This window comes from Herbiconiux daphne (genome assembly GCF_024979295.1).
Classification (GTDB): Bacteria; Actinomycetota; Actinomycetes; order Actinomycetales; family Microbacteriaceae; genus Herbiconiux; species Herbiconiux daphnes.
This window is the reverse complement of the sequence record NZ_JANLCJ010000003.1, coordinates 400,247-457,917: the sequence shown is the minus strand read 5'-3', so window position 1 is coordinate 457,917 and position 57,671 is coordinate 400,247. Positions and strand designations below refer to the sequence as shown.

Genomic DNA, 57,671 nt, shown 5'->3' with positions numbered 1-57,671 from the left:
CTCGCCGCCTGGCCCGCACGACTGTGTCGTCGTGTTCTCGCCATCCGGGAAGGAACAGTTCCATGACCGCCGCCAGCGCCCCCCTCTACGAACACCCCGACAGGAACCTCGCGCTCGAACTCGTGCGGGCCACCGAGGCCGCCGCCATCCGGGCGCAGCCGTTCATCGGCAAGGGCGACAAGAACGCCGCCGACGGCGCCGCGGTCGACGCGATGCGGGCCTTCCTCGGCACGGTCGACTTCGACGGCGTCATCGTCATCGGCGAGGGTGAGAAAGACGAAGCCCCGATGCTGTTCAACGGCGAACACGTGGGCACCGGGCGCGGGCCGGCGTGCGACATCGCCGTCGACCCGATCGACGGAACGTCACTCACCGCGGCGGGGCGCCAGAACGCGATCTCGATGCTCGCCGCCTCCGACCGCGGCACCATGCTCGACGCGTCGAGCGTGTTCTACATGAACAAGATCGTGACGGATGCCGACGGCTTCGGCGTGATCGACATCGACCGCCCGATCGGCGACAACATCCGTGCCCTGGCGAAGGCCAAGGGCAAGGATGTCGGCGACATCCGGGTGGCCGTGCTCGACCGGCCGCGGCACGCCCAGCTGATCGAGGACATCCGGGCCACCGGCGCCGGAACCCGCCTGCTGCTGGACGGCGACGTCGCGGGCGGCATCAACGCGGCCCGCTACGGCACCCGCATCGACATGTGCGTGGGCATCGGCGGCAGCCCCGAGGGTGTGGCCACCGCGTGCGCCATCAAGGCGCTCGGCGGCTTCATCCAGACCCGGCTGGCGCCCAAAGACGACGACGAGCGCCAGAAGGGCATCGACGCCGGACTCGACATCGACAAGCTCTTCACCGCCGACGACCTCGTGTCGGGCGACAACACGTTCTTCGTGGCGACCGGCGTGACCGACGGCGGTCTGGTCGCCGGCGTCAAGCGGCTCGGACCGATCATCCGCACCGAGTCGATCGTGCTGCGGTCGCACTCGGGCACGATCCGCCGCATCGAGGCGGATCATCTGGTGTCCAAGTGGTTGTAGGGGGAGTGTGCTGAGCGGCGGGGCGGGCGATTTTGCGCCTCAGCCTAGGGGTTGAGCGGAGCTCAAAGGCGGCTGAGACACAAAATCGCCCGCCCCGCCGGTCGGCGATGGTGGTGGGATGGTGAGGGCGACGCGCGGCTAGGTGGGGTTGGTGCCGGATTTGTCGTCGAGGTCGAATTCGAGGGTGATGATGCGGGCGCCCTCGTGTTCGAGGTAGTCGGCGTCACGACGGGCTGACGAGCTGCCCAGGGCGTCGAGCTCGGCGACCGCCTTCTCGGCCTCGGCGTCGTCGTCGGCCTGTTCGCCGGCGGCACCGGAGGCCACGTCGGCGGCGGCGAGTTCGACGACCACCGCCTCGCCCTCCTCGAGCGACGCCAGCAGCTCGCGGCTCGTGATCTCGCGCGGGGCCTCTTCGATCGCGTGGCGCTCGGGAAAGAGGTTCTCGCTGTTGAGCGACGCGAGCTTGCGAGCGGTCGGGTAGACCTTGCGTTCGAGCGAGCCGATGAAGGCGTTGTAGTCCTTCACCGACCGCTCGATGGTGTTGCCGAGCTTGTCGATGTGCTGAGCCGTGGTGCCGAGCCGGGTGTAGAGCTCTTTGCTCAGGTCGAACAGCTTGCGTGCGTCTTCGGTGAGCACCTCCTGCTGCCAGCTGAGGGCGACGCTCTTGAGGATGGACCACAGCGTCACCGGCGACGCCAATGCCACCTTGCGGCTGAACGCGAAGTCCATGATCGTCGGGTCGGCCTCCATGGCGCCCGACACTAGCGATTCGCTCGGGATGAAGGCGATCACGAGCTCGGGCGACGACTCGAGCCCGTTCCAGTAGCCCTTCGCGCCCAGCGCCGTGATGTGGGCCTTCAGGGCGGTGACGTGCTTCTTCATCAGCTGCGCGCGGTGCTCGCCCTCGGCCCCGGTGGCGGACGCCGGGATGGCCGAGGCCTCGAGATAGGCGGCGAACGGCACCTTCGCGTCGACGGCGATGTTCTTGCCGCCGGGCAGGTGCACCACCATGTCGGGTCGCCCCGCACCGGTGTCGCTCGAGATCGAGGTCTGCACGTCGAAGTCGACGTGCTCGATGAGCCCGGCCGCCTCGACCACGCTGCGCAGCTGCGTCTCGCCCCACACTCCTCGGGTGCTGTTCGACCGCAGCGCCGACGCCAGCGTCTCGGCGGTCGACCGCAGGCGCTCCTCGGACTCCGTCGCCGACTTCAGCTGCTGGCTGAGCTCGCCGTGCTGCTGCTGCCGCTGGGTCTCGAGCTCGACGACCTTGGCCTGCATCTCCTTCAGGCTCTCCTGCACCGGGCTGAGCGCCACGAGCACCTTGCTGTCTTCGTCTTTGCGTGCCTTCTCGGCGTCGGCCACGGCCTTGAGCTGGCGCTGCAGGTCGTTGATGCGCTCTTCTTGTGCGGCGATCTGCGCGCGGTACTGCTCGTCTTGCTGCGCCAGTCGCTCGCGGGCTTCGTCGCGGGTCGACCCGATGCGCTCCTCGAACTGCTCGCGCAGCGTGGCGCCCTGCTCGCGGTGCGCGGCCGCGGCCGCCTCGGCCTGCTCGCGGGCGAGCAGCATCTGCTCGCGATGCGACGACGCCGTCGCCTCGGCCTGGTCGCGCAGCGCCTCGGTCGTGGCATCGAGGGCGGCGAGCCGTGCCTGGAGCCCCGAGCGCTCGTCGACGAGCTGCTCGACGCGGCCCCGCACGACCGCGAGGTCGGCGGTGCGTTCGGCGAGGGCCGACTCGAGCCCGGGGTCGGCCGCCGCCGCGGCATCCGTTCGCCGGCTGCGCGCCAGGAGGAAACCGCCGGTCACGCCGAGCGCGACGCCCACCACGAGGCCGATGAGAAGGGGGAGCACTGCATCCATGCTGACAGTGTGGCATCGGCCTCCGACACTGCGTTCACGCCACGGCGACAAGCCTCTAGGCTTGCCAGAAACAAGGATCGGCCAGAGAAACAGGAATCATGTCAGACGCACTTCCAGTTGTTAACCATTGGGTCGGCGGAGCCGAGCTCGTCTCGACCAGCGGTCGCACGGCGCCCGTCTACGATCCGGCCCTCGGGGTCCAGACCAAGAACGTCGCCCTCGGCAACGCCGCCGAGATCGATGCGGCGGTCGCCGCCGCGAAGGCCGCGTTCCCGGCCTGGCGCGACACGTCGATCACCAAGCGCCAGCAGGTCATCTTCGCGTTCCGCGAGCTGCTCAACGCGCGCAAGGGCGAGCTGGCCGAGATCCTCACCTCCGAGCACGGCAAGGTGCTGTCGGATGCCGCAGGCGAGATCACCCGTGGGCTCGAGGTCGTCGAACTCGCCACCGGGTTCCCGCACCTGCTGAAGGGCGAGTACTCCGAGAACGTGTCGACCGGCGTCGACGTGTACTCGACGAAGCAGCCGCTCGGCGTGGTCGGCATCATCTCGCCGTTCAACTTTCCGGCGATGGTGCCGATGTGGTTCTTCCCGATCGCCATCGCGGCCGGCAACACGGTCGTGCTCAAGCCGAGCGAGAAAGACCCGTCGGCCGCCAACTGGCTCGCCGCGCTGTTCAAGGAGGCCGGTCTGCCCGACGGCGTGTTCAACGTGCTGCACGGCGACAAGGAGGCCGTCGACGGCCTGCTGAACCATCGCGACGTCAAGTCGATCTCGTTCGTGGGCTCGACGCCGATCGCGCACTACATCTACGAGACCGCGGCGAAGAACGGCAAGCGCGTGCAGGCGCTCGGCGGGGCGAAGAACCACATGCTGGTGCTGCCCGACGCCGACCTCGACCTGGCCGCGGATGCCGCCATCAACGCCGGTTTCGGCTCGGCAGGCGAGCGCTGTATGGCCATCTCGGTGCTGGTCGCCGTCGAGCCCATCGCCGACGAGCTGGTCGCGAAGATCAAGGAGCGCATGGCCACGCTGAAGACAGGCGACGGCCGCCGCGGCTGCGACATGGGCCCGCTGGTGACCGAGGTGCACCGTGACAAGGTGGCCTCCTACATCGACGTCGCGACGACGGATGGCGCCACCGTGGTGGTCGACGGCCGCGACATCGAGGTCGACGGAGAGGCGGAGGGCTTCTGGCTCGGCCCGACCCTCATCGACAACGTGCCGACCACGTCGAAGGTCTACCTCGACGAGATCTTCGGCCCGGTGCTCTCGGTCGTGCGCGTGCACTCCTACGAAGACGGCGTCGACCTCATCAACAACGGCGCCTACGGCAACGGAACGGCCATCTTCACCAACGACGGCGGCGCCGCCCGCCGCTTCCAGAACGAGGTCGAGGTGGGCATGATCGGCATCAACGTGCCGATTCCGGTGCCCGTGGCCTACCACTCCTTCGGTGGCGTCAAAGACTCGATCTTCGGTGACACGAAGGCCTACGGTCTCGCCGGGTTCCGCTTCTTCACGCAGGAGAAGGCCATCACCTCGCGCTGGCTCGACCCGTCGCACGGCGGCATCAACCTCGGCTTCCCCCAGAACTGACCGCGGAACGGAACCGATCCTGTGGAGACCGTCACCATTCAGGGCACGACTCTGCCCGCCTCCGACGTCATCCTCGGCCTCATGCGCATCACGCCGCTCAGCGACGACGAGATCCGCACCCTCGTGGGCACCGCGATCGACTCGGGCATCATCGTGTTCGACCACGCCGACATCTACGGCGACGTGCGGCACGGCTGCGAGACCCGGTTCGGAGACGCGGTGCGGTTCACCCCGGCCGAGCGCGAGAAGGTCGTCATCCAGAGCAAGGTCGGCATCCGGTCGGGTTACTTCGACTTCTCGAAGGAGCACATCCTCGCCACCGTCGACGAGTCGCTGCGGGCGCTCCGCACCGACTACCTCGACTTGCTGCTGCTGCACCGGCCCGACACCCTCGTCGAACCCGCCGAGGTGGCCGAGGCGTTCGACGAGCTCGAGGCGGCGGGAAAGGTGAGGCACTTCGGGGTCTCGAACCACACGCCCGGCCAGATCGAGTTGCTGAAGCGCGACATCCGTCAGCCGTTGGTGGTGAACCAGGTGCAGCTGAGCATCACCCACGCACCGCTGATCGCGCAGGGTGTCGCGGCGAACATGGGCGGCCTCGACCAGTCGATCTCGCGCGACAACGGCCTGCTCGACTACTCGCGACTGCACGACATGACGCTGCAGGCGTGGTCGCCGTTCCAGAAGGGGTTCTTCGACGGCGTCTTCCTCGGCGACCGGGAGCACTACGCCGAGCTGAACGACGTGATCGACGAGCTGGCGGCGGCGTACGGCGTGACGCCGACGGGAATCGCGGTGGCGTGGATCACGCGGCATCCGGCGCGCATGCAGGTCGTGCTCGGCACCACGAACCCCGGCCGCGTGGCCGAATCGGCGGCAGGGTCGGATGTCGCGCTGACGCGTGAGGAGTGGTACCGCCTGTTCACGGCGGCCGGTCACACGCTTCCCTAGCTAAGATTGACGACCGTGGCTCTCACTATCGCGATCGTCGGACTGCCCAATGTCGGCAAGTCCACCCTGTTCAACGCCCTCACCAAGAACCAGGTTCTGGCGGCGAACTACCCGTTCGCCACCATCGAGCCGAACGTGGGCGTGGTGAACCTGCCCGACCCGCGGCTCGACAAGCTCGCCGAGATCTTCGGCAGTGAGCGCATCCTGCCGGCGCCGGTGTCGTTCGTCGACATCGCGGGCATCGTGCGGGGCGCGAGCGAGGGGGAGGGGCTCGGCAACAAGTTCCTCGCCAACATCCGCGAGGCCGATGCGATCGCGCAGGTCATCCGCGGGTTCGAGGACTCCGACGTGGTGCACGTCGACGGCAAGGTCGACGCGGCGAGCGACATGGAGACGATCAACACCGAGCTGATCCTGGCCGACCTGCAGACGCTCGAGAAGGCCGAGGCCCGCTACGAGAAAGAGGTGCGCGGCAAGAAGCTCGAGCCGATCGTGCTCTCGACCGCGCAGGCGGCCCGCGAATACCTCGACACGGGCAAGCCGCTGTCGTCGTCGACGCTCGACCTCGAGCCCATCCGCGAGCTCGGGCTGCTGACCGCGAAGCCCTTCATCTACGTGTTCAACGTCGACGAGGCCATCCTCAACGATCCGGCGCGGAAGCAGGCGCTCGCCGACCTCGTGGCGCCGGCGCACGCCGTCTTCCTCGACGCCAAGCTCGAGTCGGAACTCATCGACCTCGACGCTGACGACGCGGCCGAGATGCTCGCGTCGACCGGCCAGGAGGAGAGCGGGCTCGACCAGCTCGCCCGCATCGGCTTCGACACGCTCGGTCTGCAGACCTACCTCACGGCCGGCCCGAAGGAGTCGCGTGCGTGGACGATCGGCAAGGGCTGGACGGCCCCGCAGGCGGCCGGTGTCATCCACACCGACTTCCAGAAGGGCTTCATCAAGGCCGAGATCATCTCGTTCGACGACCTCGTCGCGACCGGCTCGATCGCCGAGGCCCGCGCCAAGGGCAAGGCCCGCATCGAGGGCAAGGACTACGTCATGCAAGACGGCGACGTGGTCGAGTTCCGCTTCAACAACTGACCCGGCGCGTTCCAGACGCGCGGGTGGCGCTCAAAAAGCTGCAAATTACCGACACCGGGGCCCTATAGGGCGTCGGTCGTCGTGATTTGCAGCTTTTTCTGCGCGTGGCGGGTGCGTCCCCGCCCGTGCCACAACGGGGGGTGCCGCGCGCAGCCCCGCGGCCCTACGCTGGCGCTCGTGCCCCAGACCGAGAACGACGACCGGCCCGCCGGCCTCACCCGCAACGATCCCGGCTTCGAGGCCGCCGTCGACGGGGGCGGCTTCAACGCGCTCGAACCCACGGGCCGCCCTGACGCGATCGTGTTCCCTCAGACCGAGGCCGACCTCGTCGAGATCGTGCGCGCCGCCACCGAGACCGGCCAGAAGCTCGCCGTCCGCTCCGGCGGGCACAGCTGGGTCGCGTCGTCGGTGCGCCCCGACGGCATTCTCGTCGACCTGTCGGCCTTCGACTCCGTGGCGATCGACGCCGCCGCCCGCACCGCCACCGTCGGCCCGGCCGTGCGCGGCGGCGCCCTCGCTGCCCGCCTTGTGGCCCACGACCTCGCCTTCCCCGTCGGCCACTGCGGCAACCCGGGCGTGGGCGGCTACCTCCTGGGCGGCGGACTCGGCCTCAACTGGGGCCAATGGCTGCCCGCCTGCTTCTCGATCACGCGCCTTCGGGCCGTCACCGCCGACGGCGAGATCGTCACGGCCTCACCCACCGAGAACCCCGACCTGTTCTGGCTCGCCCGTGGCGTCGGCCCCGGCCTGCCGGCCATCGTCACCGAGTTCGAACTCGTGCTGCAGCCGCTGCCCCACGCGATCCGGGTGTCGACCTGGCTGTTCGCCCTCGACGCGTTGCCCGCGGTGACCGCCTGGCTGACGGATGCCGCGGCGCACCTGCCGCCGAGCGTCGAGCTCTCCGTGGTGACCGCGGGTGCCGGGCGCCCGGGCGACAGTGAGGACACCGCGGCGCACCCTCTGGTCATCAGCGTCGCGGCCACCGCCTTCGCCGACACCGAGGATGATGCCGCCCGTGCCCTCGCACCTCTCGGCGACGGCCCGGCCCTCGCCGACCCGATCGCTCACGCGCCCTTCGTGCCGGTGCCCTTCGAGCGGTTGCACGAGCCGGTCGACGCCACCTATCCCGATGGCGCCCGCTACGCGACCGACACCTTCTGGTTCGACCTCGACCTCGACGACGCCCTGGCGCCGTTGCCCGAGCTCGTGGCTTCGGCGCCCTCAGGCCAGAGCTACGTGCTCGCCGGTCTGCCCGCGAACGGCGGGGGAGCGGCTCTGCTGCCCCCGGGCCAGGCGGCCTACGGCCTGCACGACCGCTCCCTGCTCATCGTCTACACGATCTGGAACGACGCCGCCGACGACGCCGCCAATCTCGGCTGGCTGGCCGAGGTGCAGCAGGCGCTGCTGCCACGCGCCACCGGCCATTTCGTGAGCGAGGCCGACATCCGTCGTCATCCCGAGCGCGTCGCGGGATCGTTCCGGCCGGCCGATTGGGCGCGGGTCGAGCGGCTGCGTCGCGAGCTCGACGCGGGTGGTGTGTTCCAGGGCTATCCGGCCGGGGACTGAGCCGGTCGGCCGGAGCCGCGCGCCGCCGCGGCAGCCGCGACACCCCTTGCTACTGTCGGGAGCGAAGTCACAGCACATGCCCAGGCGAGCGAACGGGGAGTCCTCCGCATGAACATGATCACCGTCGTCAAGAACGGCCGGCTGAACCCCGACGTGCGGCTCTGGACCGGACTCGCCGCGGTGACGGTCGCCGTCTTGACGCTCGCCGAGTTCCTCGTGCAGGTGCTGCTCGTCGGCGCGCGACCGGCGCTCGACGACTCCGACGCACTCGCCGAATTCATGGCGCGCACGGCCAATCAGACTCTCTTCACCATTCTCATCGACACCTTCCTCATGGCGGCGCTGCTGGTGTTCCTCGGCGGGTTCCGCCAGATCATCACGCACACCCGCCCCGACCTGCAGTGGGTCGCCAACCTCGCCTACGGGTCGGGCGTGCTGTTCATCGCCGTGACCCTGGTGGGCGACGGCATGGAGGGCGGCACGGCGCTCGACACCATCGGCCTCACGCCGGATGCCTCGTCGCTGCGCGCGCTGACCGCCGGTCACACGCTGCTGTTCGGCTCGATCGGCTGCACCTTCAACGCCCTGATCGCCGCGGCCTCGGGCTACGTCATCCTGGCGTCGGAGGCGCTCCCGCGCTGGACCGGCTGGCTCGCCTACGTGGTCGCCGGCCTCAACCTGCTCTCGGTGCCCACGATGTTCGGCGGCACCAGCCCCGACTCGTTCTTCGCCGCAGGCGGAGCCGCGACGGCCGCGCTCGCGACCTTCCCGTGGCTGGTCTGGGTGGTGTGCGTCGGCTTCGTGACCATTCGCGACCGCCGCCGCCTCGAAGACCTGCCCGAGCACGTGCTCGCCCAGACGAGCGCGCGCGCCGCCGTCGCCGACTGACGAGCTGGAGCCCTACGACCCCGAGCGGCTCGCCCCGCCGGCCGGGGTTCCGGATGCCGCCAGCTCGTCGTCGGTCCACACGCCGCCGCCCGGGCCTTCGCCCGAGCCCGAGTCCGAATCCGGCCCCGCCGCCGAATCCGTCCCGTCCGTCCCGTCGGCCTCGTCGGAGCGCGCCTTGCCCTTGGGCCCGCGGCCGGCCCGGTAGACCGAGACCTCGACCCCCGGATGCCGCCGCGACTGCACCACGAACAGCACGATGCCGAGCGCGATCGCCGCGAACGACGCCCAGATGTTGGCGGGGATGCCGAGGAACCCGTCGCTCGACGGGTCGATGCGGATGGCTTCGAGCCAGCTGCGACCGAGGCCGTACCAGACCAGGTAGAGCGCGAACAGCTTGCCCCAGCGCAGCGCGAACCGGCGCTCGACGAGCAGCAGCAGGGCGACGCCAACGAGGTTCCAGATGATCTCATAGAGGAAGAGCGGGTGGAACAGGGTGCCGTCGGGCAGCCCCACCGGGAACTTGGCGTTGGTCGACTCGATCTCGAGCCCCCAGGGGAGGGTGGTCGGCAGGCCGAACAGCTCGTGGTTGAAGTAGTTGCCGACGCGGCCGATGGCCTGGGCGACGAGCATCGCGGGAGCGAGCGCATCGGCGAACGACCACAGCCGGATGCCCGTGATGCGGCAGCCGATGAACGCGCCGAGCGCGCCGCCGATCAGCGAGCCGTAGAGAGCGTTGCCGCCGTCCCAGATGGCGAACACGTTCCACAGATTCGCACCGGGGTAGAAGTAGTCGCCCACGTGGGTGAACACGTGGTAGAACCGTGCGCCGATGATGCCGAGCGGCACGGCCCAGAGCACGATGTCGATGACGACGCCGGGCTCGCCGCCGCGCCGGGTCAGGCGGCGGTTGACCAATAGCATCGCCACGATGATGCCGGCGAGGATGAAGAGAGCGTAGATGTGGATCGTCAGCGGCCCGACCGGGAACTGCTGGAAGGCGGGATCGGGACTGGGGATGCTGAGCGGGCTGATGATCGGCACCTTTCTGGCGTCGGCGCGGGCGATGCCCGGAGCAATCCGAGCACGTCGAATTCTAGATGATCGGTAGCCGATCAGCCCCGTCCCCACTAAGCTGGGGTGAGTTGTTGTGTTACCCATGAATCTTGAATAGGGTTTTCGGCTCCGCGTTCTGCGGTTCGAGAGCTTGCTTTTCTGAGGAGCGGAACAAAGTACACCGCGACGGTAGGCCCCGACAGGCGGGGCCGCTTACCTCGAAAAGAGAAAACAATGCCTACAGGCACCGTGAAATGGTTCAACTCCGAAAAGGGCTTCGGCTTCATCTCCCCCGATGACGGTGGAGAAGACGTGTTCGCCCACCACTCCGGCATCACCGGCAACGGCTACAAGAACCTCGAAGAGAACCAGCGCGTCTCGTTCGACGTCACCCAGGGCCGCAAGGGCCTGCAGGCCGAGAACATCGCACCGCTGAGCGCGTAAGCCTCACGCGCCAAGCGCCTCAAGAACCCCGCACGTGCCTCAGGGCCGTGCGGGGTTCTTTTCGTGATCCCGGTCGATGGGGTGGTTCAGCCGGGCCAATCCGCAGGTTCACACCGTAGGTTGAGAACATCTACCAGGGCAATTGCTCGACATCACGGCTGGGAAGTCGAAACGACACCAGTGAGCAGGCCTTGTGACCATCACGACCAACCCGTCTCCCCGTGCCACGGTTCCGCGTAAAGCGGGAGCCGCGCATCCGACCGCCGCCTATTCCGAGGTGCTGACGACTGTTCGCGACATGGGGCTGCTGCGCAAACGCCGCACGTTCTACATCGTCATGTTCTCGGTGCTCGTGCTCGCCCTCGGCGGCGCCGCCGCAGGCTTCGTGCTGCTCGGCGAGTCGTGGTACCAGCTGCTGATCGCCGGCGGCCTGGGCATCATCTTCACGCAGTTCGCGTTCCTCGCCCACGAAGCCTCGCACCGCCAGGTGTTCGAATCGGGCCCCGCCAACGACCGCGCAGGCCGCACGCTCGCCACCGCGTTCGTGGGCATGAGCTACACCTGGTGGATGTCGAAGCACACCCGCCACCACGGCAACCCGAACACCATCGGCAAAGACCCCGACATCGAGATCGACACGGTGTCGTTCCTCGAAGAGGATGCCGCGACCCGCAAGGGCCTGCAGGCCTGGATGACCCGCCGGCAGGGCTTCCTGCTCTACCCGCTGCTGCTGCTCGAAGGCCTCAACCTGCACTATCTGTCGTTCAAGACCCTCCTCAGCCGCAAGCCGGTCGAGGGCCGTCGCCTCGAACTCTGGTTCATCGGCGTGCGACTCGTGGCCTACGTGGGCGTCATCTTCTACTTCCTGCCGCTCGGCATGGCGTTCGCTTTCATCGGCGTGCAGCTGGCCGTGTTCGGCCTCTACATGGGCGCCTCGTTCGCACCGAACCACATCGGCATGACGATCTTCCCCGCGGGCTCGCGCATCGACTTCCTCAGCAAGCAGGTGCTCTCGTCGCGCAACATCGCCGGTGGCTGGGGCATGTCGATCTTCATGGGCGGCCTGAACCTGCAGATCGAGCACCACCTCTTTCCGAACATGGCCCGCCCCAACCTCATGAAGGCGCGCCCGATCGTGCAGGAGTACTGCGCGACGCACAAGATCCCCTACACCCAGACCTCGCTGCGGGCGGCTCACGCGGCGGTCATCGCCTACATGAACAAGGTCGGCATGTCGGCTCCCGACCCGTTCGACTGCCCGCTGGTCAACCAGTACCGCGTTCGACGCGCCTGAGTCACCGGCCCGGCCCGGCTATCGTAGTGGCGTGAGAAAGCTGCGCACCCGAGCCGGTCTCGGCGCCCTGATCGTGCTGGGCGCTGCGACGCTGGCGGTCGTCGTTCCGACCGGAGCCGCCTCGGCCCACGACGACGTCGTGTCGTCGAATCCCGCCGCCGACTCGTCGATCGACTCCGACCCGGGCGTCGTGACCCTCGACTTCTCCGAGGCGCTCTACACCAGCGGCCAGAACCCCGACGGGTTCGCGGCCCAGGTGATCGACAGCGAGGGCCTGCACTACGAATCCGGATGCGTGGCCGTCGACGGCGCACAGCTCACCGCCCCGGTCGCGCTCGGCGACGCGGGGGCGTATGTCGTGGTTTGGCGAGTGGCCTCCAACGACGGGCACCCGACATCCGGGCAGTTCGAGTTCGACTACGAGCCGGCCTCGCTCGACGGCGCGCATGACGGTCTCACCGACGCTCCGGTCTGCGGTCAGGCCTGGGCGGGGGAGCCCGACGGCGCCCCGACACCCACGGCGGCACCGGCCGCCCCGACACCGGCAGCCACGTCGACGGAGACCACCGATTCGGGCGGCACCACGGTGCAGCAGACCTTCACCGCCACCGAGACCGCCGCCGCGGTCGGCGGCGAGCTGCAGAATCCGGCGGCCGGCCTGCCCGTGCCGGTGATCGTGCTGCTCGGCGTCGTCGGGCTCGGTGCGATCGTCGCGATCGTGCTGATCGCCGTGCGCCGCAGCCGCAGCGGGGGCTACGGCGAACAGTGATGACCGGTATGCTCGTGGGCGGGACCACCGGTTCCATCAACTGAATACCGCTGGCCGCAAGGTCGACGCGGGAGAGCCGGGCTCGGATGACCGGGATCGGCACCGAAGGAGCAATCCTCCCCGATAATCTCTCAGGTCCTCGTACCGCGTCGAACTGGCCACTCTGGAAAGCAGTCCGCGGCACTGACAGCGGCTCGCCCATGGTGAAAGCATCGCGACAGGCCCGGCCTGACGTGGTGTGAAACTCTCAGGCACGATGACAGAGGGGGAGTTCTCACGAGCGCGAGCGCGCTCCCGACACTCGCCAGGCACGGCCTGCGACGACACCGGAGAACTCATGACCTCATCGACGGATTCCCCGCCCACCGATTCCCCGCCCACGCCGGGTGCGCGCTACTCGCCCTTGCACGACGTGCACGTCGCGGCCGGCGCCACCTTCACCGACTTCGCGGGCTGGCAGATGCCCGTGCGCTACTCGAGCGATCTGGCCGAGCACCACGCCGTGCGCACCGCCGCCGGCTTGTTCGACCTCTCGCACATGGCCGAGTTCACGGTCGCCGGGCTCGCGGCGGCCGACTTCCTCGACTTCTCGCTCGCGGGCAAGCTCTCGGCGATCGAGGTCGGGCAGGCCAAGTACTCGCTGCTGCTCGCCGTCGAGGGCGGCATCATCGACGACGTCGTCGTCTACCGCACGGGTGAGTCCGAGTTCGTGATCGTCGCCAACGCGTCGAACCGCGGACCGGTGTCGGCTGCCCTCGAGCAGCGGCTCGCCGAGTTCGGTGCGGGTTCGGGTGCCGGTGACGGTGCCGGCGCGACATCCGGAGCCGCCTCGGGCGCGACATCCGCCGGCCGCGTCGAGCTCGACGACGTGAGCGACGACACCGCGCTGATCGCCGTGCAGGGGCCGGCCGCGCTCGCCATCCTCGAGGCCACCGACGGCGTCGACGCCTCCGGGTTCGCCGGTCTGCGCTATTACCGGGCGCTCGCGTCGTTGTTCCAGGGCGAACGGATGCTCGTGGCCCGCACCGGCTACACGGGCGAAGACGGTTTCGAGCTCTACCTGGCTCCGGCTCTCGCGCCGGCGCTCTGGGCGGCGATCGCCGAGGCGGGCGCGTCGCACGGCATCGTGCCGGCCGGGCTCGCGAGCCGCGACACGCTGCGGCTCGAGGCCGGGATGCCGCTCTACGGCCACGAGCTCTCGCTCGAGACGTTCCCCGTGCAAGCCGGCCTCGGCCGGGTGCCGGCGCTGTCGAAGGGTGACTTCGTCGGTCGCGCGGCAGTCGAGGCGGGCCCCGCCGAGGGCGCCCCCGTGCTCGTCGGCCTCGTCGCCGAGGGCAAGCGCGCCGCCCGTGCCGACTACCCGGTGTTCGCCGCCGACGACTCGGTCGAGCCGATCGGCGTCGTCACGAGCGGGGCGTTGTCGCCGACGCTCGGGCATCCGATCGCCCTGGCCTACGTCGACCCCCGCTACGCCGAGCCGGGCACCGAGCTCAGTGTCGACATCCGGGGCAAACGTCTCGGCTACACCACGACCCCCCTGCCGTTCTACCGCCGGAAGAAGGACTGACATGCCCGAACAGAACGAACTGCGCTACACCGCCGAGCACGAGTGGGTGCTCGTCGAGGGAACCGTCGCCACGATCGGCATCACGGCCTACGCTGCCGCCCAGCTCGGCGACATCGTCTACCTCGACCTTCCGGATGCCGGCACCGAGGTCGCGGGCGGCAGCGTCGTCGGCGAGATCGAGTCCACGAAGTCGGTCGGCGAGCTCTTCGCCCCGGTCGACGGAACCGTGCTGGAGAAGAACACCGCGGTCGAGGATTCGCCCGAGCTCGTCAACAGCGACCCGCTCGGCGAGGGCTGGCTGCTCAAGGTGGAGTTCACCGAACTGCCCGAGCTGCTCTCGCTCGATGCCTACAACGCACTGATCGGGGACTGATCACACGATGACCACCGAGTCCTTACAGACCACCGCCCCGCTGCCCGGCGGCGATCAGACCGGCACGGCGCACACCGACGCCCCGCAGTCCGCGCACGCGGCCTCGCCGGCATCCGCCCCCGCGTCGCTCTCGGCCACCTCGGCCTTCTCGGGCCGCCACATCGGAACCGACGCCACCGCCCAGGCCCGCATGCTCGAGGCGGTCGGCTACGCGAGCATCACCGAGCTGATGAGCGCCGCCGTTCCCCGCGCCATCCAGTTCGACCAGTCGCTCGCCGACTCGCTCGTGCCGCCGGCGGCGACCGAGCGCGAGGCCGTCGACGAACTGCGCGCGCTCGCGTCGACGAACCGGGTGTCGAAGTCCTACCTGGGGCTCGGCTACTACGACACCATCACGCCCGCCGTGATCAAGCGCAACGTGCTCGAGAACCCCAGCTGGTACACCGCGTACACGCCCTACCAGCCCGAGATCTCGCAGGGGCGGCTCGAGGCGCTGATCAACTTCCAGACCATGGTCTCCGATCTCACCGGGCTCGCCACGGCCAACGCGTCGATGCTCGACGAGTCCACCGCGGCGGTCGAGGGCATGCTGCTCGCGCGCCGCGCCAGCAAGTCGACGTCGCCGAGGTTCCTCGTCGACGCCGACGCGCTGCCGCAGACCAAGTCGTTGCTGCGGGCCCGGGCCGAAGCGGTCGGCATCGAGATCGTCGAGCTCGTGCTCGACTCGGTCGACCACCCGGCCAACGGCGAGCATCCTCTCGCCGGGGCCACCTCCGAAGGCGCGTTCGGCGTGTTCGTGCAATACCCCGGGGCCTCCGGACGCGTCTGGAACCCCTCCGACGTGATCGAGATCGTGCACCAGGCCGGCGGCATCGCCGTGGTCGGCGCCGATCTGCTGGCACTCACGCTGATCACCTCGCCCGGCGAGCTCGGCGCCGACGTCGCCATCGGCAACTCGCAGCGGTTCGGCGTGCCGATGGGCTTCGGCGGTCCGCACGCCGGTTACATGTCGGTGCGCGCCGGCCTCGAGCGGCAGCTTCCCGGCCGCTTGGTGGGGGTGAGCGTCGACGCCGCGGGGCATCCGGCCTACCGCCTGAGCCTGCAGGCCCGCGAGCAGCACATCCGCCGCGAGAAGGCCACGTCGAACATCTGCACCGCGCAGGTGCTGCTCGCCGTGATGGCGGGCATGTATGCGGTCTACCACGGACCGGAGGGCCTCCGCGCCATCGCGGCCGGGGTCAACCGCAGCGCCCGCTCGATCGCGGCGCAGCTCTCGGCCGCCGGCTACGAGATCGTGCACGCCGACTACTTCGACACCATCCAGGTGCGGGTGCCCGAGCGAGCGCAGCGCCTGGCCGAGCACGCGCACTCACGCGGCATCCTGCTGCACGTCGTCGATGCCGACACGGTGAGCATCGCCGTCGACGAGACCACGACCGACATCGATCTGCTCGCGCTGGCCGTCGTGTTCGACGCCGAGCAGCGAACGGATGCCGCGGCCACCGCCGAGGGCGAGCCCAGCATCCCCGAGCACCTCGTGCGCACGAGCGACTACCTCACGCACCCCGTGTTCAACACGCACCGCTCCGAGACGAGCATGATGCGCTACCTCAAGCGCCTGGCCGACTACGACTACGCGCTCGACCGCGGCATGATTCCGCTGGGCTCGTGCACGATGAAGCTCAACGCGGCCAGCGAGATGGAGGCGGTGACCTGGCGCGAGTTCGCCGGCATCCACCCGTTCGCGCCGAAGAGCGACGTGGGCGGTTACCTCGAGCTCATCGGCCAGCTCGAGCGCTGGCTCGCCGACGTCACCGGCTACGACTCGGTGTCGCTGCAGCCGAACGCGGGCAGCCAAGGTGAGCTCGCGGGCCTGCTCGCCATCCGCGGATTCCACCGTGCCAACGGCGACGCCGAGCGCACCGTGTGCCTCATCCCGTCGAGTGCGCACGGCACCAACGCGGCATCCGCTGTTCTGGCCGGCATGAAGGTGGTCGTCGTCGCCTGCGACGACCTCGGCAACGTCGACCTCGACGACCTTCGCAGCAAGATCGAGCAGCACGCCGCCGATCTCGCCGCGCTCATGATCACCTACCCGTCGACCCACGGCGTCTACGAGCACGAGGTCACCGAGATCTGCCGGCTCGTGCACGAGGCGGGTGGCCAGGTCTACGTCGACGGAGCGAACCTCAACGCGTTGCTCGGCTTCGCGCGGTTCGGCGATTTCGGCGGCGACGTCTCGCACCTCAACCTGCACAAGACGTTCTGCATCCCGCACGGCGGCGGCGGCCCCGGCGTCGGTCCGGTGGCGGCGAAGGCGCACCTGGCTCCATTCCTTCCCGGGCATATGTTCGCCCAGGGCGACGAGCACCTGCTGGTCGACGGCTCGACGGTCGTGCACGGCGGCGGCCCGGTCTCGGCCGCGCCTTACGGCAGCCCGAGCATCCTGCCCATCAGCTGGGCCTACGTGCGCATGATGGGAATGAAGGGGCTGACGGATGCCACGGCCGCAGCCGTTCTGGCCGCGAACTACGTGGCGGCGCGACTCGCCCCCTACTACCCGGTGCTCTACACCGGTGAGAACGGGCTTGTCGCGCACGAGTGCATCCTCGACCTGCGCGCGATCACGCAGGCGTCGGGAGTCCCGGTCGACGACGTCGCGAAGCGCCTGGTCGACTACGGGTTCCACGCGCCGACGATGAGCTTCCCGGTCGCCGGCACCCTCATGGTCGAGCCGACCGAGAGCGAGGACATCGGCGAGATCGACCGGTTCATCGAGGCGATGATCGAGATCAAGCGCGAAATCGACGCCGTGGCCGCGGGGGAGTGGCCCGCCGACGACAACCCGCTGCGCAACGCACCTCACACGGCGCAGGCGGTCATCGAGGGCGAGTGGGCGCACGCCTACGACCGCGAGACCGCGGTCTACCCGGTGCGCTCCCTTGTGCGGGGCAAGTACTGGCCTCCGGTGCGCCGCATCGACCAGGCCTACGGCGACCGCAACCTCGTCTGCGCCTGCCCGCCCCCCGAGGCCTTCGAGTAACCCCCCCTCCGCCGAGTTGCGCCAAAGTGTCCGTCCCCTGCGGGGACGTGGGCACTTTGGCGCAACTCAGCACCTCCCGCGAGTTGCGCCGAAGTGCCCGTCCCCGTTCGGGGACTGGGCACTTCGGCGCAACTCGACGGGAGAGGGGGTTTGGTAGGGTTCTCGCCATGCCCGCTGATCGCTTCGCCCATCGCATCCGATCGCTCGTGGTGGGGGTGATCGTGGGCGCCGGGCTCGTGGCCGTGATCGCCTCGCCGGCCGCTGCCGCCGACCCCGTCTTCGCCGAGGGCGACTGCGTCGTCTACCGGATGCCTGACAACGGCCCCGGCGGTGCCCAGTGCAGCGGCGTCGACCTGAGCGGAACCCGTTTCGGCGAAGGCGACTTCCGGGGCGCCAACCTCATCGGCGCGAACTTCGCCGGCGGCGACGTGCAGGGCGCCGTGTTCTCGGGAGCGAACCTCGACGGCGCCGACTTCAGCGGCACCCGCATCGTGGGCGCCGACTTCAGCGGGTCGAGCATCCTGCCCGCGACCGTCGACCTCGTCGCCGACGCCTCCGGCACCGCGCCGGTGCAGATCGCGCCCAGCGTTCCGGCGGGCCTGACCCTCAACGGCTGCTCGATCGTGGGCGCACCGGTGGAGTCGGGGCAGGCGTTCCCGATCGGCACCTCGAACATCCTGTGCGAGCTCGCGACCTCGTTCAACGGCACCGCGTCGGCCGTCATGACGGTCAACGTCACGGCCTCGACCACCGCGACCCCCACGGCGACCCCGCTGTTCACCCCCGAACCCGTCACCTCGGCACCGACCGATGCCGCAGCGGCGACATCCGACTCCTCCACCCCCAACTGGCTCATGATCGGCGGCTTCATCGGCGGCGGCCTCCTGGTAGCCCTGGGCATCATCGCCTTCGTCGTCTCCAGCCGCCGCTCCCGCGCCTGACCCTGCCAGCGCAGCGGCGGCGGCGCACAAACCAGCTCAGAACAGGCTCGGGAAAGTGGACACCGCCCACGCGTAGCCGACGAACGACGCGATGTCGATGATCCAGTGCGCCACCACGAGCGGCATCACCCGCCCCCACCGCCAGTAGCACCAGCCGAACACGACGCCCAGCACCACGTTGCCGAAGAACGGTCCCACCCCCTGGTAGAGGTGGTAGCTGCCCCGCAGCACCGCGGCCGAGAGGATGATCTGCCACTTGTGCCAGCCGAGCTGCCGCAATCGCGTGAACAGGTAGCCGATGACGATCACCTCCTCCTGCAGGGCGGCGCGCAGGGCGGCCAGGATGAGGATGGGCGTCGTCCACCAGTAGGTGTCGAGCGGCGCCGGTACCACGTCGACCGTGAAGCCGAGCGCCCGGCCCACGAAGTAGAAGGCGATGCCGGGCACGCCGATGGCGAGCACCAGCAGCAGGCCGCGCCCCAGGTCGCTCGCCGGCTTCTGCACGTCGAACCCGATGCGGCGGAACGGGTTGCCGCCCGAGATGGCGAGCAGGTAGAGCACCAGCGCCACCGGCACGAGATCGAAGAAGATCGCGAGCAGTTGATAGGTGAGATCGAGCCATTCCCGGTCGCTCAGGGACCCGTTGATGGTGGCCGACTGGTCGGCCAGCGGGGTGTCGATCGTGAGCCGCGAGATGATGTTGACGATGGAGTAGACCGCGGATGCGCCGAGCGAGACGCCGAGCACGATCGCAATCTCGGTCCACAGCCGCCGACGGCGCACTCCGCCCCACGTGGTGGCTCGAGACATGACTCCGCTTTCTTGCGTCTAGCGCTTGTTATCCACAAATAGTGGAGCAATGCCACAATAAATCTGCCGAGATAGTTTCGTGTATGTAACTTTTTTCTCCGCCGTTTTGCTCTACACCTGGCCCCCACTTAGGGTACTTCCTTAGGTCGCGCCCTCCACAAGGGGGTTTCGCCTTGCCCGCATTTTGCACAGGAGGAAAATTGAAAATCAGACGGTATGGCATCGGCGCGCTCGCGCTGGTCGCCGCGAGTGCGCTCGCACTGTCGGGCTGCGCCAGCAGCGGCTCCGACACCAGCGCCACGGGAAGTTCATCAGCGGTCATCACCGCGAACGGCTCTGAGCCCCAGAACCCGCTCATCCCCACCAACACCAACGAGACCGGTGGCGGCCGCATCATCGACTCGATCTTCGCGGGTCTCGAGTACTACGACGCAACGGGTGCGCCGCAGCTCGACGTCGCCGAGAGCATCGACACCGATGACTCGCAGACCTTCACCATCAAGATCAAGCCCGACCTGACCTTCACCAACGGCGACCCCGTTGACGCGAACAGCTTCGTCGACGCGTGGCAGTACGGCGCCCTCCTGTCGAACGAGCAGCTGAACAGCTACTTCTTCGAAGACATCCAGGGCTTCAGCTACGACGAGGACAGCCCCCTGACCGGTCTGAGCGTGGTCGACGACACCACGTTCACCGTCACCCTCAACGAGCCCCGCGCGGACTTCCCCCTGCGCCTGGGCTACTCGGCGTTCTACCCGCTGCCCAAGTCGGCCTTCGACGACATGGACGCCTTCGGTCAGAACCCGATCGGCAACGGCCCCTACAAGCTGGCCAGCGACAGCGCCTGGCAGCACAACGAGAAGATCGACCTCGTCGTGAACGAGGACTACGACGGCGGCCGCAAGGCGGCCAACGGCGGCGTGACCTTCGTGTTCTACGCCAGCCAGGATGCCGCGTACGCCGACCTCCTCGGCGGCAACCTCGACGTGCTCGACGCGGTTCCGGACAGCGCGTTCGGCACCTACGAGTCCGACCTCGGCGACCGTGCCGTGAACCAGCCCTCCGCTGTGTTCCAGTCGTTCACCATCCCGGAGCGCCTCGCGCACTTCTCGGGTGAGGAAGGCGCGCTCCGTCGCGCAGCCCTCTCCGAGGCGATCAACCGCGACGAGATCACCGACGTCATCTTCCAGGGCACCCGCACCCCCGCCTCCGACTTCACCTCACCGGTGATCGACGGCTGGAGCGACTCCCTGGCCGGCGCCGACGTGCTGAAGTACGACGCCGACGACGCGAAGGCCAAGTGGGCTGCGGCCGACGCCATCTCGCCGTGGGAAGGCACCTTCCAGATCGCCTACAACGCCGACGGCGGCCACCAGGGCTGGGTCGACGCTGTGGCGAACAGCATCAAGAACACGCTGGGAATCGACGCCTCGGGTGCTCCGTACCCGACGTTCGCCGAGCAGCGCACGGCGATCACCGACCGCACCATCCAGACGGCGTTCCGCACCGGATGGCAGGCCGACTACCCCGGTCTGTTCAACTTCCTCGGCCCGCTCTACGCGACCAACGCGTCGTCGAACGACGGTGACTACTCGAACCCCGAGTTCGACGCCCTGCTCAACCAGGGTTCGGCCGATGCAGACCCCGAGACCGCCAACAAGGCGTTCCAGGATGCTCAGGAAATCCTTCTGAAGGACCTCCCGGCGATCCCGCTGTGGTACTCCAACGTCACCGGCGGTTACAGCGAGTCCGTGAGCGACGTGGACTTCGGCTGGAACTCGGTTCCGCTGTACTACGCGGTCACCAAGAGCTAGTTCTCGGATCTACGGGGGCGGCAGCTACCGGCTGTCGCCCCCGTATCATGTTCTCTAGTCCAGGTGGCACACAATGCCCATTAGCTCGATTGGTACGGTCTGACCTTTGGCCGGATATATCTTCAGGCGCATCCTGCAGGCGGTTCCCGTTCTGCTCGGTACGACCTTCCTCATCTACTTCATGGTCTTCGCAATGCCCGGAGACCCGCTGCTCGCCCTCTTCGGCGACAAGACCCCGAACCCGGCATTGCTCGAGCGGCTCCGCGCCGAGTACCACCTCGACCAGCCGTTCATCGTGCAGTACTTCCTCTACCTCGGCGGCATCCTGCGCGGCGACTTCGGCACCTCGTTCTCGGGTGAACCGGTCTCCGCGATCCTCGCCCGCACCTTCCCGGTCACGATCCGGCTCGCCATCATGGCGCTGTTCATCGAGTTCGTCGGCGGCGTTCTGATCGGTCTCGTCTCGGGCCTGCGCAAGGGCAAGCTCTTCGACGCGTCGGCGCTCGTGGTCAGCCTCATCTTCATCTCGCTGCCGATCTTCGTGATCGCCTTCGTGGGGCAGTTCATCTTCGGAATCCAACTGGGCTGGGCGAGGACGACGGTGTCCTCCGGTGCCCCGATCCAAGACCTGATCCTGCCGGCGTTCGTGTTGGCGAGCATCACGTTCGCGCAGATCGTGCGCCTCACCCGCTCGTCGGTGATCGAGACGCAGTCGCTCGACTTCGTGCGCACCGCCTACGGCAAGGGCCTCACCCGGCGGCGCATCATCCCGGTGCACATCCTGCGCAATTCGCTCATCCCCGTCGTGACCTACGCGGCCACCGACTTCGGCGTGCTGCTGGTCGGCGCGACCGTCACCGAGGGAATCTTCAACGTGCCCGGCGTCGGCCGCACGCTCTACCAGGCGATCATCCGAGGCGAGGGCCCCACCGTGGTCTCGTTCGTGACCGTCATGGTGCTCATCTATCTGGTGGTCAACCTCGTCGTCGACCTCCTCTACGGCCTTCTCGACCCGAGGATCCGCTATGTCAAGTAATCAGACCCCTCCGACCCCCGCACACTACGTCGCTCCTCTCGAGGAGACCCCGCTCGTCGCGGTCGACGCCGTCAAGGTCGGCGAACGCCCCAGCAACCTCTGGATCGACGCGTGGCGCGACATGCGCCGCCGCCCCATGTTCTGGATCTCGTCGGCGATCATCCTGCTGGTCGTGCTCGTGGCCCTGTTCCCGGGCCTGTTCACCCAGGTGCCGCCGAACGACGACTGCCAGCTGTCGAACAGCAACGGCGCGCCCACGGCCGAGCACATCCTCGGTTTCACCAAGCAGGGCTGCGACGTGTTCTCGCGCATCATCCACGGAACGTCGACGTCGCTGACGGTCGGCATCATCGTCACCATCCTCACCAGCGTGCTCGGCATCGTGTTCGGCATGTTCGCCGGCTACTACGGCGGCTGGCTCGACTCGGTGCTGTCCCGCGCGGGCGACATCTTCTTCTCGATCCCCTACATCCTGGCGGCCGTCGTCATCATGTCGGTGTTCTCGGCCTACCGGAACGTCTTCGTCATCGCGCTCGCCATCGGCATCTTCGCGTGGCCGGCGACGGCTCGTGTGCTGAGAGCCGAGATCTTGAGGGTGAAGAACTCCGACTACGTGATGGCCTCGCAGGCGCTCGGGGTGTCGCGGTTCCGCATCCTGATCCGTCACGTGCTGCCCAACTCGATCGCTCCCGTGATCGTGGTCACCACGATCTCGCTCGGTGCCGCGATCGTGGCCGAGGCGACCCTGTCGTTCCTCGGCGTCGGCCTGCCCAACTCGACCATGTCGTGGGGCAACGACATCAGCGCCGCGCAGACCGATCTGCGCACCGCGCCGCAAACGCTCATCTACCCGTCCATCGCGCTCTCGATCACCGTGCTCAGCTTCATCATGCTCGGTGAGGTCGTCAGAGACGCTCTCGACCCGAAGGCGAGGGCTCAGCGATGAGCGACCGCAACACCACCAGCCCGCAGACCGCCTCGACCGCGGCATCCGGTGCACAGAAGCCGCTGCTCGAGATCAAAGACCTCCAGGTCGGATTCCAGACCACGGGTGGCATCGTTCCCGCCGTGCGCGGCGTCGACCTCACCCTGATGCCGGGCCAGACGCTCGCCATCGTGGGGGAGTCCGGCTCGGGCAAGTCGACGACCGCACACGCGATCATCAACCTGCTGCCCGGCCCCGGCCGCATCACCGGCGGAAGCATCGTGTTCGACGGCCAGGAGCTCAGCTCCTTCTCGGAGAAGCAGATGGAGGAGGTGCGCGGCAGCCAGATCGGCTTCGTGCCCCAAGACCCGATGTCGAACCTCAACCCGGTGTGGTCGATCGGCTTCCAGGTCGAGGAGACCATCCGTGCGAACGGTGTCGCCACCGGCCGCAAAGAGGTGCGCGCCCACGCCATCCAGGTGCTGAAAGAGGCCGGTCTCGCCGATGCCGACAAGCGCCTGAAGCAGTTCCCGCACCAGTTCTCGGGCGGTATGCGTCAGCGCGTGCTGATCGGCATCGGCCTCTCGGCCCGCCCGAAGCTGCTGATCGCCGACGAGCCCACCTCGGCGCTCGACGTCACGGTGCAGCGGCGCATCCTCGACCACCTCGACATCGGCACCGCCGTGCTGTTCATCACGCACGACCTCGGCCTCGCCGCCGAGCGTGCCGAGCAGCTCGTCGTGATGTACAAGGGCAAGATCGTCGAGGCCGGGCCTTCGAAGGAGATCCTGCAGAACCCGGTGCACCCCTACACGCAGCGCCTCGTCGCCGCCGCGCCGAGCCTCGCGTCACGCCGCATCCAGTCGGCCACCCTGGCGTCGCCGACGCATCACCTCAGCGACCTCGACTACGCACCCACCAAGGTGACCGAGGGCCTCGACCTCATCGCCGCCGCCGAGGAGCGCATCGAGCACCAGCCCAAGGTGAAGCGCCCCGACGCCATCGTGGTGAAAGACCTCACCAAGGTCTACAAGATCCGCGGTCAGGGCAAGGGCGCCGCCGGCAGCCTCACTGCCGCCGACAACGTGAACTTCTCGGTCGAGAAGGGCACCACCACGGCGCTCGTGGGGGAGTCGGGCTCGGGCAAATCGACCGTGGCGAAGATGATCCTGCGCCTGGAAGACCCCACCAGCGGTTCGATCATGATCGACGGCCAGGATGTCGCGCCCCTCAAGGGCAAGCCGTTGCTCGACCTGCGCCGGCGCATGCAGCCGGTGTTCCAAGACCCCTACGGTTCGCTCGACCCGCTGCGCAACATCGGCAACACCATCGCCGAGCCGCTCAGCACCCACAAGGTGGGCGACCGCGCGTCGCGCAAGGCCCGGGTGCTCGAGCTGCTCGACCAGGTCGCGCTGCCGCAGGCGCTCATCACGCGGTATCCCAACGAACTCTCAGGTGGACAGCGTCAGCGCGTGGCGATCGCCCGGGCTCTCGCGCTGAAGCCCGACATCGTCGTGCTCGACGAGGCGGTCTCGGCGCTCGACGTGCTCGTGCAGGCCCAGATCCTCAAGCTTCTCGCCGATCTGCAGGCCGAACTCGAGCTCACCTATCTGTTCATCACCCACGACCTCGCGGTCGTGCGGGTGATCGCCGACAACGTCTGCGTCATGCAGAACGGCAAGATCGTGGAGGCCGCGACCACCGATGACGTCTTCGACAACCCTCAGGAGCAATATACTAAGGAGTTGCTGAACGCCATCCCGGGAGCTGGAATCACCCTGGGCGTTTAGCGGATCGGGCCACGTCGCCCACCGACCCCGCTATTTAGAGCCCGAAGGGTGGCCTGTCCACCGGTTCCGGGTTCATGAACTGAGGACTTCTTCCATGGCACAAGCCACCCGCGATGACCTGCGCAACGTCGCAATCGTCGCTCACGTCGACCACGGCAAGACGACACTCGTCGACGCCATGCTCACGCAGACCAACTCGTTCGACGCCCACTTCGACGCCGACGACCGCATGATGGACTCGAACGACCTCGAGCGCGAAAAGGGCATCACGATCCTCGCCAAGAACACGGCGATCTCGTACAACGGCAAGCACGCGGGCGACAAGCCGATCACCATCAACGTGATCGACACCCCGGGCCACGCCGACTTCGGCGGCGAGGTCGAGCGCGGCCTGTCGATGGTCGACGGCGTGGTGCTTCTCGTCGACGCATCCGAGGGCCCGCTGCCGCAGACCCGCTTCGTGCTGCGCAAGGCGCTCGAGGCCAAGCTGCCCGTCATCCTGTTGGTCAACAAGACCGACCGCCCGGATGCGCGCATCGACGAGGTCGTGGGCGAGTCGCAAGACCTGCTGCTCGGCCTCGCCTCCGACATGGCCGACGACGTGCCCGACCTCGACCTCGACGCCATCCTCGACGTGCCGGTGGTCTACGCCTCCGGGCGCAACGGCGCCGCCTCGCTGAACAAGCCCGAGAACGGCACCCTGCCCGACAACGACGACCTCGAGCCGCTGTTCGGCGCCATCCTGGAGCACATCCCGGCGCCGACCTACGACGACGAGGCGCCGCTGCAGGCCCACGTCACCAACCTCGACTCGTCGCCGTTCCTCGGCCGTCTCGCCCTGCTGCGTGTCTTCAACGGCACCATCAAGAAGGGCCAGCAGGTCGCGTGGGTCAAGCACGACGGCTCGGTGCACAACCAGCGCATCAGCGAGCTGCTGAAGACCGTGGCGCTCACCCGCGTGCCCACCGAGTCGGCCGGCCCCGGCGACATCGTGGCCATCGCCGGCATCGAGGACATCACGATCGGTGAGACGATCGCCGACCCCGAAGACGTGCGCCCGCTGCCCGCGATCACCGTCGACGACCCCGCCATCTCGATGACCATCGGCACCAACACCTCCCCGCTCGTCGGCAAGGTCAAGGGCCACAAGCTCACCGCCCGCATGGTGAAGGACCGCCTCGACCGCGAGCTGGTGGGCAACGTGTCGCTGCGCGTCGTCGACATCGGAAACCCCGCCGCCTGGGAGGTTCAGGGCCGTGGTGAGCTCGCGCTCGCCATCCTGGTCGAGAACATGCGTCGCGAGGGCTACGAGCTCACCGTCGGCAAGCCGCAGGTGGTCACCAAGCAGGTCAACGGCAAGACCCACGAGCCCTACGAGCACCTCACGATCGATGCCCCGGAGGAATATCTCGGCGCGATCACGCAGCTGCTCGCCGCTCGCAAGGGCCGCATGGACGGCATGTCGAACCACGGCACCGGCTGGGTGCGCATGGAGTTCATCGTTCCTTCGCGCGGGCTCATCGGGTTCCGCACCGAGTTCCTCACCATCACCCGTGGCACCGGCATCGCCAACGCCATCTCGCACGGCTACGACGAGTGGGCCGGGGCGATCGTCACGCGCAACAACGGATCGATCGTGGCCGACCGCTCGGGCGTCGTCACGCCGTTCGCGATCGTCGCTCTGCAGGAGCGCATGACGTTCTTCGTGAACCCGACCGAAGAGGTCTACGAGGGCATGGTGATCGGCGAGAACTCGCGCGCCGACGACATGGACGTGAACATCACCAAAGAGAAGAAGCTGACCAACATGCGTCAGTCGACCTCCGACTCGTTCGAGTCGATGACGCCGTCTCGCCAGCTCTCGCTCGAGGAGTCGCTCGAGTTCGCTCGCGAAGACGAGTGCGTCGAGGTGACGCCCGAGACCGTGCGCATTCGCAAGGTCGAGCTCGACCAGAACGCGCGCGCCCGCCGCACCGCGAACCTCAAGCGCGCCAACCAGTAGCAGCCGGAGCACCGGCGGCTCGTCCGCTGGCCCGGGAAAGCTGGGTCAGCGGGTGGCCGTGCGGCCGCTCAGCAGCAGCGCGGCGACCGCGATGACGGTCGCGAACACGAACACGCCACCGAACGCGAACGGCACGGTCTCGCCGCCGAGCGCCTGGAACAGGATGCCGGCGAGGGCGAGCGACATGGCCGGGCCAGCTGCATCCGCGATGCTGAGGGCGGCGCTGTTGAATCCCTGACGGTGCGGTTCGGAGTAGGTCAGGGTGAGCACCGAGAGGCGCGGGTAGGCGAGGCCCATGCCCGCTCCCGAGATCGCCCAGCCGGCGATGACCACCCAGGCCGGCAACCCGAGCAGGGCGGTGGCGGCCGCGAGACCGGCCGCGCCGGCGACGAACGCGGTGCCGAGTCGCAGTGCCGTCGACGTGGGGAGCGACCGGATGATCTGCCCCTGCAACCAGGAGGTGGCGCCCCAGGCGATGCCGGCTGCTGTGAGCGCGAGGCCGGCCGTCGACGGGCTGAGTCCGAACTCCCCGGTGAGCAGGTAGGGCAGGTAGACCTCAGCGGCGAAGTAGCCCCCCGCGAGCACCAGGCGGATGAGGATGACGCTCGGCAGCCCGCGCGCGCCGAGCAGCGTGCGGCGGGGGAGCAGCGGGCGCAGCGCGACGAGCGCCACGACGAGCGCGGCGGCGGCGAGCACGATCACGGCCGCGCCCTCGAGTTCGGTCGAGAGGCTGAGTCCGAGGATGGCCGCGCCGAGCGCGACCGCCCACGCGATGCGGCTGAGGCTCCAGGGCACGGGCGTGCCGGTGGTGCCTGGTGCGCCGTTGCCGCCAGCTGCCGGGCCGGCCGGCGCCGTGCCGGCGTCGGTGGCCGTGCCGGCATCGGCGCCGGTGCCGGCGTCGGTGGCCGCGCCGGCATCCGCCACCGCCCTGCCCGCGCCCGCGGCCAGGTAGCGCATCGCCGGAACCACCATGGCGAGGGCCGGAACGACCAGCGCCGCCACCCCCAGGAACACCCAGCGCCAGCCCACCGTCTCGCCGAGCACGCCGGCGAGGTAGGGGCCGATGAGAGCCGGCAGCACCCACGCCGCCGCGAACATGCCGAAGATCTTCGGCTGCAGCGCCGTGGGGTAGACGCGGGCGACGATGACGTAGAGCGCCACCGTCATCGCGCCGCCGCCGACGCCATGCACGAGGCGGCCGGCGACCATCGTGCCCATGGTGGTGGCGGTGCCGGCCACGACGAGTCCGGTGGCGAACAGCGCGACCGACGCGTAGAGCGGCACCCGTGGGCCGTTGCGGTCGCACCAGTTGCCGGCGAGCACCATGCCGAGCACCGACACCGCGAGCGGCCCCGAGAAGGCCACCGCGTAGAGCGAGGCGCCGTCGAGCTCGGCGCTGATGACGGGCATCACGGTGGTCACCGCGAGGTTCTCGAACGCCGCCACGAACACCAGCGCGAACGCGCCGATCGTGATGAGCCGGTAACGCCTGCTGAGCACCCCCTCGCGGGAGCGGATGGCGTGGTCGGTCACCTCACCGACCCTACCGCGGAGTTCGAACGGGACAATTTTCCGGGCGCCGAGCCGTCATCGTGGACGGCGCGCGGAAAATTATCCGATTCAGCCGCCGAACAGGGTCGCGCCGACGTACGACCCGGATGCCGCACCCGGCGGCACCGCGAAGATGCCCGACCCGACGTGCCTGATGTACTCGTTCATCGCGTCGTTCTTGGCCAGGTTCATCTGGATCGGGATGAACTGCGTTCTGGGGTCGCGCTGGTAGGCGATGAAGAACAGTCCCGCGTTGAGCCGGCCGAGGTCGTCGTTGCCGTCGACGAAGTTGTAGCCGCGGCGCAGCAGTTGCGCGCCCGCGTTCTGGTCGGGGTGCGACAGCCGCACGTGCGCGGCCTCGTCGATGAGCGGCGCACCGCCCTGGCCGGTGGCGGCGAAGTCGGGCTCCGAGAACTCGGTGCCGCCCGAGTAGGGCGCGCCCTCGCCCTTGGTGCGCCCGATGATGCGCTCCTGTTCGCGCAGCGACGTGCGGTCCCAGGTCTCGATGGTCATGCGGATCTTGCGCGCCACGAGATAGGAGCCGCCCGCCATCCAGGCCGCGCCGTCGGCCTTCGACGCCCAGACCTGGTCGTCGACGACGCCGGTGTCTTCGGACTTGATGTTGGCCGTGCCGTCTTTGAAGCCGAAGAGGTTGCGCGGCGTCTGCTGCGCCCGCGAGGTGGAGCTGGTGCGCCCGAAACCGAGCTGCGACCAGCGGATCGACGCGCGGCCGAACGCGATGCGCGAGAGGTTTCGGATGGCGTGAACGGCCACCTGCGGGTCGTCGCTGCAGGCCTGGATGCAGAGGTCGCCGCCGCTCAGGGTGTCTTGCAGCATGTCGGCCGGAAAGTGCGGCAGGTCGACCAGAGCGGCCGGGCGGTCGGCGGCGATGCCGAAACGGTCGGCGCCGGAGCTGTCGGTGAAGAGGGTCGGCCCGAAGCCGAAGGTGATGGTGAGACCGGATGCCGGCAGGTCGAGCGCTTCTCCCGTGTCATCCGGGGGAGCGTCGTAGGGGCCGCCGACCGCGCCGTAGGTTCCGGCCTGCTTGCCCTGGGTCATCAGCGCGGCCGCCGCACTCCAGTCCTGCAGCAGGCCGACCAGTTCGTCGCGCGTGATGTCGGCGACGTCGAAGCTCGCGAAGTGCAGGCGGTCTTGGGCGGGCGTGGTGATGCCCGACTGGTTGGGGCCGAAGAAGGGGTAGACGGCCGCGTTCTCCTGCGCCGACGCCGACGGGGGCAGCACGAACCGATCGAGGGCGGCGCCGACACCCGCGCCGACGATGCCCGCCCCGGCGAGGCCGAACAACCCCCTGCGGGAGATGCCGGTCTTGGCCGGGGCGGGCGCCGGTGTCGAGGTGTCTGGCTGCTCCGGTGACGGCTCGTGCTCAGACATGACTACAACCCTAGGGATCTGTGCTGGGTGTCAGCCGACCAGGGTCGCGGTGAGCTGGCTGAGCGGCTCGCTCAGGGCGTTGACGCCGTCGGCGAGCTGCTTGACCTGGTCGGTCGTGAGCTCGTCGTAGTAGGTGAAGCCGCTGTTGAGGCTGCCGTACTCGGCGAGGGTGTCCTGCAGCGACGCGAAGCGCTCGTCGAGGGTCTTCACCAGGTCGGGGTCTTTGGTCTCGACGATGTCGCGCACGCCCTCGTAGGCGACCTTGGCGCCCTCCAGGTTGGCCTGGAAGTCCCACAGGTCGGTGTGCGACCAGATCTCCTCTTCGCCCGTGATCTTGCCAGACGCGACCTCTTCGAGCAGGCCGATGGCGCCGTTGGCGATCGCGTCGATCGACACGGTGTAGTCGGGGTCGTTGACGGCGTCGTAGAGCAACTGGGTGTCGGAGACGAGCTTGTCGGCGTAGTAGGTGCGCTCCTCCGCGGTCAGCGGCACGTACTCGGTGCCGCCGTTCTCGTCGGCGGTCGGCGGGAACAGGTCTTTCTCGATGCGGTGCCAGCCGGTCCACTCGTCTTCGGCGGGCACGTCGGCCTCGCGGAAGTCGATCGCCGGGTCGAGGTCGCCGAACGACTCCGCCACGGGCTCGATGCGCTCGTAGTTCGCGCGGGTGGTGGCGTAGAGCTCGGCAGCCGTCTTGCCGTCGGGCGACGGGGTGTCGGAGACGAAGGCGTCGACGAAGGCCTGGGTGCCCGTCACGAGCTGGCCGACCTGGTCTTTGACGTAGGCGACGTAATTGACGGCGGCCTGGTCGACCTGCTCCTGCACGTCGCCGGCCAGCTGCACCTTGTCACCGGTGACGGTGAACGACGAGCGGCCGATGCCGTCGCCGACCATGCCCGGCTTGCAGACGGTGAAGTAGTCGCCGGGCTGGGCCTGCACCACGAGGTCGCGCGAGATGCCGGGGCCGACGTTCTCGACCTCGCCCACGATGCGCAGGCCGTCTTCGGCGAGCAGGTAGAACTCGGTGACCTGGTCGCCCGAGTTCGTGACCGAGAACTTCAGCGTGCCGCTCGTGGCCGTGCCCGCGCTGACCGTGCAGTCGGTCGCCGAGCTGTCGACGGTGATGGCCGCCGCGGCATCCGTGGTCGAGGCGTTGTTCGGCACGCAGCCGGCGAGGGCGAACATGGTGATCGCCGCCCCCGCGGCGATGAGGATCGGTCTGGTCTTCACGTGTGCTCCTAGCTGTGGGCGGGATGGGCGACGGCGGGTGCGGCCGACGCGGACTTCTTCGGCCCCCGCGCGATCGCGCGGAGGAAGAGGATCATGGTGGGGATGAAGTAGGCCAGCCAGACCACGAGTTCGAGCCAGGTGGTGGCGGGGGAGAAGTTCACGGTGCCCTTGAGCAGGGTGCCGTACCAGCTGTCGGGCGGCACGATCGCACTCACGTCGAACGCGAGGTTGTTGAGCCCGGGCAGGATGCCGGCCTCCTGCAGGTCGTGCACGCCGTAGGAGAGCACGCCGGCGGCGACCAGGATGAGGAAACCGCCCGACCAGGCGAAGAACTTCGCCAGGTTGATGCGCACCATGCCGCGATAGATGAGGTAGCCGAGAACGACGGCGGTCAGGATGCCGAGTGCCGCACCGATGAGCGGGAAGGTCGTCTCCCCGGTCGCCTGCACCGCAGCCCAGATGAACAGAGCCGTCTCGATGCCCTCCCGGCCGACCGCGAGGAACGCCACGAGCACGAGGCCCCAGCCGGCGCCGATCAGCGCCTTGTCGATGTCGGCCTGCAGGGTGCCCTTGAGGTTCTGGCTGGTGCGCAGCATCCAGAACACCATCCAGGTGACGAAGCCGGTGGCCACGATCGACAACGAGCCGCCGATGGCCTCCTGCGCCTCGAAGCTCAGGCCGTAGGCGCCGAACGTCAGCACGGCGCCGAGGGTGAGGGCCACGAGCACCGCGAGCCCGACGCCGGCCCAGAGCCGGAACAGCACGTCGCGGCGGCCGATCTTGCGCACGTAGGCGACCAGGATGCCGACCACCAGCGCCGCTTCGAGGCCTTCGCGCAGGCCGATCAGGTAGTTCGCGAGCACGGGCACCTTTTCACAGGAGAGGGAGGGGGCAGCGGTGATGCGTCGGCACCACGGAGGTGTGGCTTGCCTTACTTGGGTAAGCCTAGCCTTACCAACTTCTGAGCGTAAGCGCCCGATGTCGTATTTGTCCAATGCGGTTCTAGGCTGTGGCCATGACGGACGATGCGGTTCTGAGGGCCCGGGCCGAGGCGGCGGCGGCCGTCGAGGCGGCGCGGCAGGCGCAAGCGGCGGCGGAGGCCGCGGTGAGGCGAGCCGAGGAGGCCGCTGTGGCGGCGGCGTCGGCGGGGCCCGGGTCGGCGGCGGCGGCGCCCGAGGTAGCGGCATCGACCGCAGGCGCGACGCCCGGGGCGACACCGGTGGCGACATCCGCACCGCTGACGGATGCCGAGGTGCAGGTCATCCGCGACGGCTACACCTTCGACGGGCCCGCGCTCGACATCGGCGCGCTCGTCAACGGCGAGGCGCTCGCCGACGTGCAGGTGCGCATCCCGCTCGCCATGACCAACCGCCACGGCCTCGTCGCGGGCGCCACCGGCACCGGCAAGACCCGCACCCTGCAGGCGCTCGCCGAGCAGCTCGCGGCCCACGGCGTTCCCGTGTTCGCGGCCGACATGAAGGGCGACCTCACCGGCATGGCGACGCCGGGCGAGGCGAGCCCCAAGCTCCTCGCCCGCACCGAGGGCATCGGTCAGGACTGGTCGCCGGCGGCCAGCCCCGGGTCGAGTACTTCAGCCTCGGCGGCATCGGCAAGGGCGTTCCCGTGCGGGCGACGCTGTCGGGCTTCGGGCCGCTGCTGCTCAGCAAGGTGCTGCAGCTCAACGACACGCAGGAGTCGAGTCTCGGCCTGGTCTTCCACTACGCCGAGCAGGCGGGGCTGCCGCTGCTCGACCTCGCCGACCTGCGCGCCGTGCTCGTCTTTCTCACGAGCGACGAGGGCAAGGCCGAGCTGCGCGAGATGGGCGGGTTGTCGAACCAGACCGTCGGCGTCATCCTGCGCGAACTGATCGCGTTCGCCGCCCAGGGTGCCGAGGCGTTCTTCGGCGAGCCCGAGATCGACACCTCGGTGTTCCTGCGCACCGCCGACGACGGCGCCGGCGTCATCAGCCTGCTCGAGCTGCCGCGGGTCGCCGACAAGCCGGCGCTGTTCTCGACCTTCCTGATGTGGTTGCTCGCCGATCTCTACAACGACCTGCCCGAGGTCGGCGACCTCGACAAGCCCAAGCTGGTGTTCTTCTTCGACGAGGCACACCTGCTGTTCACCGGCGCCTCGAAGGACTTCCTGCAGTCGATCACCCAGACCGTGCGACTCATCCGGTCGAAGGGTGTCGGCATCTTCTTCGTGACGCAGACGCCCAAAGACGTGCCGGGCGACGTGCTGGCGCAACTGGGTTCGAGGGTGCAGCACGCGTTGCGCGCGTTCACCCCGGATGACGCCAAGGTGCTGCGGGCGACGGTGTCGACCTACCCGAACTCGGCTTACGATCTCGGCGAGGTGCTGCAGGGCCTCGGCACCGGCGAGGCGGTGGTGACGGTGATGAACGAGAAGGGCGCCCCGAGCCCGGTGGCGTGGACGAGGGTGCGGGCGCCGCGCGGCTCGATGGGGCCGACACCGGATGCGCAGATCGATGCGGCGGTGGCGGCCTCCCCGCTGCTGGCCGAGTACGGCACCCCGATCGACCGGGAGTCGGCCCGCGAGCTGCTCACCGCCAAGATGAATGCGGCGGCGGCCGCGGCCTCGGCCGCCGAGGCAGCGGAGGAGTTCGAGAAGCAGCAGGCCGAGTTCCGGGCGCAGGCCGAGAAGCAGGCCCGCGCCGAGGCCGCGAAGGAGGCTCGCCGTTCGCCCGCACCGAGGAGCCGGCGCACGACGCCGCAGCCCGACATCCTGAGCGACGTGCTGGGGTCGAAGACGACGCAGACGATCCTGAGAGGTGTCATCGAAGGGGTGTTCGGAACCCGTCGTCGGCGCTGAGCGCCGGGTGGGCGACGTAGGCTGGTTCGGTGCAGAACGAGCCGCGTCGAGGTGACGCCGATCAGAGCCCGCCGGCCTACGGCATCCGCACGTCCGAGGGCGTCGTGCCCGCGGCATCCGGTGTGCCGCTGACGCCCGCCGGGCCGGTCGACGACGCTCCGCCGGTGGGCAGCACGGTGTCGACGCGGGTGCTCGGCTACCTGGTGTCGCTGCTGCTCGGCGGCCTGTTCGGGGTGCTCGGCACCGTGGTGCACCAGATCAGCGTCAGCGTGTTCGGGTTGTTCGACCTGCCGATCGGCGTGATTCTCGCGCTCGCCGCCGTGGTGCTGCTGCTCGTGGGCCTGCGTCTCGTGGCGCCCTCGCGGCTCGCCGCCGTGCTCGCGGCGGTCGGTGTGGTGGGCGTCGTCGCGCTGCTCGCGCTGCCGAGCCCCGGCGGATCGGTGCTCATCCCCGACAGTGTGGCCGGAATGGTGTGGCTCGTGGGGTCGACGCTCGTGGCCGTCGTGGTGCTCGCCTGGCCCCGTCTGGGCGGACCGCGCTCCGCGACGAAGTAGACTCGAACTCCGGGTTATCGAAGGGATCTGAACCACTGTGACCTATGTCATCGCCCTCCCGTGCGTGGATGTCAAAGACCGCGCGTGTATCGACGAGTGCCCTGTCGACTGCATCTACGAAGGCGAACGCTCGCTCTACATCCACCCCGACGAATGCGTCGACTGCGGTGCGTGCGAGCCGGTGTGCCCTGTCGAGGCCATCTATTACGAAGACGACTTGCCCGAAGAATGGGCCGACTACTACAAGGCCAACGTCGAGTTCTTCGACGACATCGGCTCGCCCGGTGGCGCGGCCAAGGTCGGCGTGATCAAGAAGGACCACGCGCTCATCGCGGCGCTCCCGCCGCAGGGCGACCACTGAGCGCGGGCCGCTGAGCGTGGCCCTCGCAGAACTCCCCGACTACCCGTGGGACCAGATGGTGCCGTTCGCCGATCGCGCCCGGGCCCACGCCGACGGCATCGTCGACCTCTCGATCGGCTCGCCGGTCGACCCGACGCCGGCTCTCGTGCGCGAGGCGCTCGCGAAGGCGACGGATGCGCACGCCTACCCTCAGACGGCGGGCACCCCGCGGCTGCGCGAGGCGATCGCCGCCTGGTTCGCCCGGCGCCGGGGTGTGCCCGGGCTCACCGAGGCGAACGTGCTGCCCACGATCGGGTCGAAGGAGTTCGTGGCGTGGCTGCCGTTCATGCTCGGGCTCGGCGAGGGCGATGTGGTGGTGCATCCGGTGGCCGCCTATCCCACCTACGAGATCGGCGCCCGGCTCGCCGGCGCCACCTCGCTGGCGGCTGACGACCCGGCGACGTGGCCCGACGCGACCCGGCTGGTGTGGCTGAACAGCCCCGGCAACCCCGACGGGCGCGTGCTCGACGTGCCGGCGCTGGCCGCCGCGGTCGCACGGGCCCGCGAGCTCGGTGCCGTGATCGCGGGCGACGAGTGCTACGCCGAGCTCGGCTGGGACGGGCGCTGGCAGACGGAGCCCGTGCCGAGCATCCTCGACCCGCGGGTGACCGGGGGAGACCTCACCGGCGTGCTCGCCGCCTACTCGCTCAGCAAGCAGTCGAACCTCGCCGGCTACCGGGCGGCGTTCGCGGCCGGCGACCCGGCGCTCATCGCCCGGCTCGTGACCGTGCGCAAGCACGCGGGCATGATCCCGCCCGGTCCCGTGCAGGCGGCGATGGTGGTGGCGCTCGGCGACGACGCCCATGTGGCCGCGCAGAAGGCGCTCTACCGGGCGCGCCGCGACGTGCTGAAGCCCGCGCTCGAGCGCGCCGGGCTGCGGATCGACGCGAGCGAGGCCGGGCTCTACCTCTGGGCGACCGAGGGGCGCGACGCATGGGAGACCATCGGGGCGCTCGCCGATCGCGGCATCCTGGCCGGCCCGGGGTCGTTCTACGGCGAACATCACCCGCAGCATGTGCGGTTCTCGTTGACCGCGACCGACGAGCGGATCGCCGCGGCGGCGGCGCGATTGGATGCCGGCGGCCTCCGTTAGGCGCAAACCTCCAACGCCCGAACCCGAGCGTGAGCGGATGCAACAGTATGGTTCGGGTCACATTAGGCTGTATGAGGGTCAACGCGGTCCGGTTCACGAACGCCTTACTGCGTCCCGCCACTGACACGCAGGCAGGATCACTCAAGGAGGCGCCGTGACGGACGTCGGTCAAAAAGCAAGTAGCACCACCGCTGGTCTTGACCCACAGAAAGCGACGCTCACCTACCCGGGCGGCACGGCGGAGTTCCCGCTGCTGCAGAGCGTCGATGGTGCGTCGTCGATCGACCTGTCGACGCTGACGCGCCAGACCGGTCTGACGACGCTCGACTACGGGTTCGTCAACACGGCGGCCACGAAGTCGGCGATCACCTACATCGACGGGGATGCCGGCATCCTGCGCTACCGCGGTTACCCGATCGAGCAGGTCGCGACGTCGCTGACCTACCTCGAGGTGGCGTGGCTGCTCATCTACGGTGAGCTGCCGACCGCGTCGGAGCTCGCGTCGTTCGACGACAAGATCCGGCACCACACGCTGCTGCACGAGGACCTCAAGCGGTTCTTCGACGCGCTGCCGCACAACGCGCACCCGATGTCGGTGCTGTCGTCGGGCGTCTCGGCGCTGTCGACCTACTACCAGGACTCGCTCAACCCGCACTCGCCCGAAGACGTCGAGATCTCGACCATCCGGTTGCTGGCGAAGCTGCCCGTGATGGCCGCCTACGCGCACAAGAAGAGCCTCGGGCAGGCGTTCCTCTACCCCGACAACTCGCTCTCGTTCGTCGACAACTTCCTGCGGCTGAACTTCGGCAACCTGGCCGAGCCCTACGAGATCAACCCGGTGCTGTCGAAGGCGCTCGAGCGCCTGCTCATCCTGCACGAAGACCACGAGCAGAACGCGTCGACCTCGACCGTGCGGCTCGTCGGCTCGACCGAGGCCAACATGTTCGCGTCGATCTCGGCCGGCATCAACGCCCTGTTCGGGCCGCTGCACGGCGGGGCGAACGAAGCCGTGCTGACGATGCTGGCGCAGATCCGCGACTCGGGCGAGGGCGTGGCGAAGTTCGTCGAGCGCGTGAAGAACAAGGAGTCCGGCATCCGGCTCATGGGCTTCGGGCACCGCGTCTACAAGAACTACGACCCGCGGGCGAAACTCGTGAAGGAGAGCGCCGACGAGGTGCTTCTCGCCTTGGGCGTCCAGGACCCGCTGCTGGACATCGCCAAGGAGCTCGAGCAGGTCGCCCTGTCGGACGAGTACTTCATCTCGCGCCGGCTCTACCCGAACGTCGACTTCTACACGGGCGTCATCTACAAGGCGATGGGCTTCCCGACCCGCATGTTCACGGTGCTGTTCGCCATCGGCCGCCTGCCGGGCTGGATCGCCCACTGGCGCGAGATGGCCACCGACCCCCAGACCAAGATCGGGCGCCCGCAGCAGCTCTACTTGGGTGCCCCGGCCCGCGACCTCCCCGGCTTCCAGGCGCCGCGCGCGTAGCGCCCTGCGCCCCGCGTAGGCCGCCCGGCCGCGCCCCGTCCCTCCCACCACCTCCGCCGAGTGGTCACTTTCGGCGCCAAGACGCGCGCTTTGGCGCCGAAAGTGACCACTCGCGCCTGTGGAAAGTGCGCTGGGCGCGGTCGGGCTGTGGATGACGCCTCGGTGCCGGGTTCGGCGCGGCACCATGGGGCATGCCTCGTCGAGTCCCTCTTCCTCCAGCCCTGCTGAATGCGCCCTTCCACGTTCAAACGGCAATCGAAGCGGGGCTCACCCCGAGTCGCCTGCGCTCGTCCGACCTGACACGCCCCTACTGCGGGGTGCGGCACGCGGGTGCGTTGGACGAATCGATCGTCGAGCATTGCCGTGCCTATCGCACGCGGATGCGCCCCGACCAGGTCTTCAGCCATACGACCGCCGCGATGTTGTGGCAGATGCCCTTACCTGGTTGGGTCTGTCGCGAGACGACAATCCACGTGTCCACGATCGGCACCGGCACACGGCCACGGCTGCCTGGAGTCGCGGGCCACCGGCTTTCCGCCGCGACCGCGGTGACGCAGCGAGAGGGATTGCCGGTAACCGACGCCGCGACGACGTGGTTGCAACTCGCGTCACTCCTCCCGTTCGATGATCTCGTGATCGCGGCCGACCATCTCATCCGGGTTCCGCGCAAGCAGGTGCCCGGCGACCTACGCCCCTATGTGCCCGAGGAGGCACTGGCGCTTCGCATCACCCGTTTTCGAGGCCGCGGCCGCCGGGCAGCGATCGAGGCGGCGGAGTGGATGCGCGAGGGATCCGACTCGCCGCGCGAGACCGCGTTGCGTCTTGCGCTGATCAGGAGTGGCCTGCCGGAGCCCGAGCTGAACCGGCGGATCGACGACGACCTCGGCCGGTTCATCGCCTTCGGAGATCTGGTCTACCCGGAGTGGAAGGTCGTCGTGGAGTACGACGGCGAGCAGCATCGCGTCGACTCCAAGCAGTACCGCGACGATGTGGCGCGCCACGAGGCCCTGCTCGAGGCGCGCTGGGTGCACATCCGCGAGAGCAAAGACACCCCTTCGTCGGGCTGGGATTCGACTCCCGCTCGCACGCGCCGCGCGCTTCGCCTCCGCGGCTGGCGGTGAGTGGGCACTTTCCGCGCCAAGGGCGGGGTTTTGACGCGGAAAGTGACCACTCGCGAGCGAGGGGAGAGGGAGACGAGAGCGAAGGGTCAGGCGTGCAGGGTGGGGTTGAGGGTGATGCCGGTGCCCGTGCGGGCGACGGCCTCGACGGCGCCCGAGAGGGAGTTGCGGCGGAAGAGGAGGTTCGGCACCCCGGAGAGGGCGACGGCCTTCACGATCTGGTGCTCGTCGTCGGAGCCGTCGATGAGCACGACCTTCGTGCCGGCCGTGACGTAGAGGCCGGCCTCGACCACCGAGTCGTCGCCGATCGAGATGCCGATGCCCGCGTTGGCGCCGAGCAGCGCGCGCCGCCCGATCGAGACGCGCTGCGTGCCACCACCCGAGAGGGTGCCCATGATCGACGCACCGCCACCGACATCCGAGCCGTCGCCCACGACGACGCCCTGCGAGATGCGGCCCTCGACCATCGAGGAGCCGGTCGTGCCGGCATTGAAGTTCACGAAGCCCTCGTGCATCACGGTGGTTCCCGGAGCGAGATGCGCGCCGAGACGCACGCGCGAGGCATCCGCTATGCGCACCTTCGCCGGGGTGACGTAGTCGAGCATGCGCGGGAACTTGTCGATTCCGTAGGCCTGGATGCCGGCCCGCTGCAGCGAGGGGCGCAGGCGGTCGAAGTCGTCGGGGTGCACGGGGCCCGCGTTGGTCCAGACCACGATCGGCAGGTGCGCGAAGATGCCGTCGAGGTTGATCGAATTCGGCGCCACGAGCAGGTGCGACAGCAGGTGCAGGCGCAGGTAGGCATCCGGGGTCGACTCCGGGGGAGCCGCGAGCTCGATGACCTCGGCGGTGACGTCGACGGTCACGTTGCGGCGCGCATCCGGAGTCGCATGAACGAGCAGCTCGTCGGGAACCCGCAGGGTCTCGCCGACCGGCGGCTCACCGAGGCGCGGCGCCGGGAACCAGGTGTCGAGCACGGTTCCGTCGCCCGCGATCGTGGCCAGCCCATGACCCCAGGCGTGCGTGGGGGCGGCAGAGCTCTCGAGCGGGGAGGAAGCGGCGTTCAGCAGTTCGTCAGGCATGACTCAAGCGTATTGGCCCGCGAACCCTAAACTTGGGGAATGCCTGCTTTCGACCCCGCGCATCCGGTTCTCGATCTCGCCGAGTCGTCGGTGGTGCTCACTCAGCAGATCTGCGACGTCGAGTCGGTGTCGGGCGACGAGGCCCTGCTCGCCGACGCGATCGTGGCTGCGCTCAGCGGATGCCGCCACCTCGAGATCATCCGCGACGGCGACACGATCGTGGCGCGCACGAACCTCGGCCGCGAGCAGCGGGTGGTGATCGCGGGGCACATCGACACGGTTCCGCTGAACGACAACCTGCCGACCCGCTACGAGACCTACGAGGGCGAGGAGTACCTCTGGGGCCGAGGCACGGTCGACATGAAGGGCGGCGTCGCGGTGCAGCTGAAGCTCGCCGCCGAGCTCGTGGCGCCCCCGGTCGACATCACCTGGATGTGGTACGACCACGAGGAGGTGTCGAACGAGCTCAACGGTCTCACCCGACTGGCCGCCAACCGCCCCGACCTCTTCGTGGGCGACTTCGCCATCCTCGGCGAACCGACGAACAGCCAGATCGAGGGCGGCTGCAACGGCAACCTGCGGGCCGAGATCCGCGCCTACGGGCTGCGGGCGCACTCGGCGCGCAGCTGGGTGGGCGACAACGCCATCCACAAGGCGGCATCCGTTCTCGACACCCTCGCGAACTACCGGGCCGAGGAGATCGAGGTCGACGGGCTCGTCTACCGCGAGGGACTCAACGCCGTCGGCATCACGGGGGGCGTGGCCGGTAACATCATCCCCGACGAGGTGATGGTGCACGTGAACTACCGGTTCGCCCCGAGTCGCTCGGGCGAGGAGGCGGTCGCGCACATCCACGAGCTGTTCCCGGGCTTCGACATCCGCATCGTCGACCTCGCCGTGGGCGCCCGGCCCGGGCTCGACGCCCCGCTGGCCCAGAAGTTCCTGGCCGCCGTGGGGGGCGAGGCGAAGCCGAAATACGGCTGGACCGACGTCGCCCGGTTCTCGGCCATGGGCATCCCGGCCGTCAACTACGGCCCCGGCGACCCGCTCAAGGCGCACGCCGACGACGAGCGCGTGCGCGTCAGCCAGATCGTCTCGTGCGAGGCGGGGCTGCGCGCCTGGCTCTCGAACGGCAGCTGAGGCGCCGGTGTCGACGATCTCGCCGGGGCGAGCGGATGCCGCGCCACGACGGGTCTCGCGGCTGCGCCTGAGGTATCGACTCAGCCCCTGGTGGCTGCGGGTCGTGGTCGTGTTCGTGCTCTCGCGGGTGGTGACGACCGTGATCGTGCTGCTGTTCTCGCGCGCCCAGGGCCCCAACCCCTGGACGGGCGCCAACCCGCCCTACCTCAGCTACGCCGCCATCTGGGACGGCAACTGGTACAAGATCATCTCGTTCTACGGTTACCCGTCCGAGCTGCCGATGACGGCCGACGGGCACGTGGGCGAGAGTGCCTGGGCCTTCATGCCGGCCTACCCCTTCCTGGTCGGCGCGCTGAGGTTCGTGACCGGCGCCCGCTGGGAGCTCATCGCGGTGATCGTGTCGGTGGGCTGCGCCCTCGGTGCCGCGCTGGTGTTCTACAAGCTCATGCAGCACGTGCTGAAAGACTCCGGCACCGCCCTGTTCAGCGTGGTGCTGTTCTGCGTGGCGCCGCTCTCGCCGCTGCTGCAGTTCGCCTACGCCGAGTCGATGTCGCTGCTGCTGCTCGTCTCGGCGCTCTACCTGGTGGTGACCCGCCGCTACCCGTGGGTCTTCCCGATCGTGGCGGTGATGGCGCTCACCCGGCCGTCGGGACTCGCCTTCGCCCTCTTCGTCGGGCTGCATCTCGTGCACCGCTACCTCATCCGGTCGCGCGACCCGTTCCCGCTCGCCGATCGTGTCACCACGGTGGCGCTCGCCGTGTTCAGCGGCGTCATGGGGCTCGTCTGGCTGATCATCGCCTGGATCGCCACCGGCTCGATGAGCGCCTACACCGACACCGAACTGGCGTGGCGCTCGTCGTACATCGGTTGGGGCGAGCTCGTGCCGTTCACGGCGTGGTTCCAGGGCGGCAACTGGTGGCTCGGCGCGCCGTGGGGCATCGTCGTGGTGAGTCTGCTCATTCTCGGCTTCGCCGCGTTCCTGTTCACGCGGCCGGTGAAACGACTCGGAGTCGACCTTCGGCTGTGGCTTGCGAGCTACGCGATCTATCTGCTCGCGGTGTTCTTTCCGCAGTCGAGCACGTTCCGACTGCTCATGCCGCTGTTCCCGGCCCTCGGCGCCCTCGCCGTGCCGAAATCGCGTGTCTACCGGGTGGGTCTCGTGCTCGTCTGCATCGCCGGCCAGGTGGGGTGGATGACGATCGCGTGGGGCGTCGACGGCCGGGACTGGACGCCCCCGTGATGCCCGCCCGCGTCATCCGGCACCGAACTCCGGATTAAACGACGGATGTCGCGTGGCCGAGTTTCTTCACGTGTCACGCATCCGCGATAATGGTAGAGACACCACGAAAGGGGAGCCGAATGGCCGCCATGAAACCCAGGACCGGAGACGGACCGATGGAGGCAGTGAAAGAAGGACGCCTCATCATCGTGCGAGTACCGCTGGAGGGCGGGGGGCGCCTCGTCGTCTCCGTCAACGACGCGGAGGCGAAGGAGCTTCACGACGCGCTCGCAGGCGTGGTCAATCCCGCATAGCTGAGCAACGACGACGGCCCCGGCACGCAGGTGCCGGGGCCGTCGTCGTGCGGACTTGCACGGGCGGGGCTGTGGTCGTGCGGGCTTGCGTGGGCGGGGCCGTGGGCGCCGCTCAGCTGACGATCTTGGTGACCTGCAGCAGGCCGTCGCCTGCGGGCGAGAGCGCCACGAGCACGGCCTCCGACGCCGAGAGCTCGGCCGCGAGGGTGCGGAAGTCGGTGACGGTGTCGCCGCGCTGGGCCGGGTCGGCGACCTTGTCTTTCCAGAGCGCGTGAGGCACGAGCACGGTGCCGCCGCGGCGCACGAGCCGGATGGCGTGCTCGACGTATTCGATCACCGACTTGGCGTCGGCGTCGACGAGCACGAGGTCGTAGGAGTTCTCGTTGAGGCGGGGGAGCACCTCCGAGGCGCGCCCCGTGATGAGGCGGATGCGGTTCGGGGGCACCTTCGCCTCGAGCAGTGCCGCACGCGCGACCTGCTGGTGCTCGAGTTCGGTGTCGATGGAGGTGATCGTGGCATCCGGAGCGCCCTTGAGCATCCAGAGTGCGGAGACGCCGAGGCCCGTGCCGATCTCGACGATCGACTTCGCCGCGGTGGCGGCGGCGATCACGGCCAGCTGGCTGCCGATCGCGGGCGTGACGGATTCGACCCCCACTTCGGCGGCGTGCGAACGCGCCGCGACGATCTGCGGGCTCTCGACGACGATGTCGCCGGTGAACTTCCAACTGGACTCTTTGCTAGACACGGTGTTCCTCCGGTGACAGCTTAGAGACCCGGTGCCGCGCGGGCGGGGAGCCACGCCCCACAGGTCGCTCACGGTCGCGGAGGTATGATTTCAGCATGTTCGGGTTGACGTTCGAGAAGCTGCTGCTGATCGGTGTGATCGCGGTCTTCCTGCTCGGCCCCGAACGGCTTCCGGGCTACGCGGCGAAGCTCGCGCAGCTCGTGCGCACCGTGCGCGACATGGCGAACGGGGCCAAGGAGCGCATGCGCGACGAGATGGGCCCCGAGTTCGACGACGTCGACTGGAAGAAGCTCGACCCGCGGCAGTACGACCCGCGCCGCATCATTCGCGAGGCGCTGCTCGATGACGCCCCGGCGGGTGCGGCCGGAGCGGCGGGCACGTCGGCCGTGCGGCCGGTAAGCCGGCCCGCGACTCGGCCTGAGCCCGCCTATCTGCAGCACAAGGCGAAGTCGGCCGGGGGGCCGGTGCCGATCGTCGAGCCCGACGCGGCGGGCTCGGGCGCTGCGGGGGTGGCGAATGCGGCGGGTGTCTCGGGTGCGGCGGGTTCGGCGGGTGCTCCCGCGGCGGCGGCGGTTGCCGCGACCGCGTTCGACTCCGAGGCCACCTGACGCCTTGCCGCGGCGCCCTGCGGCGTGCGCCGACTCGGGGGTGTGGGTCGAAAAAAGCTGCAAATCAGGCCGACCGACGCCCTATACGGCCTCGGTCGTTGTTATTTGCAGCTTTTTGGGCGGCACTTGCGGTCGGCGCGGGCCGGCCTCTGCCCCTCCCCTGCCGAAGGGGATGGCGTCTTAGGGGCTCCCACGGGCGCGAGAAGTCGAAATGTGTGGCAACCGGGGCGGGTTTGCACTGGAATTCGACTTCTCGAGGGGGTGGAGTGGCCGCGGGCGGCGCGCGCGCCCGGTCACGGGGCGGGGCGTTCCTCGGGGTCGGCGCCGCGGGCTGCGCGGCCGCCGTCGACGGGCAGCACGGTTCCGGTGACGAAGCTCGCTTCGTCTGAGAGCAGGTAGGCGACCGCGGCAGCGACCTCGTCGGGCCGGCCGACCCGCCCGAGCGGGTGCAGTTGCGCGACGGCCGCCTCGACGGCGGGAGCGGCCTGCAGCAGCTCTTCGTAGCGCCGGGTGGTGATCGAGCCGAGCGCGACGGCGTTGACCCGGATGCCGGCGTAGCCGTAGTCGACGGCGGCGGCGCGGGTGAGTCCTTCGATGGCAGCTTTGGCAGTGGCGTAGGGCAGCGCGCCGCGAACCGCCCGCTGGGCCTGATGGCTCGAGACGTTGACGATGGCGCCTGGTCTGCCCGCTGCCAGGAAGGTGCGGACGGCCACCGAGCAGCCGGTGACGACGGGTGCGAGGTTCAAGCGGATGAGGTCGGTGACGGCGGCGGGGGCGTCGTCGTGCAGCGACGCGTCTCGGAACACCGCCGCGTTGTTCACCCAACCCGCCAGCGGTGCGGCCTCCTGGGCGAGATGGGCAGCCTCGACGGCGACCCGTTCGTCGGCGGCGTCACCGAGCAGCGTGACGATGCGGGCGGCGGCCACCTCGAGGGCGGCCTTCGTGTCGTGGGCGGCGGAGTCGACGTCGGGCCCGCCATCGTCATCGGGCGGCTCGCGGTCGATGTTCACCACGCGAGCGGCATCGCGGGCGAGACGCAGGGCGATGCTGCGGCCGATTCCGCGACTCGCGCCCGTCACGACGTAGCTGAGGTTCGCGACCATGCGTCTGTTCTACACCCGCGCTGAACTCGGCGACGGGGCCGGGTCACTGCGGGGCGTAGCCGCAGTGGGCGGCGATGAAGTCGTAGAGGGCGAGCCGGAGCGCGTCGCTCGACGGGATGTCGACGGTGCCGGACGGTCCGTCGGCGATACTCACCTCGACCGGCAGGAAGGTGCCGCGCTTGTCTTCGGCGACAGCGTGCGGGTCGCATCGCGCGGGGGTCACGTCGAGAACGAAGTCGCGCGCCGGGTCTCCGGGCGAGAACTCGGCGTCGAGCGGCCAGACGTCGCCGTCGGTGGGTGCCATCAGGATGGTGAAGCGGGCGTCCGAGAGGCGCAGCGTCCCCGACGCTTCCGCCGCCGCAGCGGAGGCGGCGGGCTCGACCACCAGTTTCAGGTGGGCCACCGAGTCGGTTCCGGTGCCCGACACCTCGAGGTCGTCGTCGAGGCGCACGGTCGCGATGGCGGCGACGGCATCGGCGAGACAGTCCTCGCCGGCGATGCGCGGCAGCACGCCGAACGCGTCGGTGGGCGCCGCCGTGACGTCGCGCCGCGAGCCGTCGGGGGCGGTGATCGTGATGGTGAGCGTCGCCGGCGCATCCGGGGCCGGGCACACCGGGTCGGGCAGCTGCACGGGCAGGTAGCGGGTCAGCCCGGGAGGCACCTCGGTCGATTTCGCCCACTCGGCCGCCGCGACGAACTGCGCGGACTCGAATCGCGCCCCGGTCACCGTGATCGGCTCGTCGCCCTCATTCGTGACCGACAACTCGAGCACCCGCTTGCCGTAGTCGGGCCGGTTCTGCAGAATCGCCAGTCCGACCCCGTCGACGACCACGGGCGGCTCGGGCGTGGCGCGCGGGGTGGAGGGGGCTCCGGATGTCGCCATCGGCGCGGCCGGCGAGCTCGAGCATCCGGCCACCACCGCCACCAGTGCCAACGCGATCAGCGCGGCGAGACCCGTGGCGCGCGAACGGCGCCGTTTCGTTCGGCGCAACGCCAGTGCCGGCCCTGATGCCGGCGCTGGCGTCGGCCCCGACACCGGTACCGACTCGCTCGTGGTCCGCGCGGCCGCGGCCGTATTGGCGGCCCGGGCCGAGTCCGCGGACCACCCGGCGGGCAGAAACGCGATGCGACCAGGGCGCCGCCCGGTCATACCGGCGCGAGCCCTAGCTTGCGGCCGGCCAGGTTGCGCCCGCGGCGGGCCATCCGGTCGGCCACCGCGCCGATCGCGATGCTCGCCGGGTCGGCCGGATCGGCGATCACCACCGGCGCGCCGGTGTCGCCCCCGGTGCGCAACGCCATGCTGATCGGCACCGACGCCAGCAGCGGCACGGTGCCGGGTTCGTCGCCCACACCGACCTCGCCCGAGGAGCGCTCCGACCGGAGTCGGCGGTCGTTCAGCGTGGGCGCCGTCGTGGTGCGCCCCGCGTCCGTCGACGCGTCGCCATCCACGCTGCGTTCGCCGATGGCGGTGACGCTCCCATCCGGGTTGCCCTCGTCGCCCGGTGCCGCGCCGAGGCCACCCGCTGCCGCGGAGTGGCGAGAGGCACCGGCAGCAGCGGTGGCCGCCACGCGGTCGCGCTGCCGGGCGGAGAGGCGGTCGGCGACATCCTGCCCGCCACCGGCGCCGAAGATGTCGAGCACGGTGCCGTCGGGGGCCGCAAAACCCGCCATGTTCTCGATGACGCCGTAGACGTTCTGGCCGGTCTGCATGGCGACGAGTCCGGAGCGCTCGGCGACGTCGGCCGCGGCCGCCTGCGGGGTCGTGAGCACGATCACGTCGGCGTTCGGCAGCAGCTGACCGATCGAGATGGCCACGTCGCCCGTGCCCGGCGGCAGGTCGAGCAGCAGCACGTCGAGATCGCCGAAGTAGACGTCGGTCAGGAACTGGTTGATCGTGCGGTGCAGCATAGGTCCGCGCCAGGCCACCGCGCCCCCGGTCGCCGACGCCTGCTCGGGGTCGATGAACATGCCGATCGAGATCACTTTGACTCCGTAGGCGACCGGCGGCAGGATCATGTCGTCGACCCGCGTGGGCCGCGCCGCGAAGCCGTCGGCGTCGACGAGGCCCAGGATGCCGGGGATCGAGAAGCCGTAGACGTCGGCGTCGATGAGCCCCACCGCGAGACCTCGGGCCGCGAGGGCGACCGCGAGGTTGGCGGTGAGCGTCGACTTGCCCACCCCGCCCTTGCCGCTCGTGACAGCGTAGACCCGGGTGAGCGAACCCGGGCCGAACGGCATCTCCCGTCGGCCCGGACCCCGCAGCTTCTCGGTGAGCGCAGCCCGCTCCTCCTTCGACATCACCGACACGTCGACCTGCACCGAGGTGACTCCGGGCACGGTGGCCGTGGCCTCACGAACGTCGCGTTCGATCGTGGCGGCCGCGGGGCATCCGACGATCGTCAGCTTCAGAGCCACGGATGCCTCGCCCTCAGCCGAGACCGCGACCGAGCCGATCATGTCGAGCTCGGTGATGGGCTTGCGGATCTCGGGATCGATCACCCGCACGAGCGCACCACGCACCGCCTCGGCGAGGGCGCCGGGAGCAGCCACCGTCATTCCCCCGCTTTGCCGGCGGCCGGCCTGTCGCGGTCGAGTTCTTCGAGCAGGGTGCGCAGCTCGGAGCGGATGAACTCCTTGCTCGCCATGTCTTGCAGCGCGAGCCGCAGCGCGACCACCTCGCGGGCGAGGTATTCGGTGTCGGCGAGGTTGCGCTCGGCGCGCTGCCGGTCTTGCTCGAACTGCACACGGTCGCGGTCGTCTTGCCGGTTCTGGGCCAGCAGGATGAGCGGCGCCGCATAGGAGGCCTGGAGCGAGAGGATCAGGGTGAGCGCGGTGAAACCGATGGCCGCGGAGTCGAACCGGAGGCCCTCGGGGCCGAAGGTGTTGAAGAGCATCCACGCGATGACGAACAGCGACAGGCCGAACAGGAACCACGGGGTGCCCATCGCGCGCGCGATGGCCTCGGTGAGCCGGCCGAAGACGTCGCGGTTGGTGTCGGGCCGACGGGGGATGACGCTGCTGCGACGGCCCTTGGGGGCGTCGAGCGCGGGCTGCTGCCTGCTGTTACCTCGTGCCATTGCCGGTCCTCCTTCCGCGGGGTGTGAGTCGCGGCGCTCCGCTCAGCGCTCGCGTGGGGGCGCGATCCGGCACCCGTTCGGGAGTGTCGTCATCGCTGTCGTTACTTCGCCAGTCGTCGGGCAGGAGGTAGTCGAGGACATCGTCAATGGTCACCACCCCGACCAGTCGGTGGTTGTCGTCGACAACCGGAACGGAGACCAGGTTGTAGCTGGCCAGGATGCGGGAGACCTCCGCGGCGCTGGTGTCGGCGGTGACCGGCTCGAGACCCTGGTCGAGCAGGGTGCCGAGGCGCTCGTGCGGCGGGTAGCGCAGCATGCGCTGGAAGTGCACCATGCCGAGGAAACGGCCGGTTGGCGGCTCGTAGGGCGGTAGGGTGACGCAGATGGCGGCGCCGAGCGCGGGGGCGAGCTCGTGCCGGCGGATGAGGGCGAGACCCTCGGCCACGGTGGCGTCGGCGCTGACGATGATGGGCTCAGTGGTCATGAGGCCGCCGGCGGTGTCGGGGGCGTAGGCGAGCAGCATGCGCACGTCGTCGGCCTCTTCGGGCTGCATGAGCTCGAGCAGGTGCTCACCGCGCTCCTCGGAGAGCTGGGCGATGAGGTCGGCCGCGTCATCCGGCTGCATCTGATCGAGCACGTCGGCGGCGCGGTCGTCGTCGAGCTGCGCGAGGATCTCGACCTGCTCGCTCTCGGGCATCTCTTCGAGCACGTCGGCGAGTCGGTCGTCGGGCAGCTCTTCGGCCACCTCGAGCATGCGGGCCTGGGGCAGGTCGAGCAGGGTGTTGGCGAGGTCGGCGGGCTTGAGGTCGCTGTAGGTGGCGATCAGCTGCTCGGCCGACTGGGCCTGGCCGGCGGCGGTCTTCTCGCGCACGTCGCTCCAGTTGGCGAACACCGTCGCGCCCTTGGCGAACGGCGAAGAACTCGTCTTCGGGCGGCGCACGAACAGTTGGGCGACCGCCCACTCGCCGGGGCCGAACTCCTGGATGGCGACATCCTCGATCGTGGCCTGACCCGAGCCGTCGGCGAACACGACGGTGCGGCCGAGCAGTTCGGCGATGACGCGCACCTCGCCGCCGCGCTGCTCGAAGCGGCGCACGTTGATGAGCCCCGTGGTGATGATCTGGCCGCTCGAGATGCTGGTGACGCGCCCGATCGACACGAACACGCGCTTGCGGCCGGGGATCTCGACGATCAGACCCACCACGCGCGGCGGGTCGTTCTTGCGATAGACCACGAGCACGTCGCGCACCTTGCCTAGCCGGTCGCCGGCGGGGTCGAAAACGGTGCACCCCGCCAATCGGGCGACAAAGACTCTGGTGGCACTCACAACTACTAACTTAGACCTTGGGCCTGGGTGCACAGCCGGGACAGGCGCCACCGTGGAAGAATGGCCCGGTGACCGATCGACCGCCCATTCCCCGCCGAGGAACGCCCCGGGTTCCGGTGATTCCGCGCGGAGAGGTCGTCGCGACCTTCGAGACCTACCAAGACGCTCAGGCGGCGGTCGACCGGCTCGCGCACGCCGAGTTCCCGCTCAAGGAGGTGTCGATCATCGGCAGCGACCTGAAGAGCGTCGAGCGGGTCACCGGCAAGCTCAGTTACGGCCGTGCCGCACTCGCCGGCGCTTTGTCGGGGCTGTGGGTCGGGCTGTTCTTCGGCCTGCTGCTCGTGCTGCTCTCGCCGACCGGCACGACGCCGTTGTTCATCGGCGCCGCAGCGCTGATCGGCGCCGGGTTCGGGCTGTTCTTCAACATCGCGGTCTACAGTGTCGGGCGCCGCCGGCGCGACTTCACCTCGGTGATGCAGGTGATCGCGACGTCGTATTCGGTGCTCGTGTCGCCCGAGTTCGCGAACCGGGCGCGCAACGCGCTCGACGGGCCGCCGGCGCCTTAGCGCGGCCGAGCGCGAGCGCTTGCCGGCCAGGCACGACCGTTCCGCGGCCGAGTGCCTCCGTTCCGCGACCGCTTCGCGCGGCCCCCGCCTCGGCCCTCGACCGCCTAGCTCTGCGGGTTGAGCCGCGCGAACCACGCCTCGACGTCGTCGGCCGTGCGCGGGATGCCGATGGAGAGGTTCTCGGCGCCGTCGTCGGTGACGAGGATGTCGTCTTCGATGCGCACCCCGATGCCCCGCATCTCTTCGGGCACCGTGAGGTCGTCGGGCTGGAAGTAGAGGCCCGGCTCGATCGTGAACACCATGCCGGGCTCCAGCACGCCGTCGAGATACATCTCGCGCCGCGCCTTCGCGCAGTCGTGCACGTCGAGGCCGAGGTGATGGCTGGTGCCGTGCACCATGTAGCGGCGGTGCTGCTGGTTGTCGGCCTCGAGCGCCTCTTCGGCGGTGACCGGCAGCAATCCCCACTCGGCGGTGCGCTCGGCGATGACCCGCATCGCGGTCTGGTGGATCTCGCGGAACCGGATGCCGGGCCGCACGATGGCGAACGCGGCATCCGCCGCCTCGCGAACGGCCTCGTAGATGCGTCGCTGCACCTCGGTGTAGCGACCGGAGACCGGGATGGTGCGGGTGATGTCGGCGGTGTAGTAGCTGTCGAGCTCGACCCCGGCGTCCATCAGGATGAGGTCTCCGGGCAGCACCGGGCCGTCATTCCGCGTCCAGTGCAGGATGCAGGCGTGCGGACCCGACGCGGCGATGGTGTCGTAGCCTACGGTGTTGCCGTCGAGGCGCGCCCGCGTGTTGAAGACGCCTTCCACCAGGCGCTCGCCGCGCTCGTGCTGCGAGCTGCGGCCGAAGTCGGCGATGACGTCGTCGAAGCCGCGGGCCGTCGCCGCGATGGCCAGGCGCATCTGCTCGATCTCGTAGTCGTCTTTGACGAGACGCAGCTCGGAGAGGAAGGTGTGGAACGCGGCATCCGCCTCGTCGCCCGCACCGGCGGGCAGGTCGTCGGCCGCTTCACGCACCACGAGGGTCGACTCGTCGAAGGCGACACCCTCGAACTCCGCGATGCCACGCGTGCCGAGCCCCAGATCGCTCTCGACCTGAGCGAGGGAGGGGCGAGCGCCGATCCAGAACTCGCCGATCTCGGAGTTGGCATAGAACTCGGTGGAGTCGCGGCCCGCGCGCTCGCGGAAGTAGAGGGAGGCTTCGTGACCGTCGGCCGTGGGCTCGAACACCAGGAACGAGCCGGGCTCGGAGTCGGAGCCCCAGCCGGTGAGGTAGGTGAACGCCGAGTGCGCCCGGTAGGGGTAGTCGGTGTCGTTGGCGCGCTGCTTGACGGCGCCCGACGGAATCACGAGCCGCTTGCCCGGGAAGGCTTCAGAGACGCGGCGTCGGCGCTCGGCCGCGAACGGGGCCTGGGCGCGAGCGGGTGGCAGCACGTCGTCGCGGTCGGCCCAGCCCGAGGCGATGTAGGCCTGGAAGGCGTCGGAGCCGGGCGTCGTCGACCGGTTGCTCGTGGCGCGGGGCTGCGGTGCCTCGGTCGCGCGGGTGCCCGCGGTGCTGGAGGGGGTGCTGGTGGAGGTGTGCTCGGTGGTCTCAGCCATGCCTCCATTCTCCACCCGTGGGCTGAGCGGTTCACGCGCTCGGGACGGTCTGTGCACAACTCGGCGACTGGTTACGATTGTGGAATGTCTTCCGATCGGCTTTTCCGGGGGCCGATCGACCTGCACACGCACAGCAGGGTCTCCGACGGCACGGAATCGCCCGCGCAACTGGTGCGCGCGGCGGCCGAGGCCGGACTCGGAACAGTCGCCCTGACCGACCACGACTCCACCGCCGGCTGGGCCGAGGCCACCACCGCGGCGATCGGCAACGGCGTGACGCTCATTCCGGGAATGGAGCTCAGCACTCGGGTCGACTGGTCGAGCGTGCATCTGCTCGCCTATCTCTTCGACCCGAACAACGCCAAGCTCGTGGCCGAGACCGCGCGCATCCGAGAGGCGCGGCTGCATCGCGCCGAGGAGATGGTGGCAGCGATCGGCCGCGACTACGACGTCGACTGGGACGACGTGATCGCCCAGACCGAGCCCGGCGCGACCGTGGGCCGCCCGCACATCGCCGACGCGCTCGTGGCCCGCGGGCTCGTGAGCACGCGCAGCGAGGCGTTCGCCGGCATCCTGCACTGGCGCGCCGGCTACTACCAGCCGCACTACGCGCCCGACCCGCTCGTGGCGATCGAGTTGGTGGTGGCCGCCGGGGGAGTGCCGGTGATCGCCCACCCAGCCACGCGCAGCCGCACCGACGTGGTGCTCGAAGACCGCATGGCGAGCTTCGTCGATGCCGGACTGTTCGGCCTCGAGATCGATCATCGTGAGAACACCGACGAGGGCAAGGTGCGGCTGCGCCGCCTCGCCGACACCTACGGGCTCGCCCTCACAGGCTCGAGCGACTACCACGGCGAGGGCAAACCCAATCGCCTGGGCGAGAACACCACGGCCCCCGAGGTCGTCGACGCGCTCATCGCGCGCGCGACCGGATCCGCTCCCGTCTACGCCGTGTGACGGCCGAGCCGGCAGTGGGTGCTGGCGGTGCGGCTATTCAGGGCGGGGAGCGCGGCGGCGCGAGCGGCTGCGGCGGCGCGGTGCGCTGTTGCCGTCGTGGTGCTCGGAGCCGCCGCCGGTCGACGTGGACTCCGTGGCCGCGGCCGTGCCGGTCGCGGCCGACGCGCCCTCGCCGCCGGCCGGGGCCGACGAGAAGATCTCGTTGAAGCTGCGCGGGGTGCCGTCGGCGGTCGTGGCACTGCCCGACCGCGAACGGCTGCGGGTGCGGCTGCGCGCCGGGCGGCTGCCGCCCTCGGCGCTGTCGCCGCCCTCGCGAGGACCGCTCGAGCGCGAGGCGCCCCCGTCGCGGCCACCACTGTCGCGGCCCCCATCGCGGCTGCCGCCCGACCGTGACCCGCCCCGGCCGCCGCGCTCGCCGCCGCCACCGGCCGACGAACCCGTGCGGGCCTCCTCCGAGCGCGTGCTGGCCTTGAGACGGCCGCGCGTGCCCGCGGGGATGTCGAGGTCGGTGAACAGGTGCGGCGACGACGAGTAGGTCTCGGTGGGCTCGGGCTGGCCGAACTCGAGCGCGCGGTTGATGAGGGCCCACTTGTGCAGGTCGTCCCAGTCGACGAAGGTCACCGCGATGCCCGTCTTGCCGGCACGGCCCGTGCGCCCGGCACGGTGCAGGTAGGTCTTGTCGTCGTCGGGGATGGTGTGGTTGATCACGTGGGTGACGTCGTCGACGTCGATGCCGCGAGCCGCGACATCCGTGGCGATCAGGATGTCTTTCTTGCCGGCCTTGAAGGCGGCCATGGCACGCTCGCGCTGCTCCTGATTGAGGTCGCCGTGCACGGCAGCGGCGTTGAAGCCGCGGTCGTTGAGTTCTTCGACGAGCTTGGCGGCGGCGCGCTTGGTGCGGGTGAAGACGACGGTCTTGCCGCGGCCCTCGGCCTGCAGGATGCGGGCGATGACCTCGTCTTTGTCCATGTTGTGGGCACGGTAGATGAGGTGCTTGATGTTCGCCTGCGTCAGCCCCTCGTCGGGGTCGGTGGCGCGGATGTGGATGGGCCGGTTCATGAAGCGGCGCGCGAGCGCCACGATCGGGCCGGGCATCGTGGCCGAGAAGAGCATGGTGTGGCGGGTGGCCGGGGTCTGCGCGAAGAGCTTCTCGATGTCGGCGAGGAAGCCGAGGTCGAGCATCTTGTCGGCCTCGTCGAGCACCATCTCCTGCACGGCGCCGAGGTTCAGCAGGCGCTGGCCGGCCAGGTCGAGCAGGCGGCCCGGGGTGCCGACGACGATCTGCGCGCCGGCCTTGATCTGCTCGATCTGCCCCTCGTAGGCCTTGCCGCCGTAGATCGACACGATCTTGGTGTTGCGGTTGCCCGCGGCGATCTCGAGGTCTTCGGTCACCTGAACGCACAGCTCGCGGGTGGGAACGACGACGAGCGCCTTGACGCCGGGCTCGGGGTCGAGGCCCAGACGCTGGATGAGGGGGAGGCCGAAGCCGAAGGTCTTGCCGGTGCCGGTCTTGGCCTGGCCGATGATGTCTTGCCCGTCGAGCGCGAGCGGGATGGTCTGTTCCTGAATGGGGAACGGCTCGAGAATGCCCTTGGCGGCAAGAGCATCGACCATGTCCTGGTCGATGTTGAGTTCACTGAAAGTCACTATGGATACCCTGTCGTGGATGCGAGGCCGCCGTGAGAGAACGGTGCTGCGCGATGACGCGCTGCGACAACCGACGATGGCGTCGGACGGCGGCGATTGCCCCGAGTTTCTTCAGGGCCCGCCTCGAGTTTAGTCGACCGCGCTGATCACGACGCCGGAAGCGCGCGGAGCAGCGCCCAAACGGCTGCGCTGTCGGCGAATCGGGTGCGCGGCGCCCGGATAGTATGAACGTCGTGTTCGGATTCCTCCGCCGCCCGAAGGTGCGCATCGACATCCCGCGGCTGAAGCCCCGGGTCGACACGTCCACCTTGCCGAAGGTCAACCTGGCCGAGCTCACCCCCGAGGTGCTGCCCTACCTGGGGCAGGTCGCCTATGTGCAGCTGGCCATCTTCGAAGAGGTGTCGGATGCCATCGCCGCCTCGCCGACGGTCGCGGCCAAGCAACTGCTCGCGCCGGCCGCGGGCCAGGCGCTCGACAAGCACGAGCGGTTCGTGGCCGAGATCCGGCGCCGCGTCGACGCGCCCTCCGAGGTCATCGACCCCTTCACCGCGGGCATCGACCGCTACCGCGCCCTCGTGCGGGGATCGGACTGGTTCGAGCAGCTGGCGAGCATCTACCTCACGGCCGGCATCCTCGACGACTTCTTCACGCTGCTCGCCGCGGGGCTGCCGGGTGACACGGGCCCGCGTTGCATCGCGATCCTGGATGCCGACACCGGCCGCCGCGCCATCGTCGACATCCTCTCCGACGCCATCGCCGCCGACGCCGTGCTCGGCTCGCGGCTGGCGATGTGGGGCCGCCGGGTGGTGGGCGACACGTTGCTGGTGGCCCGTTCGGCCATCCACCTCACCGGCAACCCGGAATCGGACGAACAGCGCATCGAGCCGGTCTTCACCGAGATGATCGCTGCGCACACCCGCCGCATGGACCGGCTCGGCCTGACCGCCTGACGGCCTTAACGCGTGACGCCTCGCCTCCGCGTCGCCCCGAACGTCAAAAGACGCCCACCTCACACGGAGATGGACGTCTCGTCGACTTCTCGCCGCCGTCAGCTGACGGGAACCCGCCCCGAGAGCAGCGCCTGCAGCCGCTCGTCGTCGTGGGTCTTGCGGCTGCGGCCGATCAGGATGTCGGCGGCCACCACCACAAGGCCGGTGACGACCAGGCTGACCACCCAGATCCACCCGCCGTCCCACGCCCAGCCGGCCCAGGTCAACGCGAGCCAGATGACCGCGGAGACCGCCGCGCCGATGGCGGGGATGAGGATGACGCCGTGGCGATCGCGGTTCGGCAGCAGGTAGCGCGCGCCGAGGCCGAGGATCACACCGCCAAGGGTGATGAACAGCAGTTCCATGAGCGGATGCTAGCCGACGAAGCCAACGCGGCGCGACTCTTCGCTGCCGATCTCGATGTAGGCCAGGCCCGACACGGGAACGAGGTAGACCTTGCCCTTGTTGTCGGTGAGCGAGACGTGCGTGCCGCCACCCGACAGGGCATCGGCCACGACCTTCTCGATCTCGGCGGGGGACTGGCTCGACTCGAAGTTGAGCTCACGGGGCGAGTTAGCGATACCGATACGAATGTCCATCAGGTGTGCCTTTCACGTCACGTGGCCGCAGTGACGACCACTCGCCCAGATTACGGCACCGTCCCGGCCGCTCCGCACGTTCGGCGCCCGTCGCGCACCAGCCCAGAGCGAACACCGCAGGGCGCCTCCGCCCGTTGTCGGCGGCGCCCGCTAGCGTGGTGCCCGTGCCACACGGATCCGCCCTCGAACTCGACGCCTCGGCCGGCGCCGTGCCTCCTGCGGGGCGCGTTTCGACCGGGCCCGACTCGTCGGCGCCGTCGCAGGGCGGGCTCGACCCCGAGCAGCGGTCGATCCTCGACCGGGGGCCCGAGCAATCCTTCGCGGTGATCGGCGCCCCGGGCACCGGCAAGACCCACGCGCTGCTCGAACTCGTGGCCGATCGCGTCGAGCGCTTCGGCCTCGCGCCCGAGAGCATCCTGGTGCTCACGCCGACCCGGCAGAGTGCGACGCGACTGCGCGACCGGGTGGCGCTGCGGCTCGGCATCCCGAGCAACGGTCCGCTCGCCCGCACGCCCACGTCGGCCGCCTTCGAGCTGGTGCGCCAGAACGCCGTGGCGACCGGCCGGCCCGTGGCCCTGCTCACCGGCGCCGAACAAGACCGGGTCATCGCCGACCTGATCGAGGGCGCGATCGACGACGCCGCCGAGGGCAGACCGGCGGTGCGCTGGCCCGATGAGCTGCCGCCCGAGGTGCGACGGCTGAAGGCGTTCCGCACCGAACTGCGCGAGCTCATGATGCGGGCCACCGAGAACGGCGTCTCCGCCGAGGCGCTCGAAGCACTGGGCCACCGGCACGAAGTGGCCGAGTGGGTCTCGGCAGCGGCGTTCGTCAGAGACTACCGGGCGGCCATCGAGGGCTTCGAGGCGGCGCGGCTCGACTCGGCCGAGATCCTGGCCGAGGGGCGCCGCCTCGTGCGCACGGGCGGCGGCCTGAGCGGAGTGCGGCTCGTGGTGGTCGACGACTTCCACGACCTGCCGGTCGGCGCCCTCACCCTCGTTCGCGAGCTCGCGCGACGGGGCACCGCGGTGGTCGCCTTCGGCGATCCGGATGCCGCCACCGCGGGTTTCCGCGGCACCGACGTGCGGGCGCTCGGGCAGCTCTCCCGGGCTCTCGGTGTGCCGACGGCACCGCCGGTCGTGCTGCGCACCTCTTATCGGCAGCGCGGCGCCCTGCGCGACTTCACCCGACGGGTCACCGAACGCATCGGCACCGCTGCCGCCGGCTCGCAGCGCGACACCCGCGACGCCCTCGAGGCCCCCGGCGGGGAGGCTCGCGGGTCAGCGGTCTCGGCGGGCGCGATGGGCGCGGCGCCAGTGCAGGGTGCCGCGGCCGACCCCGACAGCAAGACTTCGCGTCGTGCCGAACCCGGCCGCGACACGTCGCGTCGTGCCGAACCCGGCCGCGAGGCGCCGCGTCGTGCCGAACCGGGCCAGGTGCTCACCATCCAGGCCGATTCGCGGGCCGCCGAGATCTCCACCATCGCGCGCCTGCTGCGCGAGCGCCACCTGCTGCACGACACCGACTGGTCGCGCATGGCCGTCGTGGTGCGGTCAGGCGCCCTGGTGCCCGCGTTCGCCCGGGGCCTCGCGCTCGCCGAGGTGCCGACGCGCACGCTGTCGGCCGTGCAGGCACTGCGCGACGACTACGCCGCCCGGCATCTGGTCGAGGCGGTCGCACTCGCGATCGGCCGGCTCGAGTTCACCCCCGAAGCGCTCCAGTCCGTCATCCTCGGCCCGCTCGGCGGCATCGACGCCGTGGGGCTCCGCCGCCTGCGCCTGGCGCTGCGCCACGACGAACTAGCCGCCGGCGGGTCGCGGCACGCCGACGAACTGCTGCGCGAAGCCGTTCTCACGCCCGGCGTGCTGGCCGTGATCGACTCCGCCCCCGCTCGGCGGGTCGCGGCCCTCGGGGTCACCCTGCAGAAGCTCGCACAGAGCCACGCCGATGGCGCGACCATCGAAGAACTGCTCTGGGAACTCTGGCAGCGCACCGGCCTCGCGAAGCGCTGGGGCGACCTCGCCAGCGGATCGGGCATCGTCGCCGACGAGGCGAACCGCAACCTCGACGGCGCGGTCGCGCTGTTCACCTCGGCGAAGCGTTCGGTCGAACGCGAGCCCGAGCGGCCCGCGGCACTGTTCATCGACGAATTCCTCACGGCCGAGGTGCCCGAAGACACGCTGTC

The 57,671-nt window shown here is 69.6% G+C and carries 48 protein-coding genes, 2 pseudogenes and 2 riboswitches (1 of these 52 cut by a window edge); of the genes and pseudogenes, 32 read left to right on the top strand and 18 right to left on the bottom strand.

Going from position 1 to position 57,671, the window contains the following annotated elements:
* Nucleotides 1-62 precede the first annotated feature (62 nt).
* On the top strand, nt 63-1,046 hold the full coding sequence (glpX, locus tag N1032_RS10845; protein WP_259539075.1) for a class II fructose-bisphosphatase: 984 nt from the start codon (nt 63-65) through the stop codon (nt 1,044-1,046).
* A gap of 138 nt (nt 1,047-1,184) precedes the next feature.
* Here the strand turns inward: glpX and rmuC are convergent, their stop codons facing one another.
* Complete coding sequence (rmuC, locus tag N1032_RS10840; protein WP_259539074.1) at nt 1,185-2,903, bottom strand: DNA recombination protein RmuC; 1,719 nt, start codon at nt 2,901-2,903, stop codon at nt 1,185-1,187.
* Between the two features lie 98 nt (nt 2,904-3,001).
* Here rmuC and N1032_RS10835 point away from each other — a divergent pair, with 98 nt between their 5' ends.
* From N1032_RS10835 to N1032_RS10815, 5 genes are all read left to right on the top strand, one after another.
* Nucleotides 3,002-4,501 carry a CoA-acylating methylmalonate-semialdehyde dehydrogenase gene (locus N1032_RS10835; RefSeq protein ID WP_259539073.1) on the top strand — a complete coding sequence of 500 codons (1,500 nt, stop codon included), beginning with the start codon at nt 3,002-3,004 and terminating at the stop codon, nt 4,499-4,501.
* Nucleotides 4,502-4,522: 21 nt separating this feature from the next.
* A complete protein-coding gene (locus N1032_RS10830; RefSeq protein WP_259539072.1) occupies nt 4,523-5,452 on the top strand; it encodes an aldo/keto reductase in 930 nt (309 codons plus the stop codon).
* A 15-nt stretch (nt 5,453-5,467) separates the two neighbouring features.
* Nucleotides 5,468-6,541 carry a redox-regulated ATPase YchF gene (gene ychF / locus N1032_RS10825; RefSeq protein WP_259539071.1) on the top strand — a complete coding sequence of 358 codons (1,074 nt, stop codon included), beginning with the start codon at nt 5,468-5,470 and terminating at the stop codon, nt 6,539-6,541.
* Nucleotides 6,542-6,718: 177 nt separating this feature from the next.
* On the top strand, nt 6,719-8,107 hold the full coding sequence (locus tag N1032_RS10820) for an FAD-binding oxidoreductase (protein WP_259539070.1): 1,389 nt from the start codon (nt 6,719-6,721) through the stop codon (nt 8,105-8,107).
* Between the two features lie 108 nt (nt 8,108-8,215).
* Nucleotides 8,216-8,995: a hypothetical protein gene (locus tag N1032_RS10815; RefSeq protein WP_259539069.1), complete on the top strand. Its 780-nt coding sequence runs from the start codon at nt 8,216-8,218 to the stop codon at nt 8,993-8,995.
* A gap of 12 nt (nt 8,996-9,007) precedes the next feature.
* Here the strand turns inward: N1032_RS10815 and lgt are convergent, their stop codons facing one another.
* Nucleotides 9,008-10,030 carry a prolipoprotein diacylglyceryl transferase gene (gene lgt / locus N1032_RS10810; RefSeq protein WP_407933032.1) on the bottom strand — a complete coding sequence of 341 codons (1,023 nt, stop codon included), beginning with the start codon at nt 10,028-10,030 and terminating at the stop codon, nt 9,008-9,010.
* A gap of 252 nt (nt 10,031-10,282) precedes the next feature.
* On the opposite strand from lgt, the gene N1032_RS10805 reads away from it, so the two are divergent.
* From N1032_RS10805 to N1032_RS10775, 7 genes are all read left to right on the top strand, one after another.
* On the top strand, nt 10,283-10,492 hold the full coding sequence (locus N1032_RS10805; RefSeq protein WP_259539068.1) for a cold-shock protein: 210 nt from the start codon (nt 10,283-10,285) through the stop codon (nt 10,490-10,492).
* 199 nt (nt 10,493-10,691) lie between these two features.
* Nucleotides 10,692-11,786 carry a fatty acid desaturase family protein gene (locus tag N1032_RS10800; RefSeq protein WP_259539186.1) on the top strand — a complete coding sequence of 365 codons (1,095 nt, stop codon included), beginning with the start codon at nt 10,692-10,694 and terminating at the stop codon, nt 11,784-11,786.
* Between the two features lie 31 nt (nt 11,787-11,817).
* Nucleotides 11,818-12,555 (top strand): copper resistance CopC family protein, encoded by a 738-nt coding sequence (locus N1032_RS10795; RefSeq protein WP_259539067.1) that lies wholly within the window; start codon nt 11,818-11,820, stop codon nt 12,553-12,555.
* 58 nt (nt 12,556-12,613) lie between these two features.
* A riboswitch (glycine riboswitch) is annotated at nt 12,614-12,712 on the top strand.
* 1 nt (nt 12,713) lies between these two features.
* Nucleotides 12,714-12,825: riboswitch (glycine riboswitch) on the top strand.
* Between the two features lie 67 nt (nt 12,826-12,892).
* Complete coding sequence (locus N1032_RS10790; RefSeq protein WP_259539066.1) at nt 12,893-14,122, top strand: glycine cleavage system aminomethyltransferase GcvT; 1,230 nt, start codon at nt 12,893-12,895, stop codon at nt 14,120-14,122.
* Nucleotide 14,123: 1 nt separating this feature from the next.
* Entirely contained in the window at nt 14,124-14,495 is a 372-nt protein-coding gene (gene gcvH / locus N1032_RS10785; RefSeq protein ID WP_259539065.1) for a glycine cleavage system protein GcvH, read from the top strand.
* A 190-nt stretch (nt 14,496-14,685) separates the two neighbouring features.
* Nucleotides 14,686-17,538, top strand: a complete 2,853-nt coding sequence (gcvP, locus tag N1032_RS10780; protein ID WP_407933031.1) for an aminomethyl-transferring glycine dehydrogenase — start codon at nt 14,686-14,688, stop codon at nt 17,536-17,538.
* Nucleotides 17,539-17,705: 167 nt separating this feature from the next.
* A complete protein-coding gene (locus tag N1032_RS10775) occupies nt 17,706-18,479 on the top strand; it encodes a pentapeptide repeat-containing protein (protein ID WP_259539063.1) in 774 nt (257 codons plus the stop codon).
* Nucleotides 18,480-18,515: 36 nt separating this feature from the next.
* Here N1032_RS10775 and N1032_RS10770 read toward each other — a convergent pair whose 3' ends face one another.
* The gene (locus N1032_RS10770) at nt 18,516-19,289 is read right to left on the bottom strand and encodes a CPBP family intramembrane glutamic endopeptidase (protein ID WP_259539062.1); all 774 of its coding nucleotides are present in this window, start codon (nt 19,287-19,289) and stop codon (nt 18,516-18,518) included.
* A gap of 200 nt (nt 19,290-19,489) precedes the next feature.
* Between N1032_RS10770 and N1032_RS10765 the strand changes: the two genes are divergently transcribed.
* From N1032_RS10765 to typA, 5 genes are all read left to right on the top strand, one after another.
* On the top strand, nt 19,490-21,103 hold the full coding sequence (locus tag N1032_RS10765) for a peptide ABC transporter substrate-binding protein (protein ID WP_259539061.1): 1,614 nt from the start codon (nt 19,490-19,492) through the stop codon (nt 21,101-21,103).
* A gap of 106 nt (nt 21,104-21,209) precedes the next feature.
* Complete coding sequence (locus N1032_RS10760) at nt 21,210-22,139, top strand: ABC transporter permease (protein WP_259539060.1); 930 nt, start codon at nt 21,210-21,212, stop codon at nt 22,137-22,139.
* Nucleotides 22,129-23,085 carry an ABC transporter permease gene (locus tag N1032_RS10755; protein WP_259539059.1) on the top strand — a complete coding sequence of 319 codons (957 nt, stop codon included), beginning with the start codon at nt 22,129-22,131 and terminating at the stop codon, nt 23,083-23,085. The genes N1032_RS10760 and N1032_RS10755 overlap by 11 nt, the downstream gene beginning before the upstream one ends.
* Nucleotides 23,082-24,854 (top strand): dipeptide ABC transporter ATP-binding protein, encoded by a 1,773-nt coding sequence (locus tag N1032_RS10750; protein ID WP_259539058.1) that lies wholly within the window; start codon nt 23,082-23,084, stop codon nt 24,852-24,854. Before N1032_RS10755 ends, N1032_RS10750 begins: the two co-directional genes overlap by 4 nt.
* A 94-nt stretch (nt 24,855-24,948) precedes the next feature.
* Nucleotides 24,949-26,856, top strand: coding sequence for a translational GTPase TypA (gene typA, locus N1032_RS10745; RefSeq protein ID WP_259539057.1), 1,908 nt, complete (start codon nt 24,949-24,951; stop codon nt 26,854-26,856).
* A 45-nt stretch (nt 26,857-26,901) separates the two neighbouring features.
* Here typA and N1032_RS10740 read toward each other — a convergent pair whose 3' ends face one another.
* The 4 genes from N1032_RS10740 to efeU form a co-directional block, all read right to left on the bottom strand.
* Entirely contained in the window at nt 26,902-28,389 is a 1,488-nt protein-coding gene (locus N1032_RS10740; protein WP_259539056.1) for an MFS transporter, read from the bottom strand.
* 87 nt (nt 28,390-28,476) lie between these two features.
* Complete coding sequence (efeB, locus tag N1032_RS10735; RefSeq protein ID WP_259539055.1) at nt 28,477-29,799, bottom strand: iron uptake transporter deferrochelatase/peroxidase subunit; 1,323 nt, start codon at nt 29,797-29,799, stop codon at nt 28,477-28,479.
* A 30-nt stretch (nt 29,800-29,829) separates the two neighbouring features.
* Nucleotides 29,830-31,026 carry an iron uptake system protein EfeO gene (gene efeO / locus N1032_RS10730; protein ID WP_407933025.1) on the bottom strand — a complete coding sequence of 399 codons (1,197 nt, stop codon included), beginning with the start codon at nt 31,024-31,026 and terminating at the stop codon, nt 29,830-29,832.
* 8 nt (nt 31,027-31,034) lie between these two features.
* A complete protein-coding gene (efeU, locus tag N1032_RS10725; RefSeq protein WP_259539184.1) occupies nt 31,035-31,889 on the bottom strand; it encodes an iron uptake transporter permease EfeU in 855 nt (284 codons plus the stop codon).
* 152 nt (nt 31,890-32,041) lie between these two features.
* On the opposite strand from efeU, the pseudogene N1032_RS10720 reads away from it, so the two are divergent.
* The 6 genes and pseudogenes from N1032_RS10720 (at nt 32,042) to N1032_RS10695 (ending at nt 38,518) form a co-directional block, all read left to right on the top strand.
* Nucleotides 32,042-33,858 (top strand): annotated as a pseudogene (locus tag N1032_RS10720) (helicase HerA-like domain-containing protein).
* 29 nt (nt 33,859-33,887) lie between these two features.
* Nucleotides 33,888-34,412, top strand: coding sequence for a DUF6113 family protein (locus N1032_RS10715; protein WP_259539054.1), 525 nt, complete (start codon nt 33,888-33,890; stop codon nt 34,410-34,412).
* 37 nt (nt 34,413-34,449) lie between these two features.
* The gene (fdxA, locus tag N1032_RS10710) at nt 34,450-34,773 is read left to right on the top strand and encodes a ferredoxin (protein WP_259539053.1); all 324 of its coding nucleotides are present in this window, start codon (nt 34,450-34,452) and stop codon (nt 34,771-34,773) included.
* Between the two features lie 16 nt (nt 34,774-34,789).
* Nucleotides 34,790-35,905 carry a succinyldiaminopimelate transaminase gene (gene dapC / locus N1032_RS10705; protein WP_259539052.1) on the top strand — a complete coding sequence of 372 codons (1,116 nt, stop codon included), beginning with the start codon at nt 34,790-34,792 and terminating at the stop codon, nt 35,903-35,905.
* Nucleotides 35,906-36,059: 154 nt separating this feature from the next.
* The gene (locus N1032_RS10700; protein ID WP_259539051.1) at nt 36,060-37,397 is read left to right on the top strand and encodes a citrate synthase; all 1,338 of its coding nucleotides are present in this window, start codon (nt 36,060-36,062) and stop codon (nt 37,395-37,397) included.
* Nucleotides 37,398-37,963: 566 nt separating this feature from the next.
* Nucleotides 37,964-38,518 carry a hypothetical protein gene (locus N1032_RS10695; protein WP_259539050.1) on the top strand — a complete coding sequence of 185 codons (555 nt, stop codon included), beginning with the start codon at nt 37,964-37,966 and terminating at the stop codon, nt 38,516-38,518.
* Between the two features lie 86 nt (nt 38,519-38,604).
* On the opposite strand, the gene dapD is transcribed toward N1032_RS10695, so the two are convergent.
* Nucleotides 38,605-39,594, bottom strand: coding sequence for a 2,3,4,5-tetrahydropyridine-2,6-dicarboxylate N-succinyltransferase (gene dapD / locus N1032_RS10690; RefSeq protein WP_259539049.1), 990 nt, complete (start codon nt 39,592-39,594; stop codon nt 38,605-38,607).
* Between the two features lie 39 nt (nt 39,595-39,633).
* Here dapD and dapE point away from each other — a divergent pair, with 39 nt between their 5' ends.
* The 3 genes from dapE (at nt 39,634) to N1032_RS10675 (ending at nt 42,267) form a co-directional block, all read left to right on the top strand.
* On the top strand, nt 39,634-40,734 hold the full coding sequence (gene dapE / locus N1032_RS10685) for a succinyl-diaminopimelate desuccinylase (RefSeq protein ID WP_259539048.1): 1,101 nt from the start codon (nt 39,634-39,636) through the stop codon (nt 40,732-40,734).
* A 7-nt stretch (nt 40,735-40,741) separates the two neighbouring features.
* Nucleotides 40,742-41,974, top strand: coding sequence for a mannosyltransferase family protein (locus tag N1032_RS10680; protein ID WP_259539047.1), 1,233 nt, complete (start codon nt 40,742-40,744; stop codon nt 41,972-41,974).
* Nucleotides 41,975-42,093: 119 nt separating this feature from the next.
* Nucleotides 42,094-42,267: a DUF3117 domain-containing protein gene (locus N1032_RS10675; protein WP_022897336.1), complete on the top strand. Its 174-nt coding sequence runs from the start codon at nt 42,094-42,096 to the stop codon at nt 42,265-42,267.
* Between the two features lie 112 nt (nt 42,268-42,379).
* Here N1032_RS10675 and N1032_RS10670 read toward each other — a convergent pair whose 3' ends face one another.
* Nucleotides 42,380-43,012: an O-methyltransferase gene (locus N1032_RS10670; RefSeq protein ID WP_259539046.1), complete on the bottom strand. Its 633-nt coding sequence runs from the start codon at nt 43,010-43,012 to the stop codon at nt 42,380-42,382.
* A 95-nt stretch (nt 43,013-43,107) separates the two neighbouring features.
* On the opposite strand from N1032_RS10670, the pseudogene N1032_RS10665 reads away from it, so the two are divergent.
* Nucleotides 43,108-43,365: pseudogene (locus N1032_RS10665) on the top strand (Sec-independent protein translocase TatB); the annotation flags it as partial.
* A 548-nt stretch (nt 43,366-43,913) separates the two neighbouring features.
* On the opposite strand, the gene N1032_RS10660 reads toward N1032_RS10665, so the two are convergent.
* From N1032_RS10660 to N1032_RS10640, 5 genes are all read right to left on the bottom strand, one after another.
* A complete protein-coding gene (locus tag N1032_RS10660; RefSeq protein ID WP_259539045.1) occupies nt 43,914-44,723 on the bottom strand; it encodes an SDR family NAD(P)-dependent oxidoreductase in 810 nt (269 codons plus the stop codon).
* Nucleotides 44,724-44,766: 43 nt separating this feature from the next.
* The gene (locus N1032_RS10655) at nt 44,767-45,714 is read right to left on the bottom strand and encodes a hypothetical protein (protein ID WP_259539044.1); all 948 of its coding nucleotides are present in this window, start codon (nt 45,712-45,714) and stop codon (nt 44,767-44,769) included.
* Between the two features lie 155 nt (nt 45,715-45,869).
* On the bottom strand, nt 45,870-47,273 hold the full coding sequence (locus N1032_RS10650) for a P-loop NTPase (protein ID WP_407933024.1): 1,404 nt from the start codon (nt 47,271-47,273) through the stop codon (nt 45,870-45,872).
* 2 nt (nt 47,274-47,275) lie between these two features.
* The gene (locus N1032_RS10645; RefSeq protein WP_259539043.1) at nt 47,276-47,800 is read right to left on the bottom strand and encodes a DUF1003 domain-containing protein; all 525 of its coding nucleotides are present in this window, start codon (nt 47,798-47,800) and stop codon (nt 47,276-47,278) included.
* Nucleotides 47,787-49,127, bottom strand: coding sequence for a magnesium transporter MgtE N-terminal domain-containing protein (locus tag N1032_RS10640; protein ID WP_259539042.1), 1,341 nt, complete (start codon nt 49,125-49,127; stop codon nt 47,787-47,789). The genes N1032_RS10645 and N1032_RS10640 overlap by 14 nt, the downstream gene beginning before the upstream one ends.
* Nucleotides 49,128-49,195: 68 nt before the next feature.
* On the opposite strand from N1032_RS10640, the gene N1032_RS10635 reads away from it, so the two are divergent.
* Entirely contained in the window at nt 49,196-49,693 is a 498-nt protein-coding gene (locus N1032_RS10635; RefSeq protein WP_259539041.1) for a general stress protein, read from the top strand.
* Nucleotides 49,694-49,797: 104 nt separating this feature from the next.
* On the opposite strand, the gene N1032_RS10630 is transcribed toward N1032_RS10635, so the two are convergent.
* Nucleotides 49,798-51,297 (bottom strand): aminopeptidase P family protein, encoded by a 1,500-nt coding sequence (locus N1032_RS10630; RefSeq protein WP_259539040.1) that lies wholly within the window; start codon nt 51,295-51,297, stop codon nt 49,798-49,800.
* Nucleotides 51,298-51,381: 84 nt separating this feature from the next.
* Here N1032_RS10630 and N1032_RS10625 point away from each other — a divergent pair, with 84 nt between their 5' ends.
* Nucleotides 51,382-52,254: a PHP domain-containing protein gene (locus tag N1032_RS10625; RefSeq protein ID WP_259539039.1), complete on the top strand. Its 873-nt coding sequence runs from the start codon at nt 51,382-51,384 to the stop codon at nt 52,252-52,254.
* A gap of 33 nt (nt 52,255-52,287) precedes the next feature.
* Here N1032_RS10625 and N1032_RS10620 read toward each other — a convergent pair whose 3' ends face one another.
* Nucleotides 52,288-53,901, bottom strand: coding sequence for a DEAD/DEAH box helicase (locus tag N1032_RS10620; RefSeq protein ID WP_259539038.1), 1,614 nt, complete (start codon nt 53,899-53,901; stop codon nt 52,288-52,290).
* Between the two features lie 233 nt (nt 53,902-54,134).
* On the opposite strand from N1032_RS10620, the gene N1032_RS10615 reads away from it, so the two are divergent.
* Complete coding sequence (locus N1032_RS10615) at nt 54,135-54,851, top strand: ferritin-like fold-containing protein (protein ID WP_407933023.1); 717 nt, start codon at nt 54,135-54,137, stop codon at nt 54,849-54,851.
* A gap of 98 nt (nt 54,852-54,949) precedes the next feature.
* Here N1032_RS10615 and N1032_RS10610 read toward each other — a convergent pair whose 3' ends face one another.
* Both N1032_RS10610 and N1032_RS10605 read right to left on the bottom strand, forming a co-directional pair.
* Complete coding sequence (locus tag N1032_RS10610; protein ID WP_259539036.1) at nt 54,950-55,255, bottom strand: hypothetical protein; 306 nt, start codon at nt 55,253-55,255, stop codon at nt 54,950-54,952.
* Between the two features lie 9 nt (nt 55,256-55,264).
* Complete coding sequence (locus N1032_RS10605; protein WP_259539035.1) at nt 55,265-55,489, bottom strand: DUF3107 domain-containing protein; 225 nt, start codon at nt 55,487-55,489, stop codon at nt 55,265-55,267.
* 164 nt (nt 55,490-55,653) lie between these two features.
* Here N1032_RS10605 and N1032_RS10600 point away from each other — a divergent pair, with 164 nt between their 5' ends.
* A protein-coding gene (locus N1032_RS10600) for a PD-(D/E)XK nuclease family protein (protein ID WP_259539034.1) crosses the window boundary here: on the top strand, nt 55,654-57,671 show its 5' portion. The gene runs 1,480 nt beyond the window's last position; only the first 2,018 of its 3,498 coding nucleotides appear in the window; its start codon is at nt 55,654-55,656; its stop codon lies off the right edge, out of view.

Excerpts from the sequence above, each read along its gene's own strand:
- N1032_RS10770 (WP_259539062.1), bottom strand. The coding sequence starts at position 19,289 with ATGTCTCGAGCCACCACGTGGGGCGGAGTGCGCCGTCGGCGGCTGTGG.
- N1032_RS10790 (WP_259539066.1), top strand. The coding sequence starts at position 12,893 with ATGACCTCATCGACGGATTCCCCGCCCACCGATTCCCCGCCCACGCCG.
- N1032_RS10755 (WP_259539059.1), top strand. The coding sequence starts at position 22,129 with ATGTCAAGTAATCAGACCCCTCCGACCCCCGCACACTACGTCGCTCCT.
- N1032_RS10775 (WP_259539063.1), top strand. The coding sequence starts at position 17,706 with ATGCCCGCTGATCGCTTCGCCCATCGCATCCGATCGCTCGTGGTGGGG.
- rmuC (WP_259539074.1), bottom strand. The coding sequence starts at position 2,903 with ATGGATGCAGTGCTCCCCCTTCTCATCGGCCTCGTGGTGGGCGTCGCG.
- N1032_RS10645 (WP_259539043.1), bottom strand. The coding sequence starts at position 47,800 with ATGGCACGAGGTAACAGCAGGCAGCAGCCCGCGCTCGACGCCCCCAAG.
- N1032_RS10610 (WP_259539036.1), bottom strand. The coding sequence starts at position 55,255 with ATGGAACTGCTGTTCATCACCCTTGGCGGTGTGATCCTCGGCCTCGGC.
- N1032_RS10675 (WP_022897336.1), top strand. The coding sequence starts at position 42,094 with ATGGCCGCCATGAAACCCAGGACCGGAGACGGACCGATGGAGGCAGTG.
- gcvH (WP_259539065.1), top strand. The coding sequence starts at position 14,124 with ATGCCCGAACAGAACGAACTGCGCTACACCGCCGAGCACGAGTGGGTG.
- glpX (WP_259539075.1), top strand. The coding sequence starts at position 63 with ATGACCGCCGCCAGCGCCCCCCTCTACGAACACCCCGACAGGAACCTC.
- dapE (WP_259539048.1), top strand. The coding sequence starts at position 39,634 with ATGCCTGCTTTCGACCCCGCGCATCCGGTTCTCGATCTCGCCGAGTCG.
- N1032_RS10625 (WP_259539039.1), top strand. The coding sequence starts at position 51,382 with ATGTCTTCCGATCGGCTTTTCCGGGGGCCGATCGACCTGCACACGCAC.
- N1032_RS10815 (WP_259539069.1), top strand. The coding sequence starts at position 8,216 with ATGAACATGATCACCGTCGTCAAGAACGGCCGGCTGAACCCCGACGTG.
- dapD (WP_259539049.1), bottom strand. The coding sequence starts at position 39,594 with ATGCCTGACGAACTGCTGAACGCCGCTTCCTCCCCGCTCGAGAGCTCT.
- N1032_RS10835 (WP_259539073.1), top strand. The coding sequence starts at position 3,002 with ATGTCAGACGCACTTCCAGTTGTTAACCATTGGGTCGGCGGAGCCGAG.
- gcvP (WP_407933031.1), top strand. The coding sequence starts at position 14,686 with ATGCTCGAGGCGGTCGGCTACGCGAGCATCACCGAGCTGATGAGCGCC.
- N1032_RS10605 (WP_259539035.1), bottom strand. The coding sequence starts at position 55,489 with ATGGACATTCGTATCGGTATCGCTAACTCGCCCCGTGAGCTCAACTTC.
- N1032_RS10805 (WP_259539068.1), top strand. The coding sequence starts at position 10,283 with ATGCCTACAGGCACCGTGAAATGGTTCAACTCCGAAAAGGGCTTCGGC.
- N1032_RS10630 (WP_259539040.1), bottom strand. The coding sequence starts at position 51,297 with ATGGCTGAGACCACCGAGCACACCTCCACCAGCACCCCCTCCAGCACC.
- N1032_RS10660 (WP_259539045.1), bottom strand. The coding sequence starts at position 44,723 with ATGGTCGCGAACCTCAGCTACGTCGTGACGGGCGCGAGTCGCGGAATC.
- efeB (WP_259539055.1), bottom strand. The coding sequence starts at position 29,799 with ATGTCTGAGCACGAGCCGTCACCGGAGCAGCCAGACACCTCGACACCG.
- N1032_RS10750 (WP_259539058.1), top strand. The coding sequence starts at position 23,082 with ATGAGCGACCGCAACACCACCAGCCCGCAGACCGCCTCGACCGCGGCA.
- typA (WP_259539057.1), top strand. The coding sequence starts at position 24,949 with ATGGCACAAGCCACCCGCGATGACCTGCGCAACGTCGCAATCGTCGCT.